Below are 55,539 nucleotides of genomic sequence, written 5' to 3'. Positions count from 1 at the left end.
TCTGGAGGTTGTTCGTCGAGGCGCCCCGGACCTCGAGCGCACCTGTCGCCGAGCGCACCGACTCCTTCAACGTCGCCCGGTCGTCCAGGTGCCGCCCGGTCAGCGTCCCGCTGGTCCGCAGCTTGTCGACCGTGCCCTCGAAGACCACCTCGCCACCACCGGAACCAGCGCCCGGACCGAGGTCGACGACGTGGTCGCCGATCACGATGGTCTCCGGCTTGTGTTCCACGACGAGCACGGTGTTGCCCTTGTCGCGCAGCTGCAGCAGCAGTTCGTTCATCCGCTGGATGTCGTGCGGGTGCAGACCGATGGTCGGCTCGTCGAACACATACGTCACGTCGGTCAGCGACGAACCGAGATGACGGATCATCTTGGTGCGCTGCGCCTCACCGCCGGACAGCGTGCCGGCCGGCCGATCCAGGGACAGGTAGCCCAGCCCGATCTCGACGAACGCGTCGAGCGCGTCCCCCAGCGCCCCGATCAGCGGCGCCACCGACGGCTCCTTCAGGTCACGCACCCACGCGGCCAGGTCGGTGATCTGCATCATGCACAGGTCGGCGATGTTCTTGCCCTTGATCTTCGACGCCAGCGCCTCCTGGCTGAGCCGCGTCCCGCCGCAGTCCGGGCAGGTCGTGAACGTGATCGCACGCTCGACGAACGCCCGGATGTGCGGCTGCATCGCCTCGACATCCTTGGACAGGAAAGACTTGTGGATCGACGGGATCAGCCCGGAGTAGGTCAGGTTGATGCCCTCGACCTTGATCTTGGTCGGCTCCCGGTAGAGCAGGTCGTGCAGTTCCTTCTTCGTGTACTTCTTGATCGGTTTGTCCATGTTGAAGTAACCGCTGCCGCGGAAGATCCGCCCGTACCAGCCCTCCATGCTGTAGCCGGGGATCGTCAGGGCGCCCTCGCTCAGCGACTTGCTGTCGTCGTACAGCGCGGTCAGGTCGAAGTCGGTGACCGAGCCCATGCCCTCGCAGCGCGCGCACATGCCGCCGGCGTAGACGGCCTCGCGCACCACCTTCTTCTCGCCCGCGCCCTTGTCGGCGACCATCGACCCGGTCGCCGTCCGCTTCGGGACGTTGAACGAGTACGCCGTCGGCGGGCCGGCGTGCGGCTTCGCGATCCGGCTGAACAGGATCCGCAGCATCGCGTTCGCGTCGGTGGCGGTGCCGACCGTGGAGCGCGGGTTCGAGCCCATCCGCTCCTGGTCGACGATGATCGCGGTGGTCAGGCCGTCCAGTACGTCGACCTCCGGGCGGGCCAGCGACGGCATGAACCCCTGGAGGAACGCACTGTAGGTCTCGTTGATCAGCCGCTGTGACTCGGCCGCGATCGTGCCGAACACCAGCGAGCTCTTGCCCGAGCCGGACACCCCGGTGAAGACCGTCAGCCGGCGCTTCGGGATCTCGACGCTGATGTCCTTCAGGTTGTTCACCCGCGCTCCGGTGACGCGGATCAGGTCGTGGCTGTCGGCAACATGTTCGCCGGCCGACCTCGGGGCCTTGCTCATGGGTGTCTCCATCGTATTTAGGACAGCTCATCGCGTCTGGCTGTCGGGCGGAGCCGCGGCGCGGTCTCCGTTCGGCACGGTCGGGGTCGGGGTCGGCTCAGGAAACCTGGTTGATCCGGATGTGGTTGCCGGCGGGATCGCGGAACGCGCAGTCGCGTACGCCGTACGGCTGGTCGGTCGGCTCCTGGATGACTTCGGCGTCGGTGGCCTGCAGCCGCTCGAACACGCCGTCGATATCCTTGGTCGCCAGCACCAGGGTGGCGTAGGTGCCCTTGGCCATCATCTCGGCGATGGTCTGGCGCTCGTCCTCGGTGACGCCCGGGTCGGCGCCCGGCGGGTAGAGGACGACCGACGTGTCGGGCTGGCCGGCCGGGCCGACGGTGATCCAGCGCATGCCGCCGTACCCGACGTCGGTGCGGATCTCGAAGCCGAGGACGTCGCGGTAGAACGCCAGCGACGCCTCGGGATCGGTGTGCGGGAGGAAACTCGACAGAATCTTGATGTCCATGGACGTCACGCTACGTGCCGCTCGCCGGTGTTGCTTCTCGATTCCTGATCGGCCGGGTCACCTGTTTCGCGACGCAGGACGGGATGCCCACGGTCGCGTCGGCTGCCCGCTCGCGGTAGACGCTCGGCGGCATCCCGACCAGCTCGGTGAACCGGGTGCTGAACGTGCCCAGCGACTGGCAGCCGACCGCGAAGCAGACGTCGGTCACGCTCTGGTCGCCGCGGCGCAGCAACATCATCGCGCGCTCGATCCGCCGGGTCATCAGATAGCCGTACGGCGACTCTCCGTAGGCACGCTTGAACTCACGGCTGAGGTGTCCGGAGGACATGTGGGCACCCCGGGCGAGCGCCTCCACGTCGAGCGGCTGCGCGTACTCCCGATCGATCCGGTCCTTGACACGCCGCAACCGCGCGAGGTCCCCCAGGCGCTGCGCATCGGCCGGACTGTTGCTCATCCCTGAAATCGTGCCACGTCCCACCGAAGAAGTCATACGTACCTAGGGTGCTCCCCCGAGCAGTTCGGGCGTCAACGGAAACCGGGCACCCGACAGCCGTGGTGGCCGCGGACCTGATACCAAGGCCTATCGCGTCGTGTCGCGGCCCTCCCGGCATCCGGCCAGCAGCGCCCAGACGCCTGCGTCGCGGGGTGTTGATCGCCGCGACCTCGGACCCGTACTCGGGACCTCGGACACGGCACAGCCTGTCCGAGGACTCCAGATGGTGTCCCAGGGTCCCGGGGATCGGCACCTCAAGGCATCGCGGCCCGTTTGCTACCCGTCTCCTGACCGCGTGCAACTAGCGGCCGGTGGTGCCGTCGAGTTGTTCTCGGATGATGTCGGCGTGGCCGGCGTGGCGGGAGGTCTCCCCGATGACGGCGAGGATCGCCCAGCGCAGGTCGTGGGTCTTGCCGTTGCGGGTCACGGGGGCGTCGGGGTCGCCGATGCCGGCGATGATGGCGTCGGACGCGGCCCAGGCGTCGCGGTAGTCGGAGCGCAGGGTCTTCAGGGTGATCTCGGGGTCGACCTCCATCGAGCGCTTGCCGCGGGTTGCCCTGCCGCCCGCGACGATCTCCTCGAACCAGAGGGACTCGACGAAGGTCAGGTGCTGCACGAGCCCAGCGACGTTGGTGCCGGAGTCGACCGTGCTGCGGCGCGCGTCCGCCTCACTGAGACCGGCCAGCTTCTTCAGCACACCCGCGCGCAGCCCGTCGAGCACTGCCTGCAACTGCTCGAGTTCGGTGGTCACGACGAGCTGCAGGGGCCGACCGTGGAGATGATGCCGCGGTGATCCGACACGGGGATTTTGTACCAGCCGGCATCGTCGGCGCACCAGCCCGGCTTCACGAACATGTGGTCGATCCGCACCAGGAACGCCGTCCAGTTGCCGATCTCCGACGGCCGGCCCCAGGTGTCCAGCATGGCGTCGTCGAGGTGCTTGCTGAGCACCCGGTAATCCCGGCCGCGGTCTGTGGTGTTGAGGTCGCCGGTGACCATCACCGGATGGTCGTCGCGCTCGGCTCGCGCCGCGATCTGCTCCATCAGCCGGTGGTGCTCGGCGACGGTGGTCTGGTACGACGCTCCGTCGTCCGGAGGCGACTGGTACGTCGCTCCGCCCGACGTCCACCACGGACGCGGTACATGCGCGGCGATCAGGTCGAACTCACCCGATGGCGCCTGGACCCGGACCACGAAGCCGGGCAGGTCCGGCCCGGGCCGTTCGACCACCGTCAGCGGCCACCGGCTGAAGATGCCGACCGCAGGTCCGTTCCAGTCGGCCACGTGCACCGGGTACGACTCGGACAGCCGAGCGGTCAGTGGAGACCCGATCTCGGAGACGACGAGCACGTCGGCGTGCAGCGCGAGCAGACTGTCGGCGCCCTCGAGCTCGCCGCTGCCGATATTCGCCGCCGCGATCCGTACGGCGCGGGTCCGGTCGACGGTGCCGGCGCCGCCCGGTATCCACGGCAGTACGGTCGCCACGATCCCGACCAGCAGCGTCGACACGGCAAAGACGATGGCGGCCTTGTGCCGCCGACCCAGCAACCCCACGATCAACGCTGTCACCAAGGTCAGCATCGGCAGCCCGATCGCCAGCACATCGGTCACCACACCGAGCCGATCGCGCAGCAAGAACCATGCCCAAGGCAACAAGGCGGCCACCGCAACCCCACCGTAGCGCCGGACGCGCGTCGGCCCGCCACGCACTTCTACCGCAGCCCCCTGCACTTCGGCTCCCCCCACCCGGATCCCCTCCACCAGCCAGGCTAGGCCCCCTTCCGGCGGTCCGGTACCGACATCACGTGAACAAATCTGCTCAGCGGCGAGCCTGGTGAACCCGAGTCGCGCGTGGAACGGCCGGCGAACTCGACATCGATCGGGCGGTGACGTGTTGCTGGGTAGACCACATCCTTCCGCTACTACGGCAGGTCGACCTCCAGCGGCAGGTTCTTCAGGAAGTCGGTCGCGTCGAACATCGCCCCGGCCGTCGCCACACCGGTCGTCCGCGTCTCCCCGGCGAGAATCCGTCGTACGGCCTCCACCGCGAGCGGAGCCGTGATCGCGTAGATGTCCTGGCCACGCGCCGTCGCCCGCTGCTCGACGCCATCGGTGCGGACCAGCACGTCGACGACGAAGGACTGGTCGGAGCGCCCGAGCGCGTCGACAGCTACTGGCGCCGGGGTGTCGGCGTTGAACAGATCGACCGCCGCCTCGACGGTCATATAGGTGCGCACCTCGGGTACGGCGAGGTGGCTGGGGACCGTGACGACGTCGGCCATGGTGAACTCGGGGATCACGCGCCGCAGCCCGAGCGGCTCGGGGAAGATCCAGTCCTGCTGGACCGGCTTGTCGTCGTGGTACTGCAGTTCGCCGCCCGTGAAGCGCAGCCGGCGTCCGGCCCGAAGGTCGTGCGAGACCTGTCCGGCAGCGCGCGTACCCCGAGTGGGGTGCCAGCTGCTGAGGCCGTAGGCGACGTGCACCTCGTCGGCGGTGGTCCGCTCCCCCAGCACGGCGGTCGTCAGCAGGTCGCCGAGGCCGCCGTAGAAGGCCATCGCCGGGACGACCGGCGTGTCCGCGTGCCTGTCGATTGTTGACAAGTTCGCCTCGATCTCGGCCGCGACGTCGACGTACGGGATCCGCGCCCGGCCGGCCGCCTCGATCACCGGCGTGGCGGTCGCCGCGAAGGGGCCGGCGCAGTTGATCACGGCCGCGGCCTTGGCGAGCGCCTGGTCGAGCGCGTGGGGGTCGCCGACCGCTGCCGGGCGTACGTCGACGTCGCCCCACTTCGACGCCAGCGTCTCGAGCGTGGTCGCGTCGCGTCCCGCGATGACGGTCGGGAGGCCGCGGCGCAGCAACTCCTCGACGACGAAGCGGCCCGTGTGCCCGGTCGCTCCGTAGACCACTACTGCATTCATTGTCTTCTCCTCCGATTGTCGACGATCGACATATCGAGTCTCGCCGCATGACGCACCCGACCGTGAGAGTCCGGAACGACACCATGCGTACACTTTCGGACATGCACACTGTCGCGCTGGCGACCGCCGGGCATCTGCTGCACCTCGAGCTCGGGATCGCGTACGAAATCTTCGGCAATCCACCGCTCGGTCACGTCGACGACTGGTACGAGGTCGTCCTCTGTGGTCCGGGAACCGTGCAGGTCGGCCCCTTCCGGGTCGAGCCCGATGACGGTCTGGACCGGCTGGCCCGCGCGGACACCGTGATCGTGCCGGCGTGTGTGGACGTCGACGAGCCGCCGCCGGCTGAGCTGGTCGAGGCAGTCCGCGCGGCGCACGCGGCGGGCGCTCGGATCGCGTCGCTGTGCACGGGTGCGTTCGTGCTTGGTGCCGCGGGGCTGCTGGACGGTCGGAGGGCGACCACCCATTGGGGGCACGCCGCCGCGTTGAGCGCACGTTATCCACGGGCGGAGATCGATCCGGACGTGCTCTACACCGACAACGGGAGCGTACTGACGTCTGCGGGCAAGGCGGCTGCCATGGACCTGTGCCTGCACCTGATCCACCTCGACCATGGCGCGACGATCGCGAACTCGGTCGCGCGGCGCCTCGTCGTACAGCCGCATCGGGCCGGTGGTCAGGCGCAGTTCGTGGACACGCCGGTTCAGGTCAGCGGCGACCACACGCTCGCGGACCTCCTGGCCTGGGCCCAGGAGCGACTCGACCAGCCGCTGACCGTGACCGACCTCGCCCGGCAGGCGAACACCAGTCCGCGCCACCTGGGCCGGACCTTCCGCGCGGTGACCGGCCAGACACCACTCCAATGGCTGCTGACTCAGCGCGTCCGCCGCGCCCAACAGTTGCTAGAGGCAACCAACGACGGCATCGAGACAGTCGCCGTCGCGACCGGAATGGGCACCGCCACGACCCTGCGACGCCAGTTCAAGCGTGTCGTCGGCGTACCGCCCGACACCTACAGACGCACCTTCCACAGCACGTAGGCTGCGACCATGGCGACCTACCCGCGACGGATGCACACGGCGTTGGAGGCCACGGACCCGCGCGGGCTGGCGGAGTTCTATCGCGTGTTGCTGGGCTTGCGGTACCGGGCGGGCGACGAGCCGCCGAGTGACGGTACGGCGGATGACGCCGATTGGCTCGTGCTCGTCGACGACGACGGGAATCGGCAGCTCGCGATCCAAGGGGTGGATGTGCTGCCGACGTCCACCTGGCCGTCTCACGACGTACCGATGCAGCTCCACATCGACTACGCCGTACCTTCGGTCGAAGAGTTGCATCGGCACCGGCAGCGGGCCGAAGAGCTCGGCGCCAGGCTGCTCCTGGACCGCACATCCGAGGATTCCGAGCCGCTCTATGTCCTGGCCGACCCGGCCGGGCATCCGTTCTGTCTCCTCGTGGGGGTCTTGTGAGCAAGCAGACTGGGTACGCCGACGTCAACGGGCTGCGGATGTACTACGAGATCCACGGCTCGGGCGGGACCCCGTTGCTGCTGTTGCACGGCGGGCTGTTCAACATCGACCTGCAGTTCGGTGCTTTGCTGCCTGGACTGGCCGAGAAGCGAAAGGTGATCGCGACCGACTTCCAGGGACACGGCTACACCAATGACGCCGACCGTCCATTGGGCACCGTCGGCCTGGCGTCGGACGTGGTCGGGCTGTTGACGGAGCTCGACGTACCTCAGGTGGACCTGTTCGGGTTCAGCGTGGGCGGTGCGGTCGCGCTGTACCTGGCGATCAAGCACCCGGAGCTGGTCCGGAAGGCGGTCATCTCCTCGGTGTCGTTCGACCGCGACGGCGAGCGCGCGGAGAACGCCGAGGCGGTCGGTGAAATGAAGGTGGAGATGATCGCCGGTACGCCGATGGAAGCGGAATACCTCGCGAAATCGCCGCATCCCGACCTCGAGCACCTGCAGACCCTGCTCACCAAGCTCGGCGGCTACGACCGCGGCACCGCCGGCTGGACCGACGACGACATCCGCGGCATCGCCGCCCCCACCCTCATCACCGTCGGCGACTGCGACGCCGTCAAACTCGACCACGCCGTCCGTTTCCTCCAACTTCGCGGCGGCGACGTGAACGGCGACTTCACCGGCGTCCCCACCTCCCAACTAGCCGTCTTCCCCGGCACCACCCACTTCAACGGCCTGTCCCGCACCAACCTCGTCCACGACGTGGTCACCACCTTCCTCGACGCCGACTAGGTAGCGGCCATCAACGGGTGGCTGTGACCAGCAGGTTGGACGAAGGTTTCAGCCGTCTCGGCCCTGCCATGTGGTCACGCAGGCTTCGTTCCCCTCCAGGTCGGCAAGCACCCAGAAAGCGGGGGCACGCGTCGCGGACACAAGTCGGCCCCCAGCCGCCAGTGCGGCCTCGACGCGCCGTGGTGCCTCGTCATGCGGGACACAGATGTCGAAGTGGATGCGATTGCGCTGCGGACGCGCCCGATCCATCTGCTGGAACCAGATGGCCGGGCCCTGCCCGACCGGGTCGACGAGCGGATCCTCCGGCCCCTCGGCACCCGCCTCATCCGTATAGCCCAGCACCGCCTTCCAGAACGCCCGAATCCCGGCAATGTCCAAAGCATCAATCGCGATCTCCAGTATCTGGACGGACCGCCGTGCCCCCGTTCCGATTTCGGGCTCCGCCAACACCCCGGACCTGTCCGCGGTGGCAGAGATCCGAAGCGCGAGCTCGACATCCCGGGTGGTAACCGCCGCGCGCTCCAACGACTGCAGAGTGAAGACGACCCGATCGGGGCGGGCATCGACCCGAAGGTGCTGGTCGGCGTCGTCGCCGCACACCGCGACAGCGTCCGCTGCCAAGCCGATCGCCCGAGCCAACGACCCGACCGGGACCGACGTTCGCAAAGTGCCCAGCAGGAAGCGCCACCCAGAGTCCTGGACCGCCTCCGACGCTTCCTGCCGACTCAATATCTGTTCCATGGCCGCATCCTTGCAGCCCCACTGTCAGCCCCGCCTGCCGCTACTTCTGAAACAATCCCTGGGAGCTCAGGCGGAAGACCGGCCAGGCGATCTCCGTGCGCCACGATGTTGGGTTCGGGGCGTCTCGGGGGCCGACGGTGTAGGTCTCCTGGACTGGGCCAGTGACGGTCAGGGTGTGGTTGTAGGCCCAGGTGGCGAGGCGGCCGTAGGTTACGTCGATGTCGTCGTGGGCGCCGTGGTGGATGGTAGCGGCCAAGTCGACGGCGGGGAGTTCGAGTGGGCGCACCCGGCCGTACGACGGTGGGGCGGCGACCGCGTAGTAGACGACGACCGTGCCGCGGCCGGTGGTGAAGAGCTCGTTGTCGTAGTGGCCGCCCGGTGGACCTAGGCGCTCGTGACTGCGTACGGCGGAGTCCAGCTCGGCCATGGCGCCGTCGTACCAGGGCAAGACGTCGGCCAGGTCGACCACATCGGTGATCGCGGCAACCATTCGGGCCGGTTCAGAACGCAGCTCGACGGCCAGCTCGCCAGGGTCAGGCCGGAGCAGGCGTTGCAGCGACGTCACCGCCGCGCGGGTCCGATCGAGCGAGTCCTGCAGCCGGTCGAGGTGCGTGGCGATCAGCTCGGCGCGGATCTCCGGATCGTCGGTCGCGAGGATCTTGCCGACCTCAGCCAGCGGTACGTCGAGCTCGCGCAGCCGATGGATCACTTGCGCGGAGGGGATCTGCCCGGTCGTGTAGTACCGGTACCCGCTGGACGGATCGATCGACGCGGGCTCGAGCAGACCGCTCTCGTGATACCGCCGCAGTGTCCGCACACTCAGCTGCGTCGCCTGCGCGAACTCGCCGATCGTCAGTCCCCGACTCACCCCGCCACTGTGCACCCTCCCCCTACGAGAGAGTCAATTCCTTGCCCCTCTCCCGCCGAGAGGCATCAGGCTGACCGGCATGAACATCTCCCTCGACCAACTGCCCACCACCATCACGGCGTACCTGGCCAGCCACACAGCCCGCGATCTCGACGCCGCGATGCAGTGGTACGCCGCCGACGCCGAAGTCACCGACGAAGGCAAGACCTACCACGGCCGCGACGAGATCCGCGCCTGGATGGCCCGGTCTGCCGCCGATTACACCTACACCACCGAACTGACCGGCGCACGCCAGGTCGACGACCACACGTACGTCGCCACCCATCACCTCGAGGGCAACTTCCCCGGCGGAACCGTCGACCTCGACTTCACGTTCACCCTCGAAGACAACGTGATCACCAGGCTCGTCATAGCCTGAACCTGTTATGCAGAAAGCACTGGCGGAGTTGCGAACCCGGATCGTCGCCGCGGCCGGGCGCGAGCATGCGGTCGACGGGTTGCTCTTGTCGATCGTCGACGCGCCGACACCGCCGATGTCCTCCCTGGCGACGCCGACGTTCGCGCTGGTTGCGCAAGGCCGGAAGCGGCTCGCGGTCGGCGACCAGGTCTTCGAGTACGGCGCCGGCGACTACCTCGTCGTTTCGGTGGATCTGCCGGTGACCGGGCACTTCGTCGAGGCCTCCAAAGATCAGCCGTGCCTCGGGGTCGGGTTGTCGCTGCGGGCCGAGCTGATCGCCTCGCTGCTGCTGGATGCGGCGGACAGTCAGGTGCCTGGTGGCTCGGTTCAAGCTCTGACCGTCAGCCGGGCGCCCGACGAACTCATCGACGCCGTGATCCGCCTGCTTCGGCTTGTCGACGAACCCGAGGATGCTCGGGTGCTGGCGCCGCTTGTCGAGCGCGAGATCCTCTGGCGGCTGCTGCGGAGTCCGCAGGGTGCCGCCGTACGCGAGATCGGGCTCACGGACAGCAGTCTCTCGCACGTCGCCCGGGTGATCCGCTGGATCCGTGACCACTACACCGAACCATTCCGGGTCGAGGAGCTGGCCGCGCAGGCCGGCATGAGTACGTCGGCGTTCCATCGGCACTTCCGCACAGTCACGGCGATGACGCCGATCCAGTTCCAGAAGAAGATCCGGTTGCAGGAGGCGCGCTTGCGGCTGGTCGGGCTGGGCGAGGACGTGACGAGCACCGGGTACGCCGTGGGCTACGACAGCCCGTCGCAGTTCAGCCGCGAGTACCGGCGCGAGTTCGGTACGCCGCCCAGCCGTGACACCAGCCTGATCCGCGCGGAAGCTTCCCTGCCATAGAGCAGGATCGTGCAAGTGGCGGCGAGCAATGGTCTAGCGACTCCCCTGTGAACACGCGTCTACTGGACAAGTACCTGTTCAAGACGTTCTAGGAGATTGACACGATCATGCAAATAGCTGTGATCACCGGCGGGAGCTCCGGCATCGGGCAGAGCGCGGCCTTCGAGGTCGCGAAGCGCGGCGTCGGGGTGATCCTGACCTACCACGGGAACCGCGACGGCGGCCTGGAGACCGCCGAACGGATCGAGAAGGACGGCGGTACGGCGGTCGCACTGCCCCTGGATGTCGGTCGACCCGACACGTTCGCCGACTTCACGACTGACGTGCGAGACGTGCTCCAGCGCTGGGGGCGGACATCGTTCGACTTCCTCGTCAACAATGCGGGCGTCGGGCAACAGCCGGTGATGTTCGAGGACACCACCGAGGAACTGTTCGATCAGATGCTGCGGATCCATCTGAAGGGTCCGTACTTCCTCACCCAGACGCTCCTGCCGCTGGTCGCGGACGGCGGATCGATCGTCTACACCAGCAGCACCTCAGCCCTGGCCACCACGCGACCGGAGCCGGGGTACTCGGTGTACGCGAGCATGAAGGGCGCACAGGTGGTGCTCACCCGCTACCTCGCCAAGGAACTCAGCGTTCGCGGCATCCGGGTCAACGCCGTCGCTCCTGGCGTGACCCGGACCCGCCTCGGCGACGACGCGTTCGCCCGCTACCCCGAGCTGATCCCGCCGATCGCCGACCGCACCGCCCTCGGCCGCATCGGCGAACCGGACGACCTCGGCACGGTGATCGCGTTCCTCCTCTCCCCCGACGGTGCCTGGATCACCGCCCAGACCCTGGAAGCCTCGGGCGGCTACGACCTCTGACCACTCCAGTCATCACCCCACGTTGTGGTTCGGGCGGCCCGATAGCTGCTGGACGACTTCGGCACCACCGCCTGTTCACGTGAACCGGCGGTGGTGCACAGGTCGAGGATCACCCGGCCCTTCGGCCGCGCGGGCCTGCCGATCACACGGGCCGACGCGGGATGTGCCGGTGCGCGGGTGGCGACCAGGTAGCTGAACTTCTCGTCTTCGAAGTTGCGCGTGCCGTCCTTCAGGACCCGATGCAGTTCGGTCCGCGGCAGTCGTACGGCGAAGTGGCACCAGTCGGCGGGGACGAGCGGGCACTCCACCTGATGCGGGCAGGGAGCCGCGATCGTCAGACCCTGCTCGCTGAGCTGAGCACGAGCATCGAGTATGCGGCGATGTCCGCGCGGAGTCCCGGGCTCCACGATCACGACGGTGCCGGCGGTCTGCGCCGCTGTGTCGATGAGGTCGCGGCGGGCGGCGTCGGACAGTTCATTGAGGACGTAGCCGATCGTGATCAGGTCGACCTGGCGGTGCGGGCTCCAGTGGCGGAGGTCGGCCGCCGTCCATCTTGCGCCGACAAGCGGCCCGCTTTGGTCGCCATGGAGGCCCTGCTCACCATCGGCAAGTCGTCGGCCGAGGCGGATGGCGGCGGGCTCGCGTTCGACGGTCTCGGTGGCGATCCCCGGCCAGATCGCGGCAGCCGCCCAGGCGGCCGCGCCGGTTCCTCCGCCGAGGTCGAGGTGAGTCGTGAAGGTGCTGACGACGTGTCGATCAGCCGCGAGCAAGGCGGCGTGAAGCGCACGACACGTCGCCGGCATTCGTACGACGGCGTACGCGAGGCAGTCGAGGTCGTCGCGCATCCCCGGTGTGCTGTCGTCGACCCGCTCACCCCGATAGCGGTCGGACAAAGCGATGACACGGCGGCGCAGCACGTCGTGCTGGACACCGGCAAGGACGCGGACAAGGGCAGCATGCAGTTGTGTGTCCACGAAGGACATGAGGGAACTCCGGTTCGGTCGGCACGGAGTGCGCAGGGCGCACGAGACCCGCGGCCAGACGCCGCGACGCACCAACCGGTCCGGAAAGCTGTCAGAAGCCAGCAGAGAAGGAGGGATTGGCGCGGAACCGGATAACCATGCAAGCCATCACGCACCTCCTCGGATCACAGAACAACGGTGACTCTATCCAACGGCACCTCAACTCCGCGCCTGATTTTCAGCGATCCAGATACGTACAGAGGCAGACCTTGTTGCCCTCCGGATCGGCCAGCACGGTGAACGACGGCGCCTTGTCGTCGGCCACCACCGTCCCGCCGGCCGCCAGCGCCGCCTCGATCCGGGCCGGGACCACCTCAGCCGGAAGCCACAGATCCAGATGGAACCGTTGTCGAGGAGTCTCCTGCGCGTCCGTGCCCTGGAACCACAGGGTCACCACCCGTCCGGTCGGGTCGCAGACGTCAAGCCGGTCGTAGACGCCGGGGTCGCCGGTGAGTACGGCGGCCCAGAACGGACCGATCGCGGCCTCGTCGGCCGTATCCAGGCCGAGCTCCACCTCAGCCACGGCCGACGGGTCAGCTGTGAGGCCCAGCGACTGAGCGATCGAGCTGATCCGCCGCGCCAGGTCGACATCCCGCTGCGTCACGTTCGGATAGCCCTCGTCGGTGCCGGGCTTCACCGCGTCGTCGCTGAGCAGCCGCAGGTCCGCGAAGCCCTTGCCGAGCCGGACCTCCGGCGCATGCTCGCTCGAGGCGCAGGCCTCGCCGACGGCGCTCACGAAGCGAGCGCCGTCGGCGAACGACCCGATCAGGAACCGCGCGTGCAAGCCCTGGCCAAGCTTGCGCCAGTCGGCCAGCTCGGCGTCCCGGATCGTCTGCCAGCTCAGCATGTCCATCGCCAACCCCCAAGAAATTGCGGTTCCGAAGAGGTTAGGACACCAGGCCGACAGTTCAGATCAGGACTTCCTTGCCGTCCTCGACCACGATGTCCCCGGTTCCGAGCGACCCGAACCCGTCCTGCCGCAGCGTCAGCGATACCGCCCCGCCGGACAGCACCTCGCCGTGGCCGATCTTGTAGGTCGCCGGTACGGCGCCGGCCTCGAACAGCCGCTTCCCCGTCCCCACCACGACCGGGAACTGGATCAGCCGATAGGTGTCCACCAGACCGGCGTCGTGCAGGGTCCGCACGAGCTGCCAGCTCCCGTGCACCTGCAGCTCACGCCCGGGCTGTTCCTTCAGCCGCCGTACCTGCTCCACGATGTCGTCACCGCGGAGCACGGTGGTGTCGCCCCACGCCGCGTCCTCGTCGGAGAGCGTGTTGCTGACGACGTACTTCTTCCAGGTGTTCAACGCGGTGGACACGATGTTGTCCGGCGTCACCGTCACCTGCGACCAGAACGTGCGCATCATCTCGAACGTCGACCGGCCGAGCAGGATCGCGTCCGCCTCCCGGAACCACCCGTCGACCGGGTCCAGCTGGCCGTCGGCCGCGTGCGGCACGAGCCAACCGCCGTACTCGAACCCGTTGCTTCGGTCCTCGTCCGGTCCGCCCGGCCCCTGCATGACACCGTCGAGGCTGACGAAGACGTTGACGCTGAGCTCCATGACTGTCTCCCTAGGTAGAGGTGCTCTCACCCAGGCGTCGATCAGCTCCCGCCGGACTCGACACGCAGTACGGCGAGATCTCGCTCGGCGAAGACCCGGTGCTCCCACTCCTCGCTCAAGATGCAGCCAAGACAGTCGCTGACCTGGTAACTCTCCGACGCCGGATACCCGGGCTCGGTCACTGGCACTGTCATTTCACTCAGCCGCTCGTCGGTGAGCTCAGCGAAGACGTCCCGAACGGTCTGCATCCGGTCGGCCCGCAACACGAGCACCTCGTCCAGTGACGGGCGTACGGCGCGATCGCGCGGAACGGGCGGTACGTCGTGCATCTCGTCGTGCGGAAGGTCCAGCGGGTCCCACGGAGCCGGGTCGCCGAGGACGGCACGCCGTACCCAGGCATCGGTCGCGAAGACGAGGTGCCGCTGCGTCTCGATGAACGACCACTCACCGTCGACGGACTCGTGCAACAGCTCCGGTGGCAGCTGCCGGGCCCGCTCGACGGTCTCGCTCCACAGCCGCTCGAGCAGTTCCCACGCCTCCCGGTAACCGTCCGCCTCCGCGGGGCGCATCTTCTCCCGACCGGGGTAACGACGGTTGAGCTCGGCGTCGAGCAGCGGTACGACGTCCATGCCCCAGACGCGCAGGTTGCGGATGTCGCCGTCGATCGACACGTCGTACAGCGCCGCGCCGCGGATGGTGGCGCCGTTGAGGTTGACGTTGTCGAAGCGGGCACCCCGCAGGTCGACATCGTGAAACACCGCCTCCCGCAGCGACGACCGTTCGAACCGTGCGGCGGCGAGGTCTTGGTCCTTGAACTCGGTCACCCGCCCAGCTTGGCGTGAGCCCGTGCGGGGCCACAATGGCGGGCACAGGCGAGTTCCCGTCCCGCCTTCCGATCGAATGGAGCGGCATGTACCGCAGGCTCGTCCTCAAGCTGTCCGGGCAGGCGATCGCCGGCTCGAACGACTTCGGCTTCGACAGCGACCGGCTCACCCACCTCGCGAACGAGGTGATCGCGCTGCACGCCACCGGCATCCAGGTCGCGGTCATCGTCGGCGGCGGCAACGTCTTCCGCGGCAACCGGTCCGACGAGTGGGGCATCGACCGCGTCGAGGCCGACAACATCGGCATGCTCGGCACTGTCATCAACGCCGTCCTCCTGCGCGGCCGGCTCACGGCGCTCGGTGCCGACGACGTCCACCTGATGACGGCGATCCCGATCAACAACCTGGCCGAGCCGTACATCCGGCTGCGCGCCCTCCGGCACCTGGAGAAGGGCTCGATCGTCCTGCTTGCCAGCGGCAACGGACAGCCGTTCACCACCACCGACTACCCGGCCGTCCAGCGCGCGATCGAGCTCGACGCCGACGCCCTCCTGGTCGCCAAGAACGGCACCGACGGCGTGTACGACGCCGACCCGAACAAGCACCCGGACGCCCGGCGCTTCGACCACCTCACCTACCAGGAAGTCATCGACCGCGGCCTCGGCGTGATGGACCAGACGGCCTTCATCCTGGCCCGCGACCACCACCTCCCTCTCCACGTCTTCGACATCGACCGCCCCTCCGCCGCCGCCTCCATCACCACCGGCACCCCCATCGGCACCTTGATCAACTGACCAACTCCCGCCCGATCGCCTCGAGGTGCGGCACGGGGGGCAGCCTAGTGACGGTGTAGCGGTCGGCTAAATGGTTTGCCGGGCCGCACGGAGGGTTGGTGTACTCGTGGGCGTACCCGCAGGTGTCTAGTCAAGGAGTTCTGTCATGCGACCTCGCTTCATGTCTGTCGCGGAAGGAATTGACACCTGTTCAAGGGACATGAAGCTGCGTGAAAGTACTGAACCTTGGGATTCTGGCGCATGTCGACGCCGGTAAGACGAGCCTGACCGAGCGGCTGCTCTACGCCGCAGGGGTCATCGACGAGATCGGTAGCGTCGACGACGGCAGCACCCAGACCGATTCCCTCGCGCTGGAACGCCAGCGCGGTATCACGATCAAGTCGGCGGTCGTGTCGTTCACGATCGGCGCGGCCGACCCTGTCACGGTCAACCTGATCGACACTCCCGGCCACCCGGACTTCATCGCCGAGGTGGAGCGGGCGCTCAGCGTGCTCGACGGCGCGGTGCTGGTCATCTCGGCCGTCGAAGGCGTGCAGGCGCAGACCCGGGTGCTGATGCGGACCCTTCAGCGCCTGAAGATCCCGACGCTGATCTTCGTCAACAAACTCGACCGGGCCGGCGCGCAGTACGACGCCGTGCTCAAATCGATCGCCGACAAGCTGACCCCGGCGATCGTCCCGATGGGTGAGGCCACCCACCTGGGCACCCCGGAAGCGACGTTCACCGAGTCGTACGGCGCCCTCCTCGAAGTACTCGCCGAGCGCGACGACGACCTGCTCCGGATGTTCGTGGACGGCGAGCCGCTCTCCCGTGACGCCCTCAAGCGAGCGCTGGCCAAGCAGACGAAGCAGGCGCTCGTGCATCCGGTGTACTTCGGCTCCGCCATCACCGGTGCGGGCACGGAGGCGCTGACCGAAGGTATCCGCGAGCTGCTCCCCCTGGCCGGCACCCAGGAGGAACCGGTCGACGGAGCGGTCTTCAAGGTCGAGCGTGGCCCGGCCGGCGAGAAGATCGCCTACGTCCGGATGTTCTCCGGCACGGTGCGAGTTCGGGAGCGGCTGGGCTTCCGGGCCGGCGCCGAGGCCAAGGTCAAGGTCACCGCGCTCCGCGTCTTCGGCGAGGGCGGCGCGACCCCGGCCGCCGAGGTGCGCGCCGGGCAGATCGCGCGGGTCTGGGGCCTCGCCGATGTCCAGATCGGCGACCGGCTGAGCGATTTGTGGAACATTACTGCCACTGAGCGACCATTTGTTACCCCAAACCCGGTCATGTTCGCGCCGCCGACGTTGGAGACCGTGGTTTACCCCATGGAGCGCAGAGACAAGGGCAACCTTCGCGTCGCGCTGACTCAGCTCGCGGAGCAGGACCCGCTGATCAACCTGCGCCAGGACGATCTCCGCCAGGAGATCTCGGTGTCCCTGTACGGCGAGATCCAGAAGGAGGTCATCCAGACCACCCTCGCGACCGAGTTCGGGATCGAGGCCGGCTTCCGCGAGACGACCACGATCTGCATCGAGCGGCTCGACGGCACCGGCGCGGCGGTCGAGTTCAACAAGAAGGACCCGAACCCGTTCCTCGCCACCGTCGGTCTCCGGCTCGCGCCAGCCCCGGTCAACGCCGGCGTCAGCTTCGAGCTGGAGGTCGAGCTCGGCTCGATGCCGTACGCGTTCATCAAGGCCGTCGAGGAGACCGTCCGCGAGACGCTCGATCAGGGCATCCACGGATGGCAGATCCCCGACGCGCGGGTCGTGATGACGCACTCCGGCTACTCGGCGCGGCAGAGTCACGCCCACGCCGTCTTCGACAAGAGCATGTCGAGCACGGCCGGCGACTTCCGCTTCCTGACCCCGTTGGTCCTGATGACGGCCCTCCAGCAGGCCGGTACGACGGTGCACGAGCCGATGCATCGCTTCCGGCTGGAGATCCCGACCGATACGACTCGCGCCGTACTCGCGGCTCTCGCCCGACTGCGCGCGATCCCGCAGGTGCCGGCGCTGGCCGCGGAAACCTCAACCCTGGAAGGAGAAATCCCCGCGGCCGCCGTCTACGAGCTCGAGCAACTGCTGCCCGCCCTCACCCGCGGCGAAGGCGTGCTGGAGTCCGCGTTCGAGCGCTACCAACCCGTCACCGGACCGATCCCGGAACGCGCCCGGACCGACCACGACCCCCTCAACCGGCGGGATTACCTCCTGCACGTCCAGCGCCGGGTTTGATGCCGTGGACAACAGTCGCACCGAGCTCGTCGTCGGACGTGACGCGAGCCGTCAGGCCCTGATCCGTCAGCACAGCTGCGGCCGGCGGGGCCTGATGCTCGCTCATCTCCACGAACAGGTGCCCACCCGGGGCCAGCCAGCTCAGCGCCCCCGCCGCAACCCGGCGTAATGTGGCCAGGCCGTCCGGGCCGCCGTCGAGCGTGACGTGCGGCTCGTACAGCCTGGCCTCGGGCGGCAGCAGCCGGATCTCGTTGGTGGGCACGTACGGCACGTTCGCGAGCAGTACGTCGATCCGCCCCCGCAACTGATCCGGCAATGCGGAGAACAGGTCGCCCTGATACACCGACCCACGCCACGGCACCAGATTGCGCCGGGCACACCGAACCGCGGCCAGCTCGATGTCGGCGGCGTACAACGACACCTCGCGCTCCGCCGCGATCGCCGCACCCAACGCACCCGACCCACAGCCGAGGTCCAGTACGACGGCACCCGGTGTGGTCACCTCCAGCGCCTCGGCGACGAGGAACTCGGTCCTGCGCCGTGGAATGAACACACCGGGGTCGACCGCGATCCGCAGCCCGCGGAACGACGCCCAGCCGAGGACGTGTTCGAGCGGCAGCCCGGCGACACGCTGGTCGACCATGGCGGCCACCTCGGCCGCGTCCCGGGCGGTCTCGACGATCAGCGCGGCCTCGTCCTCGGCGAAGACGCACCCGGACGCGCGCAGCCGCTCGACGACAGCGCCGAGCTCAACAGAAGGAACAGAAGATACAGACACAGAACCCCTTAGAACCGAGGCTCCCGCAGTCAGTCTCAGAAGCTGACCACTCGAGGCGGGAGCAACCAACCTGCCTGTCCGGTGATCGGTCCCACCTCCTCAATCCGTCGTTCCTGGTGCGATCCACCTTACCCGAAAGCGTTCACTCCGGTGAGCTCCGCGGAGACCGTCCACAACCGGGCGGCCGACGCCGGGTCGATCGCGTACGGCCGGACGCCCGGGCTGTCGTCGGTGGACACCTCGGCGATCTCGCAGTCCTCGCAGAACACGCCGCCGAGCCCGTCGAGCTGTGCCGACGTCGCGGCCCACACCTGGGTCGCGGCGCCCTGCTCCGGGGACTTGAAGCCGGGGTTCAGCGGGTTGCCGTCCTCGTCGATCCAGCCGAAGGCGACCATCTCCTCGCGCGGCAGATGCCGCTGCAACGGCGTCAGGATGCCGCCCGGGTGCAGCGCGAACGCGCGCACACCGGAGTCCTTGCCCAGGGCATCGAGCTGCACGGCGAACAGCACGTTGGCCGTCTTCGCCTGCCCGTACGCCTGCCACTTGTCGTACCCCTGCCGGAACTCCAGGTCGTCCCAGCGGATGTCCGAGCGCCGGTGTCCGGTCGACGACACCGACACCACACGCGCATCACCATCGGCCACCAACGCCGGCCAGAGGCGGTTCACCAGCGCGAAGTGCCCGAGGTGATTGGTCGCGAACTGCGCCTCCCAGCCCGGCCCGACCCGCGTCTCAGGCGCGGCCATGATCGCCGCGTTGTCGATCATGATGTCGATCGACCGCCCGGACGCCAGGAACCCATCGGCGAACCCCCGCACACTCTCCAGATCCCCGAGATCCAGCTCGTCGATCTCGACGTTCGAGATCCCCGCCAGCGCCGCGCGTGCGGCGTCCGGCCGCCGAGCCGGTACGACCACGTGCGCACCGGCCTTGGTCAGCGCACGGGTCGTTTCGAGGCCGAGACCGGAGTACCCGCCGGTGACGACGGCCAGCTTGCCGGTCAGGTCGATCCCGGCGAGGACGTCGTCCGCGGTGCTGTCGTGCCCGAACCCCGAACCGATCTTGTGCTGTGCAGTCATGCCTCGGACTCTACGAGTTCGAGCACACTCTAGGTCAAGCGTCGAGGTGCGGGTTCTGCCGCAGCGACTCCGCCAGCCGCTGCAGAGCAGGGTTCGGACTGTCCGGGCTCCAGCACGCGTGCAACGTGACCGAGTGCGCGTCGGCCGCGTCGAGCTCGCGGTAGCGGACGCCCTCGACCCGCATCGCCATGATCGAGCGTGGGATCAGCGCGCAGCCGAGACCGGCCCGGACGAGCGCGAGCATCGTCGGCACCTGCGATGCCAGCTGACTGACGGCGTACCGATCCATGCCGATCATCGCGGCGCAGATGTCGTGCAGGTACTGCGAACCCTCGGGGCTGTAGCCGATGTAGTCGTCGGTGGCGTCGGCGAGAGTCACCGGGGTATCGCCGGTTGCCAGCGGATGATCGGCCGGTACGGCGAGCACCAGATCCTCCGAATGCACCAGCACCGACTCGAATTGCGATGGGATCGGTGGCCGCACGAGGCCGATGTCGATCTCCAGATTCGCCAGCGCCTCGAACTGCGCCGGGCTGACGAGTTCCGTGAGCTCTGAGGTCACCGCCGGCGTGCGTTTCCCGACCATGGTGAGGAAGTCCGCGAGTACGGCGTACGCACCGATGGCGGTGAACGCGATCCGCAGGGTCCCGGTCTGGCCGTCGGCGGCCCGGCGGGTCGCGTCCGGCGCGACCTCGAGCAGCGCGAGCACCCGGCGAGCGTGTTCGAGGAAGACATCACCGGCCGCGGTCAGGCGCACTCCCCGGCCGGTCCGGTCGAACAGCCGGACGTCGAGGGTTCGCTCCAGCCCCTGGATCTGCCGGGTGAGCGGCGGCTGGGTCAGGTTCAGCCGCTGAGCGGCCCGGCCGTAGTGGAGTTCCTCGGCGACGGCGACGAACCCCCGGAGCTGCTGCAGCGACAAGTCCATACCGGCACGGTATCGGTTCATGCGAAATAGGGTTTGGACCTGCATAACGGAAAGCGCCTACCGTCGAGGCACTACCGAACCAAAGGAGCCACGGTGCCCAAGCTCGCTGCCATGTTCTCCCCCGACCGTGCCGCCGACGTGGTCGACCCCGCGACCCGCCGGCTGCTCGAGGACCGCTTCGAGGTCGTCTGGGCCGAGGCGGCGCACGCGGCCGGACCGGGATCACCCGGCAAGCCGCCGGCGCTCGACCCGGCCGCCGTACCCGAGCTGGCCGCCGGCGCCGACGTCCTGCTGACCAGCTGGGGTACGCCGCACCTCGGCAAGGAGCTGTGGTCCGACGGCAACGGCCCCAAGGTCGTCGCCCACGCGGCCGGCTCGGTCAAGAACCTCATCGACCCGGTCGTCCTCGACCAGGGCGTCGCCGTCTTCTCCGCCGGTCCGCGGATCGCCTGGTCGGTCGGCGAGTACTGCCTGGCCGCCATGCTCACTCTGGCCCGGCGCCTTCCCCGTTTCGATGGAGCGATCCGGCAGGGCGGCTGGAAGCAGACCGCCTTCCGCTGCCACGAGCTCGCCGGAGCCAGGGTCGGGATCATCGGCGCCAGCAGCACGGCCCGGGCGCTGATCACTCTGCTGAAGCCCTTCGGTTGCGACCTCGCGGTCTACGACCCGTACCTGACGGACGAGCGCGCCGGCCAACTCGGCGTACGCACGACGACGCTCGAAGAGGCGGCGAGCAGCCCGTTCCTCACCATCCACGTGCCGAACGTGCCGGAGACCAAGGGCATGATCACTCGCGCGCTGATCGAGCAACTCCCCGACGGCGCGGTCCTCGTGAACTCGTCCCGCGGTCCGGCCATCGACCAGCAGGCCCTGCTCGACCACGTCCTCGACGGCCGCGTGTACGCCGCCTTGGACGTCTACGACCCGGAGCCGCCGACCTTCGACCGCACGATCCTCGACGCGCCCAACCTGCTGCTCAGCCCGCACGTCGCCGGCGACACCGCTGAAGGCCACCTCGCGTTGGCCGGCTATGTCCTGAAGGACGTGATCCGGTGGCTCGACAACGGCACCCGCGGGCCGAGTTTTCGTCGACCCGGCCGCCTGGTCGATCGCGGCCTGAGAGGACAGCCGATGTCGCGGATCACGCAAGTCGAAGTGTTTCCGGTCGCAGTCCCGTTCGCGCGCCGCTTCGTGCTCGGCAGCGGCGCGGTCGGCTCCCCCGGTGACGCGCCGGACCAGGCCGCCGCGGTGGTGTTCGTGAAGCTGACCACCGAGGACGGGGTCGTCGGTTGGGGTGAGCAGCGCGCGCTGCCGAGCTGGAGCTACGAGACCGCCGAGACGATGGCGGTGGTGATCCGGCGGCACCTCGCGCCGATCCTGCTGGAACTCACGCCCTTCGACGTCGAGCTGTTCCACCAGCGCGCCGCCAAGCGCCTCAGCCCCGCGGTGTCGAACGGCTTCCCGTTCGCCCGCGCCGCCGTGGACGTCGCGATGCACGACGCGGCCGGCAAGCTCGCCGGCGTCCCGGTGCACGCCCTGCTCGGCGGCAAGGTGTACGACGAGATCCCGCTGTGCTCGGCGATCGGAGTCGGCGACCAGGACGCGGTCCGCGAACATGCGCTCCAGTCGTCGGACTATCCGGCGTGCAAGGTCAAGATCGGTGGCGATCTGGACGCGGACGCCGCGGCGATCCAGACCGTGGCCGAGGTCGCCGGCGGCAAGCCGCTGTGGCTCGACGCCAACCAGTCCTACCGGCCGACCGCACTCAGGCAACTCCTCGACCGTACGGCGGGCGTCCGCACGATCCACTGTGTCGAGCAGCCTGTACCGAGCACCGACACGCTTGCCATGCAACGGCTGCGCGAACTGATCGACCTGCCGATCGCGATCGACGAGGGCAGCTTCTCCGCCCAGGACCTGGCCCGGGCGATCCGGCTCGGCGCCGCCGACCTCGTCGTGGTCAAGGTCTGCAAATCCGGTGGGCTGCGCAACGCCCTGAAGACCGCGCAGACCGCGATCGCCGGCGGTGTCGAGGTCCTCGCCAGCGGCCTGACCGACTGCGGGGTCGCGTTCGCCGCCGCGCTGCACGTGTTCAGTCAACTCGAGCTCGCCTTGCCCGCCGAGCTCAACGGGCCGGAGCTGCTGTCCGATCTGTATGTCGAGGGGCTGAGCATCACCAAGGCCGTCGCGACGGTCCCCACCGCCCCTGGACTGGGCGTTCAGGTCGACGAGGAGCGGATCCGCGCCGAGTCGATCGACCTGCTCTATCGGTGAGGAGAACCATGGGAACGAACCTGTCCCGCCGCAGCTTTCTCGAGTTGACCGGTCTCGCCGGACTCGGGTTGGCCGCGGCCGGATGCTCATCAGGACCCCCTGCCGGTGCCGCGACCTGGGCGATGTGGTCGAGCAGTGCCGCGGAGAAGAAGGTCTGGCAGGACTTCAGCACGTACGTCGAGCAACAGCTCGGGGTGAAGTCCGTCCCGACCCTGACCCCGTCGAACGGCTACCCGACCAAACTCGACCTGCAACTGGTCAGTGGCACGGCCGGCCTGGTGACCGCGCTCAACGGCACACTGATCCCGACGTACGCCGCCCGCGGCGCGCACCGTCCACTCGACGACCTGATCGAGGCCGACCCGGACTTCCACCTCGACGACTTCTACCAGTCGAGCCGCCGGATCTCGAGCTTCAACAACAAGACCTACGCGATCGGCTTCGACGTCGCACCGACGGTCATGTACTACAACAAGTCGCTGCTGCAGAAGCAGGGCATCGAGCCGCCCTCGAGGACGGTGCCGATGCCATGGGCAACCTTCCGGGACCTGGCGAAGCAGCTCACCAAACCCGGCGAGCAGTACGGCTTCACCTGTGCGCCGGCGATCGACGACCTGGTGTCGTGGATCTACTGCGCGGGCGGGAACGTCATGGACGACGCCGCCACCCGGAGCACGCTGGGTGATCCGGAGGCGATGGAGGCACTGCAGTACGTCATCGACCTGTTCGTCAAGGACAAGGTCACCCCGCCGATCAAGAACCTGGTCACCGAGAGTTCGCTGTCCAACTTCATGGAGGGCAACGTCGCCTTCATGCAGAACGGGCCGTGGCAGGTGGTCAACGTGCGCAAGGCCAAGTTCGACTGGGACGTGATCCCGTTCCCGGCCGGGGCAGTCGGCAGCACTCCGCGGGTGTCGGGATCCAGCTTCGCCATTCCGTCGGGGGTGCGCGATGGGGCCGAGCTGGACCTCGCGTGGAAGCTGCTCAAGACGCTCACCAGCACCGGTGCGCTCGACATCTACGCCAAGGCCGGCCGCAACAACCCGGCCCGGCTGAGCGCGGGCAGTGCGTTCCAGCCACCGCCGGACAACCTCGGCATCGTCCAGCAGATCCTGGCCGGCAAGCTCGCCGGCGGGCACGCGTTCGACGTCACGACGAACTGGAACCAGGTCAAGCAGTTGCTCGGCCAGGACCTGCCCCGGACGTTCCTCGGCCAGGTCTCGGTCCCCGACGCAATCGCCGGGCTGACCCCGCGTCTCGACGTACTCATGCGGCAGCACCAGGACAACATCCGCCAAGCCACCGCCAGGAAGGGGTGATCCACCATGGCTGTCGACACTCTGCCCGCCCCGGCCACCACCGCATCACCACAACCGTCCTCCGGGCCGACGCCACGCTGGCGCAACCGGGAGACCCTGACCGCCTGGCTGTTCATCCTGCCCAGCCTGATCGGATTCCTGATCTTCACCGCCGGACCGGTCGTCGCCGCCGGCGTGATCTCGCTGCTGGACTGGAACCTGTTCAGTCCGCCGCGTTGGGCCGGGTTGCGCAACTTCGCCCGCCTCGGCCCGGATCCGACGTTCTGGTCCGCGCTGGGCAACACGGCGTACTTCACCTTCGTGAGCGTGCCGCTGACGATCGTGGTGAGCCTCGCGCTGGGCAACACGGCGTACTTCACCTTCGTGAGCGTGCCGCTGACGATCGTGGTGAGCCTCGCGCTGGCCTTGCTGCTGAATCAGGGGCTGCGCCGGGTCGCGGTCTTCCGCTCGCTGCTGCTGTTGCCGTACGCAACGATCACGGTGGCGGTCGCGTTCGTCTGGATCTGGCTCTACATCCCGCACGACGGCCTGGTGAACGCCGTGCTCGGGGTGTTCGGCATCAACGGGCCGACCTGGCTGATCTCGGACAACTGGGCGATGCCGGCCCTGATCCTGATGAGCGTGTGGAAGAGCTTCGGCTTCGGCATGGTCGTCTTCCTCGCCGGGTTGCAGGCGATCCCGCAACAGCTCTACGAGGCCGCTCGCGTCGACGGCACGTCGCCGTGGCAGAGCTTCCGCAACGTCACCCTGCCGATGTTGTCACCGGCCTTGTTCTTCGTGATCGTCACCTCGGTGATCGGCTCGTTCCAGGTCTTCGACCAGGCGCTGATCATGACGAACGGCGGACCGGGCACCCGCACCACCACGCTGGTCATGTACATCTACCGGACCGGCTTCGAGAACTACGACCAGGGGTACGCCGCAGCGCAGTCGCTCGTGCTGTTCGCGTTCATCGTGATGATCACCGCCACGCAGTTCCTCTTCCAGCGGAGGCTGGTCCACTATGACAACTGAGGCGCTCCCCTTGGTCTCCAACAAGGTTCTCCAGCGGAGGCTGATTGTCTTCGCCTGCTTCCTGGTCACCGCTCTCACTCTCATCCCGGTCGTCATGATGGTGCTGGTCGCGTTCCAGTCCGACGCTGAGTCGATGGCGGCCAAGCCGTCGTTCTGGCCGAGCAGTTGGCACCCGGAGAACCTGACCCGAGCCTTCGACCTCGTGCCTCTGGGCAAGTACCTGCTCAACACCGTGTACTTCGCGGGCGGTACGACTCTGCTCGAGACAGTGACGGCCGCGCTGGCGGCGTACGCGTTCGCCCGGCTGAACTTCCCCGGGCGCAGCTGGCTGTTCGGCATCTACCTCGCCACGCTGATGATCCCGTCGCAGGTGACGCTGATCCCGCAGTTCGTGCTGGTCGCGAAGCTGCACGGCATCGATACCTGGCCCGGGATGATCCTGCCGCATGCGTTTACCGCACTGGGCGTCTTCCTGCTCCGGCAGTTCTTCCTCGGCATCCCGCGCGACTACGAGGAGGCCGCCCGGCTGGACGGCGCGAACCGGTGGCAGGCGTTCGTCCGGGTGATCGTGCCGCTGGCGATCCCGGCGATCGCGACGCTTGCCGTGTTCAAATTCATCGGCCAGTGGAACAACTTCTTGTGGCCGTTGATCATCTCGAACAGCGATGCCACCCGAACCGCGTCGGTCGGCCTGCAGGTGTTCCAGGACACGAACGGCACCCAGTGGAACCTGTTGCTGATGGCAGCCACCGTCACCACGATCCCCCTGATCATCCTGTTCTTCCTGACCCAACGCTGGTTCGTCCGAGGTATCACCATGAGTGGGCTGGGAGGCCGCTGAATGACTTATCTGTGGTCTGTTTTCACCAAGCCCTGGCTGGCGTTCCCGGGTGACGAGCTCGGTCGGCTCGTTTCCGGTCTCGGGTTCGCCGGAGCGGAGGTCCCGGTCCGCGAGGCCGCGTACGTGAGCCCGGCTACGGCCGAGGCTGAGTTGCCGAAGTTCACCGCGCAGTTGCGGGCCGAGGGCGTCGAACCGATCAGCGTTGCCAGTGACCTGTCCGAGCGGGTGTTCGCCGCATGTGCGGAGGCCGGTGTGCCGATGATCCGTATCATGGCCGAGCTCGGTCTCGACGGGTACGCCGCGTCAGTACGCCGTACTCGCATGCTGCTCGAGGCAGCGGCCGTACTGACCGAGCGGTACGGCGTGCAGGTCGGGGTGCAGCCGCATCACGGGCGGTTCGTGGCGTCGACTCTCGGCGTACTGCAACTGCTCGACGGACTGCCCGAGCAGTTCAAGCTGGTCTGGGATGCGGCGCACGATGCACTGGCCGGCGACCATCCGGCAGTGACGCTCGAGCTCGGCGCCGAGCGACTCGGCATCGTCAACCTGAAGAACGTGCAGTACACCCGGACCGACGGCGTCTGGAAGCCGTACTTCGTGCAGGCCGACGAAGGACTGTCCGACTGGTCCGCGGTGTTCGCGGCTCTGCAGAAGGTCAAGTACGCAGGCCCGATCTGCCTGACCGGGCAGTACTCCGACCCCGCCGTACCTGTCGGGGAGCGGCTCGAAAATGATCTCCACGCCGCTGTCACATCGGCGGCGCAGCATCCGTCAAGGGAGTGAAATCGACACACTCACTTGATGGAGAACCTCCCATGAACGCAGCACGGATGACCAACCCCGCAACGATCCTGCCGGATGCCACCAAGGGCATCCAGAACATCTACAAGGCCATCGGGCAGTCCGGCGCGCCCGGTGCGACGCTCGAGCTCGTGCACCTGCGGGCGAGCCAGATCAACGGCTGCGCGCCGTGCGTGTTCGGCGGGATCAAGTCGGCGCTGAAGAACGGCGAGACCGACGAGCGGCTGCACCAGGTCGCGGCCTGGCGTGAGTCCGATCTGTTCACCGACGCCGAGCGGGCGGCGCTCGCGCTGGCCGAGGCCGCGACCCGGCTGGCGGATCGGCCGGAGGCGGTCACGGACGAGATCTGGGCCGCGGCGGCCGACCACTTCGGCGAGAAGGAACTGTCCGCGATCGTCCTGATGATCGCGCTGACCAACATGTTCAACCGGATCAACACCACGGTTCGCGAGCCCGCCGGGGCCACCTGGTAGGCCGAGTAGCCTGGGCCGCCTGACCGGGGCGGCGGGGCGGGTCAGGATTGAGCGCAGTGTCGAGGATGGCACTGGCGCTCCGACGTACCCGGTGAATGGAGGCACGCGATGAAATACATGCTGCTGATCTACGGGAACAACGACACCTGGAACGCCCTGCACGCCGAGGGAATCGAGCAAGTGCTCGATCGTCATCGACAGCTGACTGAGGAGCTGAAGGCCAAGGGCGAGTACCTCGACGGTCTCGGCCTGACCACGGCGAACGCCCGGGTGGTCCGGGTGAACGACGGCGTAGCGGCGGTCACCGACGGTCCGTTCACGGAGGCGAAGGAAGTGCTGGCCGGCTACTACCTGCTCGACTGCAGTCTGGAGCGGGCGACCGAGATCGCGGCCCGGCTTCCGGAGGCGCGGTTCTCACCGATCGAGATCCGCTCGTTCACGGATCCGATGCCGGAGGATTCGTAGACCCCACTGCCGGGTGCGTCGGCAGGTTCGGGAGCTGCTCCAGGGACTTGCCGGCCTCAGCTCGGCGTTGGGACCTGAGACCGGCGAGTCACTGACTCAGCTCATCCGTGCCGGCTGGGGTTGCCGGGCGCGAGGATGACCCCACCTGAGGCAGGCTGATCCCCCATGCCCCGGCCACCCCGGACGAACACGGTGGCACCTCGCTCCGGTGCCCGCGCATCGTCGCCGAGTCGCAGCGTGGTGGTCATGCCGTTGCTCAGTCTGAGCACCGCCACGCGTCGCGGGCGCACCGGTGACATCGACGAGTTCACCTCGTGGATGCCCGTACACACCGCCGGTTGGATCGCGGCCCGTCCGAGACCTGCGTTGCCGTGACTCCTCACATCACGGCACTGCTCGGCGAGCCTTGTCATCGCTGACACACTTCCCCCTTCTCTCGTTGTACTACCCCCGAGTGACGGTAGACACGGCCGTAACGACGTCGCAGTACGACGCGACGACCGCACACTCCCCCGTCCTTCCCGCACCCGGAAACGACGCGGAAGTGATCATGCAACCCTTGCTGAGAGTGACCGCGTTTGCAAGGGATCGTAACCGGAATCCCGCTGTCCGGAACCCCTGTCCACGTTTGCTGTCAGAGCTCCTACTGACCACCGAAGCCACTGGTAGCAATCGTTTGAGTATCAGCACCATCGCGGGCGCGAACGCCTGCGTTCAGCGTGTGGTGCTGGCACGCTCGACGATCCGGTGCGGGATCATCACCCGGCGCGGCGCCGCGAACTTGTCGGCCATCCGCTCGCCGAGCAGATCGAGGGCCGCCGCCACGAAGGCCCGCCTGTCGAAGTCGACCGTCGTCAGCGGCGGGATCATGAACTGGCTCTCCAGGATGTTGTCGAACCCCGCCAGCAACGTCTGCCCGGGGACGGCGACGCCCGCGCTCCAGAGCGCCGACGAGGCACCGGACGCGAGCGAGTCGGTGAAGCAGAAGAACGCGTCCGGCAACTCGTGCTCGGCGAGGTACTTCCCGACCACGGTCGCCGCGCCTTCCGGCCGCCAGCGATCCAGGCCGATCTCGAGGGCGGGATCGTTCGGTACGCCGGCCTCCTCGAGCGCCTGGCGATAACCGGCGGTCCGCAACCGGGAGGCCGCCGTACCGGGAGCCTCAGCCGATCCGGCCAGTATGCCGGTGCCACTCGAGCCGCGCGGGATCTCCGGCGTACCGACCGCTGCGATGCGGCGGCAGCCCTGTGCGAGCAGATGTTTGGTCATGTCCCGGGCGGCGGCGACGTTGTCGATCGCGACCTGGCTGACCAGGTCCTGGTCGACGTCGCCGATCAGCACCAGCGGCGGCAGCGGCCCGGCCGTCGTGACCGCGCTGTCGTCCAGGTTCACCGGGTTGAGGATCAGGCCGTCGACCAGGTACGCGCGGGCCTTCGACAGCAGCTCGAACTCACGCCTGGGCTCGGCCGCGGTCTGCTCGATCTGCACACCCCAGCCGCGCTCGTGGGCGAGCTCGACGACCAGATGGACGACCTCCGCGGAGTACGGCCGGAGCAGGTCGGGCAGGGCGAGCGCGATCATGCCGGTGCGGCCGTTGCGCAGCCCCCGCGCACTCATGTTCGGCACGTAGTCGAGCTCGGCCAGCGCGCTCTCGACCCGCGCCTTGGTCTCCGGGCGGACGAACACGACGCCGTTGATGACATTGGACACCGTCTTCGGGGACACCCCGGCCAGCTTGGCGACGTCTTTGACGGTGGCACGCATGTCGCCATTGTCACACCTGGCCGCGTTGTCACAAGTCAGCGAGTGACGAGGGCGCCGCCGTTCACGTGCAGGACCTGACCGGTGAGGTGCCGGGCGGCCGGCGAGGCGAGGAAGTGGATGGTGCCGGCGATGTCCTCGACCTGGCCTTCCCGTTTGGTCATTGTTGCTGCGAGCAACGTCTCGCGGCGCGCCGGGGTGAGCCGGCCCTGGAAGAACTCCGTCTCGGCGGTGAAGCCTGGGGCGACGACGTTCGAGGTGATGCCGCGCGGTCCGAGCTCGGCGGCCACGTCCTGGTTCCACAACGCCAGCGCTGCCTTGGAGGCGCCGTACGAGCCGGGGCCGCGGGCGCCGGCGATCGAGCCCAGGTGCACGACGGCGGTGGTGAGCCGCGGTGCCAGGGCGGTCGTGGTGAGGACGGCGCTGAGCAGATTGGCTTCCAGGTTGGCCAGCCAGTTCGCCTTCAGTTGCCCCAGGCCTGCGTCGGGCCGGCCGAAGTCGGTGTTCCCGCCGGCGTTGTTGACGAGTACGTCGACCTGGTCCGGGAGCGTGTCCAGCAGTCGCTCGACCTGCGCCGGATCGGTCGCATCGCACACCACTCCCCTGGCTCCGAGGTCGGCCGCGGTCTTGGCGAGCACGTCTTCCCGGCGGCCGGTGATCACCACCTCGTCGCCGTCCGCGCGGAACCGCTCGGCGGTCGCCCGCCCGATTCCGGTCGCTCCGCCGGTCACCACGATCACCCGCGTCATCGTCGAATCCTCACGTTTAGGTCTAAATGTTTAGACCTAAACGTATCATCATCCCGTGGCCGACTCCTATCCCCTCGACACACCCAGCCCGTATCCCGCCGCGGAGATCGCCCGTGCCTGGCAACGCGAGCGGCCCGGTACGCCGACGGACTCGATCGAGATCGTCACTCCCCTGTGGCGGCTCGCCAAGCTCTTCGCCGACGACCGCCGGCGGGTGCTCGCCGATGCCGGAGTGGATCCGGCCACGCTCGATCTGCTCAGCGTGCTGCGCCGGGCGGGTGCGCCGTACGAGGTGAGTACGCGCGAACTGAGCCGCCGTACGCTCGTCACCGCCGGAGCGATCTCGCAGCGGGTCGTGAGGGCCGAGGACGCCGGCCTGGTCACCCGCCGGACCGCCGACGACGGCAGCCGGGCGGTCGTCGTGACCCTGACCGCGGCCGGCCACGACCTCATCGAGCGGACGGTCGACCAGGTGCTGACCCGCGAGTCCGAGCTGGTCGCGTCGCTGTCCCCCACCGGTCGCGCGCAACTGGCCGCCCAACTGCAGGAACTCCTCGACGAGGTTGCGAAGCGGATCGGAAACCTTCGTCACGGCGTATAAGCTTTGCGCGCTGGGCTCTGGCTGGGTGTGCATGAAAAGTTCCTACGACCGCTTCAATGTCACAATTGAAGGATGCCTGTTGCCGACAGCCACGACTTCATCCAGGTACGGGGCGCCCGCGAGAACAACCTCGGCGGCGTCTCCCTCGACATCCCGAAACGTCGCCTCACCGTCTTCACCGGCGTCTCCGGCTCCGGTAAATCATCACTCGTCTTCGACACCATCGCCGCCGAGTCGCAGCGGCTGATCAACGAGACCTACACCGCCTTCGTGCAGAACTTCATGCCGAGCCTCGGCCGCCCGGACGTGGACTCGCTGCGGAACTTGTCCGCCGCGATCATCGTCGACCAGGAGCGGATCGGCGCCAACGCCCGGTCCACGGTCGGCACCGCGACCGACGCACACACCATGCTCCGGGTCCTGTTCAGCCGCGCGGGTACGCCGTACGTCGGGCCGCCGTCGGCGTTCAGCTTCAACCGGGCCGAGGGCATGTGCCCGCAGTGCGAAGGTCTCGGCCGGACCACCGAGTTCGACCTCGACGAGCTGGTCGACCGGGACAAGAACCTCAACCAAGGCCCGATCAAGGCACCCGGGTACGCGATCGACAGCTGGCACTGGCAGCTGATGGCGAACTCCGGGCTGTTCGATCCGGACCTGCCGCTCAAGGACTACCCGGCCGAGGCCTGGGAGCGGTTCCTCTACCAGGAGCCGACCAAGATCAAGGTCGGCAAGAGCAACCTGACCTTCGAGGGCCTGATCGTCAAGATCAAGCGCCAGTACCTCGGCAAGGATCCGCAGTCGATGCAGAGCCACGCCCGCGCGTTCGCGGAGCGCGCGATCCGGCAGACGACCTGCCCCGAGTGCGCCGGCGTCCGGCTGAACGGGGCCGCCCGGACGACCACCGTGAACGGGCGCACCATCGGAGAGTGCTCGGCGATGCAGATCAGCGACCTCGCCGAGTTCGTTGCCGGAATCAACCATCCGGGAGTCGGGCCGATGCTCGAGGGACTCCGGGAGACGCTGGACTCGTTCGTCACGATCGGCCTCGGGTACCTCAGCCTGGACCGGGAGTCGACGACGCTGTCCGGCGGCGAGGCCCAGCGGGTCAAGTTGGTGCGTCATCTCGGCTCCAGCCTGAGCGACGTCACCTACGTCTTCGACGAGCCCACGATCGGGCTGCATCCGCACGACATCCAGCAGATGAACGACCTGCTCCTGCAACTGCGGGACAAGGGCAACACCGTCCTGGTCGTCGAGCACAAGCCGGAGACGATCCGGATCGCCGATCACGTCGTCGACCTCGGTCCGGGTGCCGGTCTGGCCGGCGGACGACTCTGCTACGCCGGCGATCTCGACGGCCTGAAGAACTCCGGCACGCTCACCGGTCGGTACCTGGATCACCGGGTCGCCCTGCGAGACGACGTACGCCGTCCGACCGGCAAGTTCGCGATCGAGAACGCGACCCTGCACAACCTGCGCAACGTCAGTGTGGACCTCCCGCTCGGCGTCCTCACGGTCGTCACCGGGGTGGCCGGATCCGGGAAGAGCTCACTGATCCACGGAGCTGGCCGGCCGGGACGGCGTGATCATCGCCGGGCAGGAGCCGATCCGCGGGTCGAAACGCAGCAATCCCGCGACCTACACCGGGCTTCTCGATCCGATCCGGGCCGAGTTCGCGAAGGCGAACAAGGTCACCGGGGCTGTTCAGCGCGAACTCGGTCGGCGCCTGCCCGACCTGCAAGGGCATCGGACTCGTCTACACGGATCTGGCCATGATGGCCGAGGTCGCCTCGACCTGTGAGGACTGCAACGGCGGCCGCTTCACCGCGGAGGTGCTCGTCTACCGGCTGCGCGGGAAGAACATCAGCGAGGTGCTGCGGATGACCGTGACCGAGGCCCGGGAATTCTTCGCCAAGGGCCCGGCGCGGACCGTCCTCGATCGGCTCGCGACGGTCGGACTCGGATACATCGGCCTCGGTCAGCCACTGACCACGCTGTCCGGTGGTGAGCGGCAGCGCCTCAAGCTGGCCATCAACATGGGCCGGACCGGCTCGATCTACATCCTCGACGAACCCACCACCGGACTGCACCTGGCCGACGTCGACCAACTGCTCGGCATGCTCGACACCCTGGTCGACCAGGGCAACACCGTGATCGTCATCGAGCACCACCAGGCCGTGATGGCCCACGCCGACTGGCTCATCGACGTCGGCCCCGGCGCCGGTCACGACGGCGGCCGGATCGTCTTCACCGGCACCCCGGCCGACCTGGTCGAGAGCAGCCCGACCGTGACCGCCGAGCACCTGCGCGAGTACGTCGGCGCCGAACCGGATCCGCAGGTCGTGGCCTAAGGCAACAGCTCGGCGGCCAGCGTCTCGATCAGGTCGTGCCAGGCGTTGAGGTAACCGGCGGCGGGGCCGGTCTGGGTGAGCACCAGACGGGCTCCGCCGTTGCCGTCCCGCAGCGTCCAGGTCACCTCGCCGCCGCTCCAGCCGTAGCTGAGGCGCACTGGCTCCTCCAGGTCGAGGACCGGACCCGGATCAATGCCCTTCGCAACGAACCCGGCCGGCGGCGCGCTCCCGGCCGCAGCCCGCTCCGCGCCGGTGAGCAGCTGCCAGACAGCTTCCTTCGGCTTCACCAACTGCCGCTCGAACCGCACCCCGCCGTCATCCGTCACGACGCCTTCGTCCAGGCCGTACACCTTGACGAAGTGCTCATGCAGCACGGCGTAATCGCGCTCGGGCACCGACCCGCCCAGCACGCGATCCAGCGCGTCGAAGCACAACGTCCAGCCGCCACTGAAGCTCGCGGATCCCGGACGATCGTCGTACGTCGCGGTCAGCTGCAACGTGCACCCGTCCGGCGAAGGGTCCAGCTCCCAGCGCAGCACCTCGACGCCCCAGGTGTATTCGAGCACCTTCGGCGGTTCGTACGCGCGGATCACGCCGCTGGTCTGGACGTCGACGGGCGCGCCCGGATCCGTCTCGAAGGTGAAGGTGACCGCACCGTCCAGCCGCAGGTCGAACTCGACCGCGGCCGGGAACCATCCGGCCAGCTGTCCGGGCTCGGTGATCGCCCGCCAGACCTTCTCCACCGGATGCCGCAGCTCCCGCCGCATCCGCAGAACCGTCCGGCCGTTCTCGGTGCTCAAGGTCTCGGTCATGACTCCATATATACCCGACCCGGCATATACGATCAACCGGCGAACCGGGCCAGATCCGCGAGCTCTCCGGCGAGGTCCGTGCGGGCGCCTGCGTCGAACAGTTCGTAGGAACGGTCGGCGTGCCGCCACGAACCGATCACCCGACCCGCTTCGAGCACCGCCGGCCGCAGCATGCCGCCACCGGGATGGATCTGCTGGTGGAACTCCGCGGCCAGCGCCTGCCGCCGATCCTGATAGCCGAGCAGATACGCGTCGAACTCCCCCAGCAGCCGCACGTCCCGGCACCCCGGCAGATCATCGATGGCGGCCAACTCAACTCCTTCGACGTCGAAAGACTTGGTTGCCGCCGCCTGCACAGCGCGGCGTGCGATCGGCACCGGCAGCCCCGACCAGGTCGCGAAGTCGCGGGCGGTCGCCGGTCCATACGCGGTCAGATAACGCCGGGCCAGCGTCTCGACGTCACCTTCCAATACGAGCGGCTTGCCCAGCCAGTCGCTCACCGCGACCCACGTCTCGTCCTTGTCGTACCCCGGCCCGTAACAGAGCCGCCCGAGCAACCCGGTGTGCCGGATCAGGGCATACACCGCTTGCCCCTTGGGCTCCGCGATCAGTCCGGCCTTCACGAGTACGTCGGCCAAATGGGCGCGCGTGGACGGGCCATGGCTCAGCAGATGTGCTTCGAGTCGGTCGGCGGCTTCCGCCCGGATCGCCTTGGTCAGACCGAGTTCGCCGTACCGGCGCTCGGTGTCCTTGATGACCTTGGGACCGAACAGGCCGAGAAGTGGACCTGCATCCTCAACGGCGACGAGTTGGAGGGTCCCACGCATGAACCAGCCACGGACGACGCTCCGGTCGGTCTCCTGCGCGTGCGATACGTCAGCGAAAGTGGTCGCGGTCGAGCGCGCTCGGACGGCGTACGCGGCACCGCGCCACGCCTGAGCCTGGAGTCCCCCCGTCCGGCGCACGACGTCGGCCACCCCTCCGGGGCCGGCCTCGTCCACCGGACGTGCCAGGCAGTTGGCCTGCATGCGGGCCGCCAAGAGCCAGTCCACAGACCTCTCCGCCACCCCAGCATGACACCACGAACAACCCCGAGCCGCATCTCGAATGCCGGCGACCACCCGAACAGCAGTCGGGGCCTGGGACACCAACTCGGGAGCTGAGACAGGAAACAACCTGTCTCAGGTCACCGAACGGTGCCCCAGGCCCCGACTGCGGGACCACGGGACTGCGCCGATCAGAGCGCGGGCTGGACCAGGTTGGCGAAGTTGGCGTGGCCGGTGACGTTCGGGTGGTAGGACTCGCTGACCGGGTTCGACAGACCGTTGATCCACTCCGGGCTGCCGCAGACGGCGTGGCCGATGAACAGCGAGGTCGGGTTGACGAAGGCGAAGCCGGCCGCGCTCGCCGACGCCGCGATCTTCGAGTTGAGCAGGTCGGCGGTCGCGTTCAGCCGGGTCATCTCGTCCGGACTGAAGAAAGTGCCGGCGTTGCAGTCGGTGCCGTTGAACAGTCGCGGGTAGCCGACCACCACGACCCGGGCCGAGGACGCCCGGCTCCTGATCGAGGAGTACAGGGTGTTCAGCCGGCCGGGCAGGGTGTTGTTGATGATCGCCTGCGCGTTCGCGACGGCACTCGTGCAGTCACCGAGCCAGGACGGCTTGGCGCACTCGGTGATGACCGAGGAGAAGCCGGCGTCGTTGCCACCGACCTGCACCGAGACGAGGTTGGCCGCGCTCGTCACCGAGGGCAGCTGGTTGGCGGTGACGTCGGCGACGCGGGCTCCGGAGCAGGCCACGAACGTGAGGTTCGCCCCGATCCGGGCCGCGTCGATGTACGGATAGGCATTCACGGATCGCTGGCAGGACCCGCTGCTGGAGATGTAGGTGCGGGTGCCGACACCGGAGGCGTACGAGTCGCCCAGGGCGACGTAGTTCGGCGCCGCCGCGTGGGCGACCCCCGGACTGAGCAGCATTGCGGCGCCGAGGGCCGCGGCGGAGAGCAGACTGGCGATGGACTTCATGGGCGGACCGCCTTTCTGTGCACGACAGCACAGCGTGTGTGCGAGAGGTGGCGACTGAGCCACTCAACGTCACCTTTGCTGACTCGCGAGTAACACACAAGGGCCCGGTTAGAAATTCACCGCCAGTTGCCGATTCCGGTAGGCCGAGTTTCCGGCTAGTCGTTCCACGACGACAGGCCGGGGCCGAGCGGCAGCGGGTAGCAGCCGTCCACCAGTTCGACCCGGCCGTCCGCCGGCAGCAGTCCGCTCTCCACGTAGATTGTGTTCGGGAGTGCGGCCAGCACGTGGATGTGTGCACCACCCCCGTGCGACGCGTACGGCACACCGAACCCAGCCGCCATCAACCCGATCTCGAGACAGTCGGTCAGCCCACCCGCACGCCTCAGATCCGGCTGTACGACGCCCACCCCGCCCCGGGCGATCAGGTCCCGGAAAGCGGCCTGCCCGTACCTGTTCTCGCCGGTCGCGATCGGGATGTCCAGCTTGCCGGCCAACCGGACATGGCTCTCGGTGTCGGCGGCCGGCAACGGCTCCTCGAACCACCGGCATCCGAGCCCTTCGTACGCACGGCCCCGGCGCAGCGCCTCGTCGTACCCGAAGGCCTGGTTCGCGTCGACCATCAGCGGGGCATCCGGCCCGATCACGGCCCGGACGGCCTTGATCCGTTGGATGTCCTCGCTGAGCGGGCCGCCGCCGACCTTCATCTTGACGCCGCGGAAGCCTTGCTCCATCGCCTTGGCCGACACGGTCTCCAGACCCGCGACGTCAAGCTCGAGCCAGCCCACCATCGCGTACGTCGGGATGGTGGTGCGCTGAGCACCCAGCAGCTTCCACACCGGCACGTCCAGCGACTTGCCGAGGAGATCCCACAACGCCAGATCGATCGCCGAGATCCCGTACGACGACAGCCCGGCCGTGCCCTGGTAGTCGGTGAGCGTCTGCAGCCGCTGCCGGATCCCGCGGATCAGGGCCGGGTCCTCGCCGATGATCGCTGGAGCCAGTTGCTCGGTGATGATCTTGGCCAGGACCGCCGGTGAGCTCGCCACCCGGCCGAAGTACGTGGTGCTGACGCCGCTCACACCCTCGTCGGTGTCGATCCGCACCCGGGTCTGCCCGTTGCGGTCGAGCAACTGGATCGCATCGCGAACGGCGTGTGCCTTCGGCTCCGAGACGACCTCGACACTGATGTCCGTGATCTTCATGTCACCCCTTGCCTGCGAGGACGTCTTCGACCTTCTGCTTGACGCTGCCCAGCGCGGCCGCCGCGGTCTGCTTGCCGCTCCAGACGTCGTCGAGGACCGGGCGGTAGATGGTCCGGGCGCGTTCGATGTAGCGGCTGAAGTTCTCGTTCACCGCGTTGTCCAGCGCCTGGGTGACGAGGGCGAGGTTGGCGGGGCCCTTGTCGTCCGGTACGAACAGCGCAGACGAGCTCTTCGCGACCGGCATGAAACCGCGGGATTCGGCCAGCAGCTTCGCCGCGTCCGCGCCGGCGCAGTACTTGAGGAAGTCCCAGGCCGCGTCGGGGTCCTTCGACTGCTTCGGGATCGCCAGCACGGTCATCGTGTTGACGGTCGTCCGGCGGGCCTGCATCGGCGTCGGGAAGATGTCCCACTTCACCTTCGCGTTGCTGCGCAGGTACGGGATGCCGCTGGTGAGCGAGAGCAGCATCGCGACCTTGCCGGTGCCCAGCTGGGCCAGCGCCCAGTTCGGTGTCTGCCGGCCGGCCGTGACGGTAGCGAAGTCCGGGTGGACCTTGTGGACGAGGGCGAGGTCGGCGACCCACTGGATCGCCTCGGCGCCCTGCTGCTCGGCCAGCGTGAAGCGAGTGGCGTCCTTGGAGTAGATCCCGTCGCCGCCGTTGCTGACCGGCCAGACAGTCTCCAGCGAGGTGTCCGGGAAGACCAGTGCTCCCCAGCGTTCGCCATTGGGCTTGGTGAGCTTCTTCGCGGCGTCGAGGAAGTCGTCCCAGGTCCAGCCGCTCTTCGCCCAGTCCTTCGGCGGCAGTTCGACGCCGGCTTCGGCGAACGCGTCGGTGTTGCAGTAGATGACGCCGGGGTTCGTCATGATGGGCCAGGCGGCGTGCGCGCCGTCTTCCTGCTTCGGGAAGTTGAACGCCACCGGGAAGTAGTCCTCGGGCTTGATGCCGTCCTTCTCGAGGTACGGCTTCAGGTCGAGCAGGGACCCCTCGGCGTAGTACCCCTTGACGTAGTCGTCGTTGATCCGGATCGCCGTCGGGGCTGCCCCCGACGACAGCACCGTGCGCAGCTTCGTGTCGTAGTCGTCGCCCGGTACGGACTGGATGTCGAGCGTCTTGCCGGCGCCCTTGGCCCAGTTCTCGGCGACCGTGTAGAGCGGGGTTCCGCTGTTGGTGTCCCAGGTGAGGAAGGAGGCGTTGCCGCCTTCGCCTCCTGCGCTGCTGTTGCCACTGCACGCGGCGAGCGGCAACCCGACAGCGATGGCCCCGCTGGTGAGGCCGAAGGCTTTGAGCACCGACCGTCGGGAAAACTGTGATGCGGTCATGGTCTTTCCTGTTCTGTCAGGGGGTTAGTTGGTGCGCAGTTTCGCGACCGCGTCGTCGTCCAGCTCGATGCCCAGACCGGGCAGTTCCCACGGCGTGATCTCGCCGTTCACGGGGACGAGCGGGTTCTGCCAGATCGGCACGTCGTCGAGGATCGGGTTGTGCTCGATGTTGTACTCCTGCGGGTACACGCAGGACGGCGTACTGACCCAGAGGTGGGCGTGCGCCGACGTACCGATCGTCTGCTGGGTGTTGTGCACCGTGATCGGCTTGGTGAAGGTGTCGGCGAGGACGGCGATCTTCTTGAACTCGGTGATCCCGCCGCACTTGATGACGTCGGGCTGCAGGATGTCGACCCGCCCGGTCAGGATCAGGTCACGGAACTGCCAGGTGGTGTATTCCTGCTCCCCCACCGCGATCGGGATGTCGACCGCGTCGGCCAGCCGTCCGTACGCCGCATAGTCGTGGGCGGCGAGTGGTTCCTCGAAGTGCCACACGCCGAGGTCCTCCAGCGCGTGAGCCAGCTTGATGGCGGTGTGTTCGTAGTACGCGTTGTTGACGTCGACCAGGATCGGGAAGTCGTCCCCGACCAGCTTCCGGACCGCTGTCACGGTCGCGATGGTCTGGTCGAAGCCGTCGTCGTGCATCCACGGCGTCGACGAGTGGATCTTGTAGCCGTGGAAGCCCTTCTCCTGGAAGGATTGCGCGCGTTCGGCCTCCTGCTGCGGGCTCATCCCCCGTGCCATGGAGCTCGCGTAGACCTTGGCGCTCGGGCGGTACTTCCCGCCGAGCAATTGGTAGGTGGGCAGCCCGGCCGCCTTGCCGAGCAGGTCCCACAGGGCGATGTCGATGCCGGCGATGGCGTTCAGCTGGGCGCCACCCGGGCCGAGCTTGTAGGGCTTGGTGTAGAGCCGGCGCCACAGCCGCTCGATGTCGGTCGCCTCCTCGCCGACCAGCAGTGGCGCGAGTGCCTGCTCCACGACGCTGTGGGTGACGTGGGCGTTCATCGGGCTGACCTCGCCGACGCCCACCAGGCCCTCATCGGTGTGGATCTTCAGGATGTGCAGCTTGTCGAGCAGGATGATCGATTCGATCCGGGTGATCCGCATGGTCAACCTTTCAGGCCGGACATCGTGATGCCCTGGACGAAGTACTTCTGGGCCAGCAGGAACAGCAGCAGCGGCGGCAGGATCGTCAGCGTCGCGGCCGCCATCATCAGATTGGTCTGGGTGAAGAACTCACCCTTGAACAGCGCGAGCGCGATCGGCATCGTCTGCAACCGCGTCGAGTTGAGGAAGATCAACGGCCCGAACAGGTCGTTCCACGAGCCCATGAAGGTGAGCGCGCCGACTGCGGCCAGAGCCGGTTTCACCTGCGGCAGCATGATCCGCCAGAAGGTGCCGAAGGTGGACGCGCCGTCCAGCTTGGCCGCCTCCTCCAGCTCCATCGGTACGCCGCGGAACGCCTGCCGGAGCAGGAAGGTCCCGAACACCGGTGTCAGCACGTTCGGCACCCAGAGCGGGTAGTGGGTGTCGATCCACCCCATCTGGCGGAACAGCATGTACTGCGGAACCAGGTAGACGATGCCCGGGATCATTGCCGTCGACAACAACAGCGCGAAGGCCAGATTCTTGAAGGCGAAGTTCAGCCGGGCGAAGCCGTACCCGGCCAGCGACGCGAACAGCAGCAGGAAACCGACGTTCAGCGCGGCGAGCTTGCAGCTGTTCAGGAAGAACGGCAGCAGGCCGTGGCCGGCTTGCGAGTAGTTGCCCCACTGGAACTCCGACGGGAAGAACGTAGGCGGCGACTGCAGTACTTCGTTCTCCGGTTTCAGCGATGCGCTGATCATCCAGAGCAGCGGCATCGCGAACACCACGGCGAAGAACAGCAGTACGACGATCAGCACGACGCGGCGTGGGATGTGCCTCGGTGGCCGGTTGACCGGGATCCGAAGAGCCTCAGCTGTCATAGTGCACCCACCGTTTCTCCATCTTCCACTGGATCGCGGTGACGACACCGACGATGACGAACAGCACCCAGCCCATGGCGGACGCGTAACCCAGCCGGCCGTGCCCGAAGGCCGCCTCGTAGATCTGGAAGATGAACACCGAGGTGGCGTTGTTCGGCCCGCCGGACGTCATCACGTAGATGATCCCGAACACCTGGAACGAGGTGATGAACTGCGTGATGGTGAGGAAGAACAGGCTCGGCGTCAGCAGCGGGAACACCACCGACCAGAACCGCCGCCAGGCCGACGCTCCGTCCACCGTCGCCGCTTCGATCAGCGACTGGTCGATGCTCTGCAACCCGGCCAGCAGGATCACCATCGGATAGCCGACGCCCTGCCAGAGCGCGACGATGATCACCGCGATCAGCGCGGTCTTGGTGTCGGACAGCCAGGCCGGCCCGTCGATGCCGATCATCTTCAAGGTGGAGTTGAACAGTCCGTTGTCCGGGTTGTACAGCCAGAACCAGACGAAGCCGATCGCGACGACGTTGGTGACTGCGGGCGAGTAGTACAGCGTCCGGAAGATGCCGATGCCCTTGACCTTCTGGTTACACAGGACGGCGAGACCGAGCCCGATGAAGATGGTCAGTACGACGACGACCACCGTGAAGATCACCGTGTTCTTCAGTGACGGCCAGAACGTGTCGTCGGCGGTGAACAGCTCCTTGTAGTTCTCCAGGCCGAGGAACTTCGGTGCGTTCAGCCCGGACCAGTTCGTCAGCGACACCACCAGGGAGGCCGCGACCGGTGCCAACTGGAAGAACAGCACGCCGGCGATCACCGGTCCGACGAACAACCAGCCGGCCAGGTTCTGCCGCTTCGGTTTGACCTTGACCCGTTTGCGCGCCGGTCGTCTGCCGTCGACGTCCGGGGGTTTCAGGAGGACTGCGTTGGCCATCGGTCACACCTCGATCCCGATGTACTTCTCCTCGAGGAATTCGAGGATGCCTTCGGAGCTGCCTTCGCGCCCGAGTCCGGACTGCTTCGTCCCGCCGAACGGCGCCGCCGGGTCGCTGAGCACGCCGCGGTTGACCGCGACCATGCCGGCGTCGATCTTCTGCGCGACCGCGAGCGCCTGCGCCGGATCGCCGTACACATAGGCGATCAGGCCGTAGATGGTGTCGTTGGCCATCGCGATCGCCTCGTCGACGTCGCTGAAGGAGACGATCGCGGTGACGGGTCCGAAGATCTCGATCTGGTTGATCTCGCTGCCGTGCCGGACATCGGTGAGCACGGTCGGCGGGTAGAAGGCGCCGACCTTCGGAGTCTCACCGCCCAGCGTCAGCGTGGCGCCGTCCGCAACGGCCTGCTCGACGAGCCGGGCCACCTTGTCGCGCTCTTCCGGCGACACCAGGGCGCCGAGCTCGTTCGACCGATCGGCCCCCGGGCCCATCGTGACGCCCTTCATGGCCGCAGTGATCCGGACGGCGAACTCGTCGACGAGCGAGTCGTGCACGTAGAACCGGTTCGCCGCCGTACAGGCCGATCCGCCGTTGCGCAGCTTCGCGACCATCGCGCCCTCGACCGCGGCGTCCAGGTCGGCACCGGGCAGGACGACGAACGGCGCGTTGCCGCCGAGCTCCATCGACGAGCTGACCACCTGGTCGGCGGCCTCCCGCAGCAGCACCCGTCCGACCTCGGTCGAGCCGGTGAAGGACAGCTTGCGTACGGCGGGGTGGTGCAGCATCGCGCTCACCGCCGGACCGGCCGGCACCGGCGTCACCAGGTTGACAACCCCCGCCGGCACACCGGCGCGACGCAGTACCTCGACGACATAGGCGGCGGTCAGCGGTGTCTGGCTGGCCGGCTTCAGCACCACCGAGCACCCGGCCGCCAGCGCGGGGGCGATCTTGCGGGTCGCCATCGCGGCCGGGAAGTTCCAGGGGGTGACCAGGACCGACACCCCGATCGGATCGCGCCGGACCACGATCGTCTTGTCGCCCGACGGGGAGAGCCGGAAGTCGCCGCCGATCCGGACCGCCTCCTCGGCGAACCAGCGGAAGAACTCGGCGGCGTAGGCGGCCTCACCGAGTGCGTCGGCGTACGCCTTGCCGTTCTCGGCGACGATGATCTCGGCGAACTGCTCGCGCTCGGCGGTCAGGATGTCGAAACACTGGCGGAGGATCTCCGATCGTTGCCGCGGAGGGGTCGCGGCCCAGCCGGCCAGCGCGTCCGCTGCAGCGTCCACCGCGGCCAGACAGTCCGCCTCGGTGGCAGCTGCGAACTGTGCCAGTTCGGAGCCGTCGGCCGGATCGTGGACCGGGAACCGCCGGCCGTCAGCGGCCGGCCGCCACTGACCATCGATGAACAGATCGTGCGGAGAGATCATCTGGGTGTGCTCCATATGCCTGGTCAGAACGGTTGGCTACGGTCGCCGGCGTACGCGGCACGAGTGATCTCGTACAGCGCGTCGGCGTCCAGCGGGCGGGGGTTGTTGTCGACCAGCCGGGCCGACTTCAGCCCCATCGACGCGACGTACGACAGTTGGTCCTCGGCGAGGCCGAGCTCCTTCAACGTGGACGGGATGCCGATCCGCTCGAGCAGTCCCTCGACGGCTTCGATGCCGGCCAGCGCCTGCGCCTCGCCGCCCCCGGTCACCGGTACGCCGAAGATGGTCGCGATCTCGGCGAATTCCTGAACCCGGGCCGGCGCGTTGTAACGCATGACGTACGGGAGGAGGACGCCGACTCCGACACCGTGCGCGGTGTGTGTCAGGGCGCCGAGCGGATACTGCAAGGCATGCGCGGCGGCGGTTCCCGCGACTCCGAGCGCATAGCCTCCCGCGTTCGCGGCGAGCATCACGTCGGAGCGTGCCTGCCGATCGTCGGGATGCTCGAACGCTTCGGGCAGAGCCTTGGCCAGCAGCCCGAGACCCCAGCGCGCGTAGGAGTCGCTGATCACGTTCTTGCCGATGAAGACCCGGCCTTCGCCGACCGCTGTCGACGGCCGCTGGATCGCGGTGAACGACTCGACCAGATGCGAGACCGCGTCGGCGCCCGCGCTGGCGGTCAGTCCGGGCGGACAGCTGTAGGTCAGCTCCGGGTCGCAGATCGCGACCGAGGGAATCAGGTAGGGCGAGGAGATCCCCGCTTTCAGCTCGCGCCGGCTGTCGCTGAGCACGCAGACCGGCGTCACCTCGGACCCGGTCCCGCCGGTCGTGGGAACGGCGACGATCGGCAGGACGGGTCCCGGTACGGCGTTCTCCCCGTAGTACCGGTCGATCGGGCCGCCATGGCTGAGCAGCAGCGCCAGTGCCTTGCCGAGGTCGAGACAGCTGCCGCCGCCGATCCCGATCACCACCTCGATCCCGGCGTCCTTCATCGCGCCGTAGCAGGCGTCGATGTCGGAGGTCGGCAGTTCGGCGGCGGTGTCCGACCACACGCTCACCTCGAGGCCGTGATCCTTCAGATCCGCGATCAGCTCGGTGAACTCCGCCGAAGCGGCCAGCCGCTGATCCGTGCAGACGAGTGCCTTGCGCCCGTACTCCGCGGCCAGGCTGCCGAGCAGCGCGCGCTGGCCGGCGCCGAAGACGACGGTTCGCGGCGCTCGTTGCACGCCGAAGGAGGGGGTGGTGATCGTCATCGTGAGGGGTCCTTGTCTGGTCGGGGCGGGGTCATTCGGCCAGCACTGCTTCGGGCCGGGCTGCCTGCAGAGCGGTCAGCTCGCGCCACAGGTCGTCGGCGACATCGATGCCGTCGGCGACCGAGTTGCGATAGCGGGCCCGGGCGCCGTCGCCGGGAACCGCGACCGGCGTCGCCGGGTCGGCGCGTCGGCTGCCGCGGACCTGGTCCAGGTACTCCGAGGCCGAGTACGCGCCACCGCTCAGCAGGATGAACAGGTCACCCTTGTTGCTGAGGCGGACGTCGTCCAACGTCCCGCCGACCGCCGTGCCGTAGGCGGCGCCGGTCAGGAAGGTGACCATCGCGCCCAGGCCCAGCCCGAGCCCGTAGCCCTTCGGTCCCCCGAACGGCGCGATGGATCCGGACTTGGCCGCCTCGGGATCGATCGTCGCGTTGCCGTCGGCATCGAGTGCCCAGCCAGGCTCGAGCGGTACGCCGCGGAGAGCGTGGTCATGCACCTTGCCCATCGAGATCTGCGACGTCGCCATGTCGAGCACCAGCGGATGCGGTTGCGCCGGGACGCCGAGCGCCAGTGGATTGGTCCCGAGGATCGCCTCGGTGCCGCCCCACGGATGGACCAGCGCCTCGCTCGTCGTCATGCCGAGGCAGACCAGACCGCGCTCGGCGATCCGGCCGGCGTAGAAGCCGAGCATGCCGAGGTGGTTGTTGTTCGTGATCGAGCAGACCGCGACGCCGTGCCGTCGAGCCGCCGGAACGACGGCTTCCAGCGCACGCAGCGCGACCACCGGGCCGAGGCCCTGCTCACCGTCGACGGACAGGTAGCACGGGCTGAGCCATTCGTGTTTGCCGGTGTTCGTCGGGCTCGCCGTACCGTTCGCCAGTCTGCGGAGCAGCCGCGGCAGCCGGAGCAGGCCGTGCGACGGCACCCCTTTCGCCTCGGCGATCAGGAGGAGCTCGGCTTGCTGAGTGGCTGCCGGGCCGGGCACACCCGCGGTGATGAGCAGATGTTCGGCCAGGGACTGCGCTGTTGCGAGGTCAGTGTGCACGTCGACCATCCCAGGGGTGGATTTTGTCGATTTTTGGCAGGCTAGATCAGATCAGATATGATTTGCAATGGTCTGTGGATACGAATTCACAACTAAGGCCGACCAGGATCCGACCGGACAGGGCAGGCATATGAGCGAGCGCGCTACCGAGCGTCCTGAACGCACCAGGATGAGCGATGTGGTCTACGAGCAGCTGCAGACGCTCCTGCTGGACGGCGTGATCCAGCCCGGTGAGCGGATCCGGGTCGATGTGATCAGCCGGCAGCTCGGCGTCTCCCAGACCCCGGTCCGGGAGTCACTGAACCGGCTCGAGGCCGAAGATCTGGTCACCAAAACACATCTGATCGGATATTCCGCGAGTCCCAAGCTGACGCCGGAGCGGTTCGAGGACCTCTTCGAGGCGCGGTTCCTGATCGAGCCGTACTGCTCCGGCCTGGCGGCCGGCCGGCACCAGCGGGTCGAGGTCGAGCAGATCGCCGGCATCGCCGCCGACCTGCGCGCCCGCTACCTGGCCGGCACGATGTCGTACGGCGCGTTCGCCCGCAAGGACGCCGAGTTCCACCAGGCCATCATCGGTGCCACCGGCAACAGCTACTTCGGCGAGATCTTCGCCAAGCTGCACTGCCATCTGCAGCTGTTCCGGCTGCTGCGTGACTCCCGGGTGACCGAGGAGGCGCTCGAGGAGCACGACCTGATCGTCACCGCGATCCGGCAGCGCGACACCGAGGCTGCGGACCGGGCGATGCACGCCCACCTGACCGCCTCCCGCAGTCGCCTCAGGTCAGCCTTCGAGTCGGCCCCCGAGACAGTCCCCGTCGCCATCGCACCCGCCGCCGACCTCATCCCCGAGGACACCGCCACCCCATCCTGACCCCACGACGGGACCGCCGACCCGTCTTGATCACACGACCCTCCCGGTCGTGCCTTCTCCACTGGCGTACCGGCAGACAACCCTCCGTTCGCGGGGATCACCACCGACGGACCGTACGCTCCGGTCGTCTCCGCGGGTCGCCGGCACCACCACTTTGTGCACCAGATCCGTGCGGCGCGGGCCTCCGCGCACGGATCTGGTGCACAGAGTCGGGCGAACCCACCGCCGGCTGGCGCCGCACGGCCCAGGGGAGGCTGGTGGTCCGGAGCGACCGCTGCCCCGCCAGCCGACGGCCAGATGCGGGGTTCACCCCTGATCTGGGTCCCTTCGCCTCGGGTATGCGGTGGGGAGAACGGTGCAGCTGCGAGGTTCTCCCCCGAAATTGCCCCGGGCGGAAGCCAGGTGTGGTGGCGACCTCAGCGTTCTTGGTGAGGGACTAGGTTCCGACAAGGTGTCCGCGGGCCTGACGGCGCCTCGGTGGACCGGATATCCGTGCGTGTGCAGAGTTCTCGGCTGCAGGTCAGCGTTCGGGGCCGGGGACGGAGAGGGGGTCGAAGCCGTAGGGGAGCTCGAGGCGGTGGGCGGCCATCAGGTCGGCGTCGCCGAGGAGATCGCGGGTCTTGCCGTCGGCAACGATCCGGCCGTCGTCCATCAGCAGGCTCCGCTCACACAACTGCAGCGCGTACGGCAGGTCGTGCGTGATCATCAGCAGTGTCACGTCCAGGCCGGCCAGGATGTCGGCGAGCTCTCGCCGAGCGGCCGGGTCCAGGTTGCTCGACGGCTCGTCGAGCACGAGCACCTCGGGCCGCATCGCCAGGACCGTCGCCACCGCGACCCGCCGCCGCTGCCCGAACGACAGGTGATGCGGAGCCAGGTCGGCGTGGTCCTGCATCCCGACCTGCACCAGCGCCTCGTGCACCCGGTCGTCGAGCTCGGAGCCGCGCAGCCCGAGGTTCGCCGGACCGAAGGCTACGTCGTCGCGCACCGTCGGCATGAACAGCTGGTCGTCCGGGTCCTGGAACACCAGCCCGACCTTCCGCCGGACCACGGACAGGTGCTCGCGGTGCAAACCGGTCCCGCCGATCTCGATCCGGCCGCTCCCTGTGCCGCCGGCCACCGAGCCGAGGATCCCGTTCAGATGCAGGACGAGCGTGGTCTTGCCGGCGCCGTTCGGCCCGAGCAGTGCGACCCGCTCACCACGCTGGACCGTGAAATCGACACCGAACAAGGCCTGCCGCCCATCGGGATAGGCGAAGACCAGACGCTCGACATGGATCGCGGGACCGCTCACAGGCCGACCACCCTGGCCGCGACGGCGATCAGCACGGCCGCCAGGGACATCGTCATCCCCCGCAGCCATTGTTCACGCGTCGCACCCGCGACGCTCAGCAGCGGCATCCGGCCGGTGTAGCCACGTGACCGCATGGCCAGGTGCACCCGCTCGCCTCGCTCGAAGCTGCGCACGAACAATGCCCCCACTCCCCCGGCGACCGCCTTCAGATGACCGACCCGCCCGCCGGCGTAGCCGCGCGACTCTCGCGCGATCCGCATCCGGTGCAGGTCGTCCGACACCACGCTCAGGTACCGGACCATGAACGATAGGATCGCGACCAGCGTCGACGGCAGCCGCAGCCGCTCGAGGCCGGCCAGCACGTCACGCGGTCCGGTGGTCGCCGACAGCAGGATCGCCGCGACCACCCCGAGCGTGCCCTTGGCCAGCACGTTCCACGCCCCGAGTACGCCGGACTCCGACAACTCCACGCCCAGCACCGAGACGGTCGGCCCGGTCGCCACGAAGGGCAGCAGCAACGCGAACACGATGAACGGCGTCTCCACGGCCAGCCGCCGTGACACGACCGGGGCCGGCAGCTTCGCGACGACCACGGCGGCCACGAGCATCACGGCGTACGCGCCGAAGGCCCAGAAGGCGGCCGCCGGGGTGGAGACGACGGCGAGCACGAAGACGAACAGGGCGACGAGTTTCACCTGCGCCGGGATCCGGTGGATCCGGCTGTCCACCGCGACGAGAAGACCGTCACCGGTCATGGGGCCTCCCGGCCTGGACTGAGGAGCGGAGGGAGCGAAGCGACTGGAGCGACGAAGGAAGGCCGGGAGTACCGGCCCCATGACCCGCCGCGCCGGAGGCGTGGCATCGATACCGTCACGATGCCTTGCCGGCACGCAGCGACGCCAGCTTGGCGATCGCCAGGCCGACCACGATCGTGACCAGTACGCCGATGATGCCGGCGAGGGCGCCGGAGACCTGGGAGTTGCCGATCCCGCTGACGCCGTAGTGGGCGAGTGGACTACTCGCGGCCGCGGAGCCCTTGGCCGCGCTCTCGAAGCCGAGCTTGGCGCCGACGAACTCGAGCCCGTCCGGGTGCGCGCTCGCGAACAGGCTCAGCCCACCGGCCACCATCAGCGTGAGCGCGATCCCGACGCCGAGCGACCGACCGGCCGGCTTGGTCGCGATCGCCTTGTCCGGCGACACCGTGGAGGTGTTGCCGTCGGCATCGACCAGGATCAGGTCCTGCTGCAGGTGGCGGGCGGCGTAGACGAGATCCGGCCGGGTCGCCACGACCGCGCTCAGTACGGCGGCGGTGATGACCGCCTCGCCGATCCCGACCAGGACGTGCCAGCCGACCATCGCAGTCGCGAGCTTGCCGATCGGGATGTCGACCGCGCCGCCGATCGCGTACAGCCCGGTGAACGCCAGCGCCGCGACCGGCACCGACACCAGCGCCCCGAGCGTCGCCGCCGGTACGACGCTGCCGGCACGGCGCGGCAGAACCCGCAGCACCGCCCGGATGAGGATGTACCCGACGAGAACCGTGACGAGCCCCATCAGCGTGATGTTCGTCCCGAGGGCGGTCAGCCCACCGTCCGCGAACAACAGCCCCTGGACCAAGAGCACCGTCGACATCACGAGTACGGCGGTCCACGGGCCGACCAGTGCGGCGGCCAGGGCACCACCGAGCAGGTGTCCGCTGGTCCCCGCGCCGACCGGGAAGTTCACCATCTGCACCGCGAATACGAAGGCCGCGGTCAGCCCGGCCAGCGCGGGACCCGTCTCGCGGATCTCCCGGTTCGCCCGCTGCAGGCTGAACCCGACCGCGCCGGCCGCGATCAGCCCGGTGGCGACGGAGGTCGGCGCGTCGAAGAAGCCGTCAGGAACATGCACGGCCACATTCTTGAACTAGTTGCGACGCATTCGCAAGAAGCCGTCTCACAACGGCTTCAGGGCCTCCCCGATCGCCCGGTGGAAGGTCGGGTATGCGTAGATCATCTGTCGCAGAGTGTGAACGGGAACGGCTGCGTGCACTGCGAGCGCGAGCGCGCTGAGCACTTCGCCACCGGTCGGGCCTGCGCTCGTCGCACCGACCAGGACACCGCGATCGGCGTCCGCGACCACCTTGATGAAGCCCTCGTTGCCGGCCTTGTGGATCCAGCCGCGGGTCGACGCCGGGATGGGGGTCGACCCGGTCCGCGCGTTCAGCCCGGCGTCGCGGGCTTGCTTCTCGGTCATCCCGACCGCACCGATCTCGGGATCGGTGAACGTCACCCGCGGCATCGCGTGGTAGCTCGCGGTCGGCGCGTCCGGTTCCTGCAGGATGTCGCGGACCGCGATGTCGGCCTGGTACATCGCATTGTGGGTGAACACTCCGACCCCGGTGACATCGCCGATCGCCCACACCCTGTCGCCGGCCCGGACGTGCTCGTCCACCTCGATCCGGCGGGCCTTCGGGTCGAGCCCCAGCTTGTCCAGCCCGAGGTCGTCGGTGGCGATCCGCCGGCCCGTTGCCACCAGCAACTTGTCGCCAGTGACCGAGGATCCGTCGTCGAGCGTGACGGTGAACGTGTCACCGGCGTACCCGACCTGCTTGGCGTGCACCCCGGTCCGGAAGGTGACGCCGTCGCGCTGCAGCGCCTCCCGGGCCAGTACGCCGGACTCCGGCTCCTCCATCGACAACACGTCGGCGGCGCCCTCGATCACGGTCACCCGCACACCGAACCGGGCGAACACCTGGGCCAGCTCCATCCCGATCGCTCCACCGCCGAGCACCAGGATCGTGGCCGGTAGCGTCTCCGCCTCGATCGCCTCCCGGTTCGTCCAGTACGGCGTCCCCGCGAGACCGTCGATCGGCGGGACCGCCGGGAGCGTGCCGGTCGCGATCACGATGCCGCGGGACGCCTCGTACTCGCGGTCCCCGGCCCGGACCGTGCTGGGTCCCGTGATCGTGGCGCGGTCCTTGATGACGGTGGCGCCCTTGTTCACCAGCCGGTCCACGGCGACCTGGTCGTTCCAGGTGTCGGTGGCCTCCTCGCGGATGCGCTTGGCCACCGGAGCCCAGTCCGGCGCGACGGTCGCCGTACCGGCCATGCCGTCGACGCGCCGGGTCTCGGCGATCAGGTTCGCGGCCCGGATCATCATCTTGCTCGGGATGCAGCCGTAGTACGGGCATTCACCGCCCACCAGGCGGGACTCGATCCCCACCACCCGCAACCCCGCCTGCGCCAGCCGGCCGGTCGTCTCCTCGCCGCCGACGCCGACTCCGACCACGACCACATCCACGTTCTCAGCCATGCCGCCCAATCTCGCAGACCGGCCCGGACCGGCCAAGTCTCGAGTCTGCGTGTCATCGGTCGGTAAGCATCCGTTCACCGCGGGACAGTACGTTCGGGGCTCGTAGAAGTGGGGACCGACACGTTGTTCGATTTCTCGGGTTTCGGCAGCATCAACCTCGAAACCGTCATCGCCGCCATCGCCCTGGTCAGTACGGCTGCCGCGTGGCTCGTCGACCGGTACATCCTGCGCCGCAAGCGGCTCGTCTACCGGGTCCAGGTCGACGCGCAGATCGGGGTCTTCCCGGGCGAGGACAAGACCCAGCGGATGGTCGACGTCGAGGTGCGGCACCAGGGCGCGGTGGTGCAGGACCCGAGCATCGTGCTGCTCCGGCTGGACAACGCCGGCGGGATGGACATCGATCCGCACGACATGCACGAGAAGGTCTCGTTCGCGTTCCCGGACCGCAAGATCGTCGGCCTGCGGGTGACCGAGGCGCAGCCGAAGTCGCTGGGCGAGATGCTCCAGCGGCGGATGGTCCCGGCCAACTACGTCGACACCAGCAAGCTGGTGCTGCCCCGGATCGCGATCAACCGCGGCGACCACTTCAAGTTCCTGCTGGTGCTGTCCGGGACGGGCAAGGGTGTCAGCCACTCCGGCTATCTGGCCGGTGGATCCACCGGCGGCGGGGTCTACCACGAACCGCGGCCGCGCGGGCCGGGTCGTCGTACGTTGATGTTCGGGGCGTTGTCGCTGGTCCTGGTCGGCGCGCTGGTCGCGTTCTTCCTGGTCGACGTACTGCAGCCGCCGGACACCTGCGTGTCGGGTCAGCTGCGGGTGATCGGCTCGACGGCGGTGGAGCCGACCATGCGCGAACTGCGGACCGCCTACGCGGCCGACTGCACGCGTGCCGACATCACCATCGCGGCGAACGGCAGCCGCAGCGGCGTCCGGACCCTGGACGAGACGGGCGCGAAGGACGCGGGCGCGGCGGGCAAGCTGATCGCGATGTCGGACGGACCGGCCGAGGACTCGCCCGACCTTCGCGGCGAGCCGATGGCGGTGGTCGTCTTCGCCGTGGTCATCAACCGCTCGGCCGACGTGAGCGCGCTGACCACGAGTCAGCTCCGCGAGATCTACAGCGGCAAGGTGACGAACTGGAAGCAGGTCGGCGGCCGGGACCTGCCGATCCGGATGGTGAGCCGGGTCGGCCCGGACTCCGGTTCGCGGCGGGTGTTCCGGGAGAAGGTCCTCGGCGGTGATCAGGAGCTGGGCATCTCGTCCGACGACTGCCGCCAGGACGACGACCCGGTGGCGACATACCACCGCTGCGAGGTCGGTACGACGGAGGAGCTGCTGACCCGGGTCAACGAGATCGACGGCGCGATCGGGTACGCCGAGCTCGGTGGGGCCCGGAAGTTCCCGGGGATCGCGGTCGCGACGGTCGACGACGTCGTACCCGATTCGTCCAAGGTCGCGGCGGGGACGTACAAGTTCTGGGAGGTCGAGCACGCCTACACCTACCGGGCGCCGGAGGCGGGATCGCTGACCGCAGCCTTCCTGGACTACCTCCGCTCGACCCAGGCGCGGCCGGTGCTCGAGCGCAGTGGTCTGGTTCCGTGTGGAGATCTGCCGGCCGGCTTCTGCGGTTAAGGTGCAGGCATGTACGTGATCGCGCACCTGAGTGACCCGCATCTCGACGGCTCGGAGGAGGCACGTGACCGATTGCGGCGGATCACGGCGTACCTGAAGGACTTCCGGCGGCCGGTAGACGTCATCCTCGTCACCGGCGATCTCGCCGATCACGGGCTGGAGGCCGAGTACGCCGAGCTGGCCGCGGAGCTCAAGCTGGACCTGCCGGTGCTCGTGCTGCCGGGCAACCACGATGTGAGCGCGCCGTTGCGAACGGCGCTCTCGTCGCTCGTCGACTCACCCGGCGAAGGCCATCCGGTCCATCAGGTCCGCGATATCGGTGGGGCGCGGTTCGTCCTGCTCGACACGACGGTCCCGGGTCAGAACCACGGACTGCTGCCGGCGGAGTCGCTGGCCTGGCTCGACGGCGTACTGCGGGAACCGTTCGACGGACCGTTGTTCGTCGCCTTCCACCAGCCGCCGTTCAACCTCCATCACCCGACGATGGATCAGTGGATGCTCCTGACTCGCGAGCCGTTCGCGGCCGTCCTCGAAGGCAAACCGGTCACCGCCCTGTTCGCCGGCCACGTCCACAACGCCATCACCGCCACGTTCGCCGGCATCCCGCTCCGCGTCGCCCCGGGCATCCGGTCCTCGGTCCCGCTCCCCTTCGAGCCCGCTTCCGCGGCGGGCGCGTTGGTGGACCCCACGGCCCATCCCGGCTTCGCGCTGCACATCCATGTGGAGGGCGAGCCCCTGCAGACCGTCTACCGCTACCCAGCCCGATGACCGAGTTCACTCTTCGTGCCATCGGCCGCGTCGAGTCGCCCTTGATCACGCGAGCCGACGCACCACGCCAAGGCGACGAGGGTGCACCCGACGCATGGGTGGTCTTCGACGAATCAGTCCGGGCGGCACTCGACGACGTAGCGGCCGGCGACGAGATCATCCTCATCACCTGGTTCGACCGCGCCGATCGCGACGTACTCACGGTGCATCCGCGCGGCGACCGGACCCGGCCGCCCACCGGTGTCTTCAGCACCCGCTCCCCCGACCGGCCGAATCCCCTCGGCCTGCATCGCGTCACGGTCCTCGCCACCGACGGCCCGCGGATTCAGGTGAACAACCTCGAAGCTCTCGACGGCACCCCCATCGTCGACGTCAAGCCCGTCCTGGGCGACATCACCGACCGCTGAACCGCCGCGCTCACGACCGGAGGCGCTGATGCGCGATCGGTGATCGGGCCGGATAGGGCCCGGTGAGGTAGGTGTTGATCTCAGCGATCGTCCCGTCGGTGTCGCGGATCAGGTGCCGCAGCCCGTTCCAGCGGGCGACCTCGACGCCGATCGCGATCAGCCGCAGCCGGCTCGCCCCGGAGGCGAACGGCTCGGTGCTGTCACAACGCCGCGTGTACCACGTGCCGCCCTGGTGGTAGGTCTCCACATCCGCGTGCAGCTCGTGAGTGGTGTCTGGTTCGTACTGGTCGCACGATGTCATCCGGCCTGCCTTCAGCGAGAAATCCTGCGACCAAAGCTCATCACCTGGCACCGGCCCGGCACTGCGGCCGAAAGTCCCGGATCGCCGGGACCTCGGTCCCGAAACGACGAAGCCCCGGACCACTCCGCTCGCTGCTCTGCGGCAAGCGGGCACTGTGGCCGGTCCCCAACGAAGTGGTCATCTAGGCCGATGTACCCCCGACGAGCAGACTCCGTTGCAGGTCGGGCGAATCACGATCGGGGCCGGTCGACTAGGCAGCGGTGAAACCGCAAGGCGGATGTCGGCTCTCCTTGGCACACTTGGTCCGTCCAGCACAGGAGGGCGAAGGGTGTGAGTACCGGCTTGAAGGTCCCGATGGCCGAGGAACTCGTGTGGGCAAATGTGATGCGCCCGCGTATCCCGCTGGTGTACCTGGACCTGCACGTGGCCATCCGAATGGCGCGCGCATTGAGGGGCGACACCAAGGTGCCGGCTGAGTACCTCGAGCTTTACCAGGCGGCACTGCGCGCCAAACTTGAGAGGCGCGCCATGTTCCCGCTCAGCGGCGAGCACATGTGGGAGATCGCACAGATCACCGACCCCAAGCAGCGCGGCAACCTCGCCGACATCCTTGAGACGCTGTCCGACTACTGCTACTTGCCCGGCCGCACGCTGATCGCAGAACTTGAAATCGAAGCGGGCATGGCGAAGATCTTGGGCGAGGACATCTCTGATCGGAGTATTGCGCTTGTGCGGTCGACCTTCGGACACGCGTTCGGGATGGTCGGCGGACTCAATATCGTGAACCACAACGGTGGCGATGCCTCCGACGCGGTCCGTGCCCAGATGTCAGACGCCGAGTTCGACACGCTCGTCGCGAGGATGAATTGCGAGATGGAGCGCAACATGCTGCGCGGTCCGTCCGATGAGGACCTTGAGCAGCTCCGGACCGATCCCGCGTTCCAACCTCGGGTGGCGGTTGAGGGTCAGAGAAGCCGGGTCGAATGGGAGCAGGACACCGAACGGGTATTGAACGAGAATCCGAAGTGGCGCCGCGGCCGTCTGCGTGACCTGATCGGTGCTCGCGAGTTCGTGCACGAGTGGATCGACATGTACACCCGCATGCGGATCGAGCGCCAGAAGGCGGGCTTGCCTGACTTCGATCCGCCCGACGACGAGCTGCGACGGTTCATGGGGGCGATGCCCCACACTCAGGTCGCGGTGAGCGTGAAGACCAGGTACCACAGGGATCCACGGCACAACTGGACTGTGAACGACATCGTCGACATCGACGCTGTGTCGGTGGCATACGCGTACTGCGAGGCGGTGTTCCCCGACAAGGCTGTGCGCCACGCTCTGTTGAGTTCCAAAGAGCTACAGTCCATCGGAACATACCTGCCCCGGCGCCCGGGAGAGCTCAGCGAGTGGCTGAACTCGCTACCGCCTGTCATCGCGCCGGACCTGTTAGTGCCACATCCGCTGAACCGGTCGACGCCGACCACCGGTTGACGCGACACGCGGGCCGCCTCACTCCGGCCGCGTTTGACTCTGTTGGTCCGATCGTCCTCGGGCACAGGCCGGCTTGCGGCGAAACGTACTTGCCCAATCTGCGCATGCGGGGTCTGAGCATCGCTGCCGGATTGACCTCTTATGGATCGAGGCGCGCCTTCGGCGCGCGGCCCCGGGGG

At 68.2% G+C, this 55,539-nt stretch carries 55 protein-coding genes and 1 pseudogene (1 of these 56 only partly in view); 22 read left to right on the top strand and 34 right to left on the bottom strand.

The features are described from left to right. The 6 genes from ACXC9Q_RS04115 to ACXC9Q_RS04090 form a co-directional block, all read right to left on the bottom strand. Nucleotides 1–1,513, bottom strand: the 5' portion of a protein-coding gene (locus tag ACXC9Q_RS04115) for an ATP-binding cassette domain-containing protein (protein ID WP_457055109.1). Its footprint begins 866 nt before the window's first position; only the first 1,513 of its 2,379 coding nucleotides appear in the window; the start codon lies at nt 1,511–1,513; its stop codon lies off the left edge, out of view. Between the two features lie 97 nt (nt 1,514–1,610). Beyond that, nucleotides 1,611–2,021, bottom strand: a complete 411-nt coding sequence (locus tag ACXC9Q_RS04110; protein ID WP_405066695.1) for a VOC family protein — start codon at nt 2,019–2,021, stop codon at nt 1,611–1,613. A gap of 10 nt (nt 2,022–2,031) precedes the next feature. Next, nucleotides 2,032–2,475, bottom strand: a complete 444-nt coding sequence (locus tag ACXC9Q_RS04105; RefSeq protein ID WP_328520806.1) for a helix-turn-helix transcriptional regulator — start codon at nt 2,473–2,475, stop codon at nt 2,032–2,034. 340 nt (nt 2,476–2,815) lie between these two features. Continuing rightward, nucleotides 2,816–3,265 carry a DinB family protein gene (locus ACXC9Q_RS04100; RefSeq protein ID WP_457055108.1) on the bottom strand — a complete coding sequence of 150 codons (450 nt, stop codon included), beginning with the start codon at nt 3,263–3,265 and terminating at the stop codon, nt 2,816–2,818. Next, a complete protein-coding gene (locus ACXC9Q_RS04095; protein ID WP_457055107.1) occupies nt 3,262–4,179 on the bottom strand; it encodes an endonuclease/exonuclease/phosphatase family protein in 918 nt (305 codons plus the stop codon). Before ACXC9Q_RS04095 ends, ACXC9Q_RS04100 begins: the two co-directional genes overlap by 4 nt. A gap of 257 nt (nt 4,180–4,436) precedes the next feature. Next, complete coding sequence (locus ACXC9Q_RS04090; RefSeq protein ID WP_457055106.1) at nt 4,437–5,432, bottom strand: saccharopine dehydrogenase family protein; 996 nt, start codon at nt 5,430–5,432, stop codon at nt 4,437–4,439. Nucleotides 5,433–5,533: 101 nt separating this feature from the next. On the opposite strand from ACXC9Q_RS04090, the gene ACXC9Q_RS04085 reads away from it, so the two are divergent. The 3 genes from ACXC9Q_RS04085 to ACXC9Q_RS04075 are packed head-to-tail and all read left to right on the top strand — an operon-like array spanning nt 5,534 to nt 7,692. Next, a complete protein-coding gene (locus tag ACXC9Q_RS04085; protein ID WP_457055105.1) occupies nt 5,534–6,472 on the top strand; it encodes a helix-turn-helix domain-containing protein in 939 nt (312 codons plus the stop codon). Nucleotides 6,473–6,481: 9 nt separating this feature from the next. Further along, a complete protein-coding gene (locus ACXC9Q_RS04080; protein ID WP_405066701.1) occupies nt 6,482–6,901 on the top strand; it encodes a VOC family protein in 420 nt (139 codons plus the stop codon). Then, nucleotides 6,898–7,692 carry an alpha/beta fold hydrolase gene (locus ACXC9Q_RS04075; RefSeq protein ID WP_457055104.1) on the top strand — a complete coding sequence of 265 codons (795 nt, stop codon included), beginning with the start codon at nt 6,898–6,900 and terminating at the stop codon, nt 7,690–7,692. Before ACXC9Q_RS04080 ends, ACXC9Q_RS04075 begins: the two co-directional genes overlap by 4 nt. 48 nt (nt 7,693–7,740) lie before the next feature. Here ACXC9Q_RS04075 and ACXC9Q_RS04070 read toward each other — a convergent pair whose 3' ends face one another. Both ACXC9Q_RS04070 and ACXC9Q_RS04065 read right to left on the bottom strand, forming a co-directional pair. Beyond that, a complete protein-coding gene (locus tag ACXC9Q_RS04070; RefSeq protein ID WP_457055103.1) occupies nt 7,741–8,433 on the bottom strand; it encodes a VOC family protein in 693 nt (230 codons plus the stop codon). A gap of 40 nt (nt 8,434–8,473) precedes the next feature. Next, on the bottom strand, nt 8,474–9,301 hold the full coding sequence (locus ACXC9Q_RS04065; RefSeq protein ID WP_457055102.1) for a MerR family transcriptional regulator: 828 nt from the start codon (nt 9,299–9,301) through the stop codon (nt 8,474–8,476). 79 nt (nt 9,302–9,380) lie between these two features. On the opposite strand from ACXC9Q_RS04065, the gene ACXC9Q_RS04060 reads away from it, so the two are divergent. From ACXC9Q_RS04060 to ACXC9Q_RS04050, 3 genes are all read left to right on the top strand, one after another. Then, complete coding sequence (locus tag ACXC9Q_RS04060) at nt 9,381–9,719, top strand: nuclear transport factor 2 family protein (RefSeq protein ID WP_457055101.1); 339 nt, start codon at nt 9,381–9,383, stop codon at nt 9,717–9,719. A 7-nt stretch (nt 9,720–9,726) separates the two neighbouring features. After that, nucleotides 9,727–10,608, top strand: a complete 882-nt coding sequence (locus ACXC9Q_RS04055; RefSeq protein ID WP_457055100.1) for an AraC family transcriptional regulator N-terminal domain-containing protein — start codon at nt 9,727–9,729, stop codon at nt 10,606–10,608. A 107-nt stretch (nt 10,609–10,715) separates the two neighbouring features. Continuing rightward, a complete protein-coding gene (locus ACXC9Q_RS04050) occupies nt 10,716–11,477 on the top strand; it encodes an SDR family NAD(P)-dependent oxidoreductase (RefSeq protein WP_457055099.1) in 762 nt (253 codons plus the stop codon). Here ACXC9Q_RS04050 and ACXC9Q_RS04045 read toward each other — a convergent pair. The 4 genes from ACXC9Q_RS04045 to ACXC9Q_RS04030 form a co-directional block, all read right to left on the bottom strand. Then, nucleotides 11,465–12,460 (bottom strand): small ribosomal subunit Rsm22 family protein, encoded by a 996-nt coding sequence (locus ACXC9Q_RS04045; protein ID WP_457055098.1) that lies wholly within the window; start codon nt 12,458–12,460, stop codon nt 11,465–11,467. The two genes, ACXC9Q_RS04050 and ACXC9Q_RS04045, sit on opposite strands and share 13 nt — an antisense overlap. Nucleotides 12,461–12,677: 217 nt before the next feature. Then, the gene (locus ACXC9Q_RS04040) at nt 12,678–13,352 is read right to left on the bottom strand and encodes a VOC family protein (protein ID WP_457055097.1); all 675 of its coding nucleotides are present in this window, start codon (nt 13,350–13,352) and stop codon (nt 12,678–12,680) included. 55 nt (nt 13,353–13,407) lie between these two features. After that, nucleotides 13,408–14,061, bottom strand: a complete 654-nt coding sequence (locus tag ACXC9Q_RS04035) for a dihydrofolate reductase family protein (RefSeq protein WP_457055096.1) — start codon at nt 14,059–14,061, stop codon at nt 13,408–13,410. A gap of 41 nt (nt 14,062–14,102) precedes the next feature. After that, on the bottom strand, nt 14,103–14,885 hold the full coding sequence (locus ACXC9Q_RS04030; RefSeq protein ID WP_457055095.1) for a DinB family protein: 783 nt from the start codon (nt 14,883–14,885) through the stop codon (nt 14,103–14,105). 86 nt (nt 14,886–14,971) lie between these two features. Between ACXC9Q_RS04030 and pyrH the strand changes: the two genes are divergently transcribed. Both pyrH and ACXC9Q_RS04020 read left to right on the top strand, forming a co-directional pair. Further along, the gene (gene pyrH, locus ACXC9Q_RS04025) at nt 14,972–15,679 is read left to right on the top strand and encodes a UMP kinase (RefSeq protein ID WP_457055094.1); all 708 of its coding nucleotides are present in this window, start codon (nt 14,972–14,974) and stop codon (nt 15,677–15,679) included. A gap of 209 nt (nt 15,680–15,888) precedes the next feature. Next, nucleotides 15,889–17,889 carry a GTP-binding protein gene (locus tag ACXC9Q_RS04020; protein WP_457055093.1) on the top strand — a complete coding sequence of 667 codons (2,001 nt, stop codon included), beginning with the start codon at nt 15,889–15,891 and terminating at the stop codon, nt 17,887–17,889. Here ACXC9Q_RS04020 and ACXC9Q_RS04015 read toward each other — a convergent pair. The 3 genes from ACXC9Q_RS04015 to ACXC9Q_RS04005 form a co-directional block, all read right to left on the bottom strand. Continuing rightward, nucleotides 17,846–18,667 carry a putative protein N(5)-glutamine methyltransferase gene (locus ACXC9Q_RS04015; RefSeq protein ID WP_329477119.1) on the bottom strand — a complete coding sequence of 274 codons (822 nt, stop codon included), beginning with the start codon at nt 18,665–18,667 and terminating at the stop codon, nt 17,846–17,848. The genes ACXC9Q_RS04020 and ACXC9Q_RS04015 overlap by 44 nt on opposite strands. A gap of 128 nt (nt 18,668–18,795) precedes the next feature. Continuing rightward, a complete protein-coding gene (locus tag ACXC9Q_RS04010) occupies nt 18,796–19,746 on the bottom strand; it encodes an SDR family NAD(P)-dependent oxidoreductase (RefSeq protein WP_457055092.1) in 951 nt (316 codons plus the stop codon). A 34-nt stretch (nt 19,747–19,780) separates the two neighbouring features. Further along, nucleotides 19,781–20,671, bottom strand: a complete 891-nt coding sequence (locus tag ACXC9Q_RS04005) for a LysR family transcriptional regulator (RefSeq protein WP_328520786.1) — start codon at nt 20,669–20,671, stop codon at nt 19,781–19,783. A gap of 93 nt (nt 20,672–20,764) precedes the next feature. On the opposite strand from ACXC9Q_RS04005, the gene ACXC9Q_RS04000 reads away from it, so the two are divergent. The 7 genes from ACXC9Q_RS04000 (at nt 20,765) to ACXC9Q_RS03970 (ending at nt 27,858) form a co-directional block, all read left to right on the top strand. Continuing rightward, nucleotides 20,765–22,945 carry an NAD(P)-dependent oxidoreductase gene (locus ACXC9Q_RS04000; protein WP_457055091.1) on the top strand — a complete coding sequence of 727 codons (2,181 nt, stop codon included), beginning with the start codon at nt 20,765–20,767 and terminating at the stop codon, nt 22,943–22,945. Nucleotides 22,946–22,953: 8 nt separating this feature from the next. Beyond that, entirely contained in the window at nt 22,954–24,264 is a 1,311-nt protein-coding gene (locus ACXC9Q_RS03995; protein ID WP_457055090.1) for an ABC transporter substrate-binding protein, read from the top strand. A gap of 6 nt (nt 24,265–24,270) precedes the next feature. Next, on the top strand, nt 24,271–25,278 hold the full coding sequence (locus tag ACXC9Q_RS03990; RefSeq protein WP_457055089.1) for a carbohydrate ABC transporter permease: 1,008 nt from the start codon (nt 24,271–24,273) through the stop codon (nt 25,276–25,278). Further along, nucleotides 25,268–26,119, top strand: a complete 852-nt coding sequence (locus ACXC9Q_RS03985) for a carbohydrate ABC transporter permease (RefSeq protein ID WP_457055088.1) — start codon at nt 25,268–25,270, stop codon at nt 26,117–26,119. The genes ACXC9Q_RS03990 and ACXC9Q_RS03985 overlap by 11 nt, the downstream gene beginning before the upstream one ends. Next, nucleotides 26,120–26,902, top strand: coding sequence for a TIM barrel protein (locus ACXC9Q_RS03980; protein ID WP_457055087.1), 783 nt, complete (start codon nt 26,120–26,122; stop codon nt 26,900–26,902). A 32-nt stretch (nt 26,903–26,934) separates the two neighbouring features. Then, nucleotides 26,935–27,393, top strand: a complete 459-nt coding sequence (locus tag ACXC9Q_RS03975; protein ID WP_457055086.1) for a carboxymuconolactone decarboxylase family protein — start codon at nt 26,935–26,937, stop codon at nt 27,391–27,393. Between the two features lie 108 nt (nt 27,394–27,501). Beyond that, nucleotides 27,502–27,858, top strand: a complete 357-nt coding sequence (locus ACXC9Q_RS03970) for a YciI family protein (protein ID WP_457055085.1) — start codon at nt 27,502–27,504, stop codon at nt 27,856–27,858. 101 nt (nt 27,859–27,959) lie between these two features. Here the strand turns inward: ACXC9Q_RS03970 and ACXC9Q_RS03965 are convergent, their stop codons facing one another. The 3 genes from ACXC9Q_RS03965 to ACXC9Q_RS03955 form a co-directional block, all read right to left on the bottom strand. Continuing rightward, a complete protein-coding gene (locus ACXC9Q_RS03965; RefSeq protein ID WP_457055084.1) occupies nt 27,960–28,271 on the bottom strand; it encodes a hypothetical protein in 312 nt (103 codons plus the stop codon). Between the two features lie 301 nt (nt 28,272–28,572). Next, entirely contained in the window at nt 28,573–29,622 is a 1,050-nt protein-coding gene (locus tag ACXC9Q_RS03960) for a LacI family DNA-binding transcriptional regulator (RefSeq protein ID WP_457055083.1), read from the bottom strand. 35 nt (nt 29,623–29,657) lie between these two features. Then, nucleotides 29,658–30,368, bottom strand: a complete 711-nt coding sequence (locus tag ACXC9Q_RS03955) for an SDR family NAD(P)-dependent oxidoreductase (protein ID WP_457055082.1) — start codon at nt 30,366–30,368, stop codon at nt 29,658–29,660. 55 nt (nt 30,369–30,423) lie between these two features. On the opposite strand from ACXC9Q_RS03955, the gene ACXC9Q_RS03950 reads away from it, so the two are divergent. Both ACXC9Q_RS03950 and ACXC9Q_RS03945 read left to right on the top strand, forming a co-directional pair. Further along, entirely contained in the window at nt 30,424–30,969 is a 546-nt protein-coding gene (locus ACXC9Q_RS03950) for a MarR family winged helix-turn-helix transcriptional regulator (protein WP_457055081.1), read from the top strand. A 72-nt stretch (nt 30,970–31,041) separates the two neighbouring features. After that, nucleotides 31,042–33,320 (top strand): annotated as a pseudogene (locus ACXC9Q_RS03945) (ATP-binding cassette domain-containing protein). Here ACXC9Q_RS03945 and ACXC9Q_RS03940 read toward each other — a convergent pair. From ACXC9Q_RS03940 to ACXC9Q_RS03890, 11 genes are all read right to left on the bottom strand, one after another. Then, nucleotides 33,317–34,132, bottom strand: coding sequence for an SRPBCC family protein (locus ACXC9Q_RS03940; RefSeq protein WP_457055080.1), 816 nt, complete (start codon nt 34,130–34,132; stop codon nt 33,317–33,319). The pseudogene ACXC9Q_RS03945 and the gene ACXC9Q_RS03940 overlap by 4 nt on opposite strands. Before the next feature lie 32 nt (nt 34,133–34,164). Beyond that, nucleotides 34,165–35,184 (bottom strand): winged helix DNA-binding domain-containing protein, encoded by a 1,020-nt coding sequence (locus ACXC9Q_RS03935; RefSeq protein ID WP_457055079.1) that lies wholly within the window; start codon nt 35,182–35,184, stop codon nt 34,165–34,167. A 185-nt stretch (nt 35,185–35,369) separates the two neighbouring features. Then, nucleotides 35,370–36,155 (bottom strand): SGNH/GDSL hydrolase family protein, encoded by a 786-nt coding sequence (locus ACXC9Q_RS03930; RefSeq protein ID WP_457055078.1) that lies wholly within the window; start codon nt 36,153–36,155, stop codon nt 35,370–35,372. A 155-nt stretch (nt 36,156–36,310) separates the two neighbouring features. Next, nucleotides 36,311–37,357 carry a mandelate racemase/muconate lactonizing enzyme family protein gene (locus tag ACXC9Q_RS03925; protein WP_457055077.1) on the bottom strand — a complete coding sequence of 349 codons (1,047 nt, stop codon included), beginning with the start codon at nt 37,355–37,357 and terminating at the stop codon, nt 36,311–36,313. Between the two features lies 1 nt (nt 37,358). Next, a complete protein-coding gene (locus ACXC9Q_RS03920; protein ID WP_457055076.1) occupies nt 37,359–38,675 on the bottom strand; it encodes an ABC transporter substrate-binding protein in 1,317 nt (438 codons plus the stop codon). Between the two features lie 24 nt (nt 38,676–38,699). Continuing rightward, the gene (locus ACXC9Q_RS03915; protein ID WP_457055075.1) at nt 38,700–39,782 is read right to left on the bottom strand and encodes a mandelate racemase/muconate lactonizing enzyme family protein; all 1,083 of its coding nucleotides are present in this window, start codon (nt 39,780–39,782) and stop codon (nt 38,700–38,702) included. Nucleotides 39,783–39,784: 2 nt separating this feature from the next. Next, complete coding sequence (locus ACXC9Q_RS03910; protein WP_457055074.1) at nt 39,785–40,642, bottom strand: carbohydrate ABC transporter permease; 858 nt, start codon at nt 40,640–40,642, stop codon at nt 39,785–39,787. Beyond that, complete coding sequence (locus ACXC9Q_RS03905; RefSeq protein WP_457055073.1) at nt 40,632–41,579, bottom strand: carbohydrate ABC transporter permease; 948 nt, start codon at nt 41,577–41,579, stop codon at nt 40,632–40,634. The genes ACXC9Q_RS03910 and ACXC9Q_RS03905 overlap by 11 nt, the downstream gene beginning before the upstream one ends. Before the next feature lie 3 nt (nt 41,580–41,582). Continuing rightward, nucleotides 41,583–43,010 carry an NAD-dependent succinate-semialdehyde dehydrogenase gene (locus ACXC9Q_RS03900; RefSeq protein ID WP_457055072.1) on the bottom strand — a complete coding sequence of 476 codons (1,428 nt, stop codon included), beginning with the start codon at nt 43,008–43,010 and terminating at the stop codon, nt 41,583–41,585. A gap of 23 nt (nt 43,011–43,033) precedes the next feature. Then, nucleotides 43,034–44,263 carry an iron-containing alcohol dehydrogenase gene (locus ACXC9Q_RS03895; protein ID WP_457055071.1) on the bottom strand — a complete coding sequence of 410 codons (1,230 nt, stop codon included), beginning with the start codon at nt 44,261–44,263 and terminating at the stop codon, nt 43,034–43,036. Between the two features lie 31 nt (nt 44,264–44,294). After that, nucleotides 44,295–45,308 (bottom strand): Ldh family oxidoreductase, encoded by a 1,014-nt coding sequence (locus tag ACXC9Q_RS03890; RefSeq protein ID WP_457055070.1) that lies wholly within the window; start codon nt 45,306–45,308, stop codon nt 44,295–44,297. A gap of 130 nt (nt 45,309–45,438) precedes the next feature. Between ACXC9Q_RS03890 and ACXC9Q_RS03885 the strand changes: the two genes are divergently transcribed. Further along, nucleotides 45,439–46,179: a GntR family transcriptional regulator gene (locus ACXC9Q_RS03885; protein WP_457055069.1), complete on the top strand. Its 741-nt coding sequence runs from the start codon at nt 45,439–45,441 to the stop codon at nt 46,177–46,179. A gap of 520 nt (nt 46,180–46,699) precedes the next feature. Here the strand turns inward: ACXC9Q_RS03885 and ACXC9Q_RS03880 are convergent. The 4 genes from ACXC9Q_RS03880 to ACXC9Q_RS03865 form a co-directional block, all read right to left on the bottom strand. After that, nucleotides 46,700–47,470: an energy-coupling factor ABC transporter ATP-binding protein gene (locus ACXC9Q_RS03880; RefSeq protein ID WP_329477065.1), complete on the bottom strand. Its 771-nt coding sequence runs from the start codon at nt 47,468–47,470 to the stop codon at nt 46,700–46,702. Further along, nucleotides 47,467–48,225, bottom strand: coding sequence for a cobalt ECF transporter T component CbiQ (gene cbiQ, locus ACXC9Q_RS03875; protein ID WP_457055068.1), 759 nt, complete (start codon nt 48,223–48,225; stop codon nt 47,467–47,469). The genes ACXC9Q_RS03880 and cbiQ overlap by 4 nt, the downstream gene beginning before the upstream one ends. Before the next feature lie 115 nt (nt 48,226–48,340). After that, nucleotides 48,341–49,360: an energy-coupling factor ABC transporter permease gene (locus ACXC9Q_RS03870; RefSeq protein ID WP_457055067.1), complete on the bottom strand. Its 1,020-nt coding sequence runs from the start codon at nt 49,358–49,360 to the stop codon at nt 48,341–48,343. A gap of 45 nt (nt 49,361–49,405) precedes the next feature. Next, nucleotides 49,406–50,764, bottom strand: a complete 1,359-nt coding sequence (locus tag ACXC9Q_RS03865) for a dihydrolipoyl dehydrogenase family protein (RefSeq protein WP_457055066.1) — start codon at nt 50,762–50,764, stop codon at nt 49,406–49,408. A 123-nt stretch (nt 50,765–50,887) separates the two neighbouring features. On the opposite strand from ACXC9Q_RS03865, the gene ACXC9Q_RS03860 reads away from it, so the two are divergent. From ACXC9Q_RS03860 to tsaA, 3 genes are read left to right on the top strand one after another with little or no spacing between them, the layout of a single operon-like run. After that, nucleotides 50,888–52,396 carry a PstS family phosphate ABC transporter substrate-binding protein gene (locus tag ACXC9Q_RS03860; RefSeq protein ID WP_457055065.1) on the top strand — a complete coding sequence of 503 codons (1,509 nt, stop codon included), beginning with the start codon at nt 50,888–50,890 and terminating at the stop codon, nt 52,394–52,396. A gap of 9 nt (nt 52,397–52,405) precedes the next feature. Next, a complete protein-coding gene (locus ACXC9Q_RS03855; protein WP_457055064.1) occupies nt 52,406–53,164 on the top strand; it encodes a metallophosphoesterase in 759 nt (252 codons plus the stop codon). Further along, complete coding sequence (tsaA, locus tag ACXC9Q_RS03850; RefSeq protein WP_457055063.1) at nt 53,161–53,571, top strand: tRNA (N6-threonylcarbamoyladenosine(37)-N6)-methyltransferase TrmO; 411 nt, start codon at nt 53,161–53,163, stop codon at nt 53,569–53,571. The genes ACXC9Q_RS03855 and tsaA overlap by 4 nt, the downstream gene beginning before the upstream one ends. Before the next feature lie 10 nt (nt 53,572–53,581). Here the strand turns inward: tsaA and ACXC9Q_RS03845 are convergent, their stop codons facing one another. After that, nucleotides 53,582–53,872, bottom strand: a complete 291-nt coding sequence (locus ACXC9Q_RS03845; protein WP_457055062.1) for a hypothetical protein — start codon at nt 53,870–53,872, stop codon at nt 53,582–53,584. 354 nt (nt 53,873–54,226) lie between these two features. On the opposite strand from ACXC9Q_RS03845, the gene ACXC9Q_RS03840 reads away from it, so the two are divergent. Continuing rightward, nucleotides 54,227–55,360 (top strand): hypothetical protein, encoded by a 1,134-nt coding sequence (locus ACXC9Q_RS03840; protein WP_457055061.1) that lies wholly within the window; start codon nt 54,227–54,229, stop codon nt 55,358–55,360. Nucleotides 55,361–55,539: the final 179 nt, after the last annotated feature.

Source organism: Kribbella sp. CWNU-51, from assembly GCF_054073265.1.
Note: the sequence above shows the minus strand (reverse complement) of the source record. Positions and strands in the feature narration are given on the sequence as shown.

What these genes read in the sequence shown, in the direction of transcription:
- ACXC9Q_RS04110 (WP_405066695.1), bottom strand. Translation starts at nt 2,021, where the DNA reads ATGGACATCAAGATTCTGTCGAGTTTCCTCCCGCACACCGATCCCGAG.
- ACXC9Q_RS04105 (WP_328520806.1), bottom strand. Translation starts at nt 2,475, where the DNA reads ATGAGCAACAGTCCGGCCGATGCGCAGCGCCTGGGGGACCTCGCGCGG.
- ACXC9Q_RS04090 (WP_457055106.1), bottom strand. Translation starts at nt 5,432, where the DNA reads ATGAATGCAGTAGTGGTCTACGGAGCGACCGGGCACACGGGCCGCTTC.
- ACXC9Q_RS04085 (WP_457055105.1), top strand. Translation starts at nt 5,534, where the DNA reads ATGCACACTGTCGCGCTGGCGACCGCCGGGCATCTGCTGCACCTCGAG.
- ACXC9Q_RS04080 (WP_405066701.1), top strand. Translation starts at nt 6,482, where the DNA reads ATGGCGACCTACCCGCGACGGATGCACACGGCGTTGGAGGCCACGGAC.
- ACXC9Q_RS04070 (WP_457055103.1), bottom strand. Translation starts at nt 8,433, where the DNA reads ATGGAACAGATATTGAGTCGGCAGGAAGCGTCGGAGGCGGTCCAGGAC.
- ACXC9Q_RS04060 (WP_457055101.1), top strand. Translation starts at nt 9,381, where the DNA reads ATGAACATCTCCCTCGACCAACTGCCCACCACCATCACGGCGTACCTG.
- ACXC9Q_RS04055 (WP_457055100.1), top strand. Translation starts at nt 9,727, where the DNA reads ATGCAGAAAGCACTGGCGGAGTTGCGAACCCGGATCGTCGCCGCGGCC.
- ACXC9Q_RS04050 (WP_457055099.1), top strand. Translation starts at nt 10,716, where the DNA reads ATGCAAATAGCTGTGATCACCGGCGGGAGCTCCGGCATCGGGCAGAGC.
- ACXC9Q_RS04045 (WP_457055098.1), bottom strand. Translation starts at nt 12,460, where the DNA reads ATGTCCTTCGTGGACACACAACTGCATGCTGCCCTTGTCCGCGTCCTT.
- ACXC9Q_RS04040 (WP_457055097.1), bottom strand. Translation starts at nt 13,352, where the DNA reads ATGGACATGCTGAGCTGGCAGACGATCCGGGACGCCGAGCTGGCCGAC.
- ACXC9Q_RS04035 (WP_457055096.1), bottom strand. Translation starts at nt 14,061, where the DNA reads ATGGAGCTCAGCGTCAACGTCTTCGTCAGCCTCGACGGTGTCATGCAG.
- pyrH (WP_457055094.1), top strand. Translation starts at nt 14,972, where the DNA reads ATGTACCGCAGGCTCGTCCTCAAGCTGTCCGGGCAGGCGATCGCCGGC.
- ACXC9Q_RS04010 (WP_457055092.1), bottom strand. Translation starts at nt 19,746, where the DNA reads ATGACTGCACAGCACAAGATCGGTTCGGGGTTCGGGCACGACAGCACC.
- ACXC9Q_RS04005 (WP_328520786.1), bottom strand. Translation starts at nt 20,671, where the DNA reads ATGGACTTGTCGCTGCAGCAGCTCCGGGGGTTCGTCGCCGTCGCCGAG.
- ACXC9Q_RS03995 (WP_457055090.1), top strand. Translation starts at nt 22,954, where the DNA reads ATGGGAACGAACCTGTCCCGCCGCAGCTTTCTCGAGTTGACCGGTCTC.
- ACXC9Q_RS03990 (WP_457055089.1), top strand. Translation starts at nt 24,271, where the DNA reads ATGGCTGTCGACACTCTGCCCGCCCCGGCCACCACCGCATCACCACAA.
- ACXC9Q_RS03985 (WP_457055088.1), top strand. Translation starts at nt 25,268, where the DNA reads ATGACAACTGAGGCGCTCCCCTTGGTCTCCAACAAGGTTCTCCAGCGG.
- ACXC9Q_RS03980 (WP_457055087.1), top strand. Translation starts at nt 26,120, where the DNA reads ATGACTTATCTGTGGTCTGTTTTCACCAAGCCCTGGCTGGCGTTCCCG.
- ACXC9Q_RS03975 (WP_457055086.1), top strand. Translation starts at nt 26,935, where the DNA reads ATGAACGCAGCACGGATGACCAACCCCGCAACGATCCTGCCGGATGCC.
- ACXC9Q_RS03970 (WP_457055085.1), top strand. Translation starts at nt 27,502, where the DNA reads ATGAAATACATGCTGCTGATCTACGGGAACAACGACACCTGGAACGCC.
- ACXC9Q_RS03965 (WP_457055084.1), bottom strand. Translation starts at nt 28,271, where the DNA reads ATGACAAGGCTCGCCGAGCAGTGCCGTGATGTGAGGAGTCACGGCAAC.
- ACXC9Q_RS03960 (WP_457055083.1), bottom strand. Translation starts at nt 29,622, where the DNA reads ATGCGTGCCACCGTCAAAGACGTCGCCAAGCTGGCCGGGGTGTCCCCG.
- ACXC9Q_RS03955 (WP_457055082.1), bottom strand. Translation starts at nt 30,368, where the DNA reads ATGACGCGGGTGATCGTGGTGACCGGCGGAGCGACCGGAATCGGGCGG.
- ACXC9Q_RS03940 (WP_457055080.1), bottom strand. Translation starts at nt 34,132, where the DNA reads ATGACCGAGACCTTGAGCACCGAGAACGGCCGGACGGTTCTGCGGATG.
- ACXC9Q_RS03930 (WP_457055078.1), bottom strand. Translation starts at nt 36,155, where the DNA reads ATGAAGTCCATCGCCAGTCTGCTCTCCGCCGCGGCCCTCGGCGCCGCA.
- ACXC9Q_RS03925 (WP_457055077.1), bottom strand. Translation starts at nt 37,357, where the DNA reads ATGAAGATCACGGACATCAGTGTCGAGGTCGTCTCGGAGCCGAAGGCA.
- ACXC9Q_RS03920 (WP_457055076.1), bottom strand. Translation starts at nt 38,675, where the DNA reads ATGACCGCATCACAGTTTTCCCGACGGTCGGTGCTCAAAGCCTTCGGC.
- ACXC9Q_RS03915 (WP_457055075.1), bottom strand. Translation starts at nt 39,782, where the DNA reads ATGCGGATCACCCGGATCGAATCGATCATCCTGCTCGACAAGCTGCAC.
- ACXC9Q_RS03910 (WP_457055074.1), bottom strand. Translation starts at nt 40,642, where the DNA reads ATGACAGCTGAGGCTCTTCGGATCCCGGTCAACCGGCCACCGAGGCAC.
- ACXC9Q_RS03905 (WP_457055073.1), bottom strand. Translation starts at nt 41,579, where the DNA reads ATGGCCAACGCAGTCCTCCTGAAACCCCCGGACGTCGACGGCAGACGA.
- ACXC9Q_RS03900 (WP_457055072.1), bottom strand. Translation starts at nt 43,010, where the DNA reads ATGATCTCTCCGCACGATCTGTTCATCGATGGTCAGTGGCGGCCGGCC.
- ACXC9Q_RS03895 (WP_457055071.1), bottom strand. Translation starts at nt 44,263, where the DNA reads ATGACGATCACCACCCCCTCCTTCGGCGTGCAACGAGCGCCGCGAACC.
- ACXC9Q_RS03885 (WP_457055069.1), top strand. Translation starts at nt 45,439, where the DNA reads ATGAGCGAGCGCGCTACCGAGCGTCCTGAACGCACCAGGATGAGCGAT.
- cbiQ (WP_457055068.1), bottom strand. Translation starts at nt 48,225, where the DNA reads ATGACCGGTGACGGTCTTCTCGTCGCGGTGGACAGCCGGATCCACCGG.
- ACXC9Q_RS03865 (WP_457055066.1), bottom strand. Translation starts at nt 50,764, where the DNA reads ATGGCTGAGAACGTGGATGTGGTCGTGGTCGGAGTCGGCGTCGGCGGC.
- ACXC9Q_RS03855 (WP_457055064.1), top strand. Translation starts at nt 52,406, where the DNA reads ATGTACGTGATCGCGCACCTGAGTGACCCGCATCTCGACGGCTCGGAG.
- tsaA (WP_457055063.1), top strand. Translation starts at nt 53,161, where the DNA reads ATGACCGAGTTCACTCTTCGTGCCATCGGCCGCGTCGAGTCGCCCTTG.
- ACXC9Q_RS03845 (WP_457055062.1), bottom strand. Translation starts at nt 53,872, where the DNA reads ATGACATCGTGCGACCAGTACGAACCAGACACCACTCACGAGCTGCAC.
- ACXC9Q_RS03840 (WP_457055061.1), top strand. Translation starts at nt 54,227, where the DNA reads ATGGCCGAGGAACTCGTGTGGGCAAATGTGATGCGCCCGCGTATCCCG.